42 protein-coding genes (2 of these 42 only partly in view) are annotated in these 57,671 nt (G+C 49.6%); 19 read left to right on the top strand and 23 right to left on the bottom strand.

Translation table 11 applies throughout. From position 1 onward, the window contains the following. Together iolB and K3T82_RS21015 are read right to left on the bottom strand one after the other, a co-directional pair. Positions 1-668: the 5' portion of a 5-deoxy-glucuronate isomerase gene (gene iolB / locus K3T82_RS21020; RefSeq protein WP_220195509.1), read on the bottom strand. It extends 238 nt beyond the left edge of the window; the window shows 668 of its 906 coding nt (coding positions 1-668); its start codon is at positions 666-668; its stop codon lies off the left edge, out of view. Between the two features lie 161 nt (positions 669-829). Then, positions 830-1,861 (bottom strand): LacI family DNA-binding transcriptional regulator, encoded by a 1,032-nt coding sequence (locus K3T82_RS21015; protein WP_220195508.1) that lies wholly within the window; start codon positions 1,859-1,861, stop codon positions 830-832. A 429-nt stretch (positions 1,862-2,290) separates the two neighbouring features. On the opposite strand from K3T82_RS21015, the gene K3T82_RS21010 reads away from it, so the two are divergent. After that, positions 2,291-3,703, top strand: a complete 1,413-nt coding sequence (locus tag K3T82_RS21010) for an 8-oxoguanine deaminase (RefSeq protein WP_220195507.1) — start codon at positions 2,291-2,293, stop codon at positions 3,701-3,703. 3 nt (positions 3,704-3,706) lie between these two features. On the opposite strand, the gene K3T82_RS21005 is transcribed toward K3T82_RS21010, so the two are convergent. Beyond that, complete coding sequence (locus tag K3T82_RS21005) at positions 3,707-4,675, bottom strand: antibiotic biosynthesis monooxygenase (protein ID WP_220195506.1); 969 nt, start codon at positions 4,673-4,675, stop codon at positions 3,707-3,709. A 321-nt stretch (positions 4,676-4,996) separates the two neighbouring features. Between K3T82_RS21005 and K3T82_RS21000 the strand changes: the two genes are divergently transcribed. From K3T82_RS21000 to K3T82_RS20985, 4 genes are all read left to right on the top strand, one after another. Further along, entirely contained in the window at positions 4,997-5,305 is a 309-nt protein-coding gene (locus K3T82_RS21000) for a putative quinol monooxygenase (protein WP_220195505.1), read from the top strand. A 426-nt stretch (positions 5,306-5,731) separates the two neighbouring features. Beyond that, positions 5,732-9,019, top strand: coding sequence for a hypothetical protein (locus tag K3T82_RS20995; RefSeq protein WP_220195504.1), 3,288 nt, complete (start codon positions 5,732-5,734; stop codon positions 9,017-9,019). 313 nt (positions 9,020-9,332) lie between these two features. Then, on the top strand, positions 9,333-9,818 hold the full coding sequence (locus K3T82_RS20990) for a DUF4395 domain-containing protein (protein WP_220195503.1): 486 nt from the start codon (positions 9,333-9,335) through the stop codon (positions 9,816-9,818). A 6-nt stretch (positions 9,819-9,824) separates the two neighbouring features. Next, positions 9,825-10,268 (top strand): thioredoxin family protein, encoded by a 444-nt coding sequence (locus K3T82_RS20985; protein WP_220195502.1) that lies wholly within the window; start codon positions 9,825-9,827, stop codon positions 10,266-10,268. A gap of 12 nt (positions 10,269-10,280) precedes the next feature. Here K3T82_RS20985 and K3T82_RS20980 read toward each other — a convergent pair whose 3' ends face one another. From K3T82_RS20980 to K3T82_RS20965, 4 genes are all read right to left on the bottom strand, one after another. After that, on the bottom strand, positions 10,281-12,026 hold the full coding sequence (locus K3T82_RS20980; protein WP_220195501.1) for a protein kinase domain-containing protein: 1,746 nt from the start codon (positions 12,024-12,026) through the stop codon (positions 10,281-10,283). 846 nt (positions 12,027-12,872) lie between these two features. Further along, positions 12,873-14,621 carry an alpha-keto acid decarboxylase family protein gene (locus K3T82_RS20975; protein ID WP_220195500.1) on the bottom strand — a complete coding sequence of 583 codons (1,749 nt, stop codon included), beginning with the start codon at positions 14,619-14,621 and terminating at the stop codon, positions 12,873-12,875. Between the two features lie 562 nt (positions 14,622-15,183). After that, positions 15,184-16,158 (bottom strand): NAD-dependent epimerase/dehydratase family protein, encoded by a 975-nt coding sequence (locus K3T82_RS20970; protein WP_220195499.1) that lies wholly within the window; start codon positions 16,156-16,158, stop codon positions 15,184-15,186. Positions 16,159-16,198: 40 nt separating this feature from the next. Then, positions 16,199-16,828, bottom strand: coding sequence for an LUD domain-containing protein (locus K3T82_RS20965; protein WP_236031433.1), 630 nt, complete (start codon positions 16,826-16,828; stop codon positions 16,199-16,201). A gap of 320 nt (positions 16,829-17,148) precedes the next feature. Between K3T82_RS20965 and K3T82_RS20960 the strand changes: the two genes are divergently transcribed. Beyond that, positions 17,149-18,033: a sigma factor gene (locus K3T82_RS20960; protein ID WP_220195497.1), complete on the top strand. Its 885-nt coding sequence runs from the start codon at positions 17,149-17,151 to the stop codon at positions 18,031-18,033. Between the two features lie 309 nt (positions 18,034-18,342). Here the strand turns inward: K3T82_RS20960 and K3T82_RS20955 are convergent, their stop codons facing one another. From K3T82_RS20955 to K3T82_RS20935, 5 genes are all read right to left on the bottom strand, one after another. Beyond that, on the bottom strand, positions 18,343-18,702 hold the full coding sequence (locus K3T82_RS20955; RefSeq protein WP_220195496.1) for a cupin domain-containing protein: 360 nt from the start codon (positions 18,700-18,702) through the stop codon (positions 18,343-18,345). A gap of 159 nt (positions 18,703-18,861) precedes the next feature. Next, positions 18,862-18,999, bottom strand: coding sequence for a hypothetical protein (locus K3T82_RS20950; RefSeq protein ID WP_220195495.1), 138 nt, complete (start codon positions 18,997-18,999; stop codon positions 18,862-18,864). A gap of 487 nt (positions 19,000-19,486) precedes the next feature. Then, positions 19,487-21,394, bottom strand: a complete 1,908-nt coding sequence (locus K3T82_RS20945; RefSeq protein WP_220195494.1) for a glycoside hydrolase family 55 protein — start codon at positions 21,392-21,394, stop codon at positions 19,487-19,489. Between the two features lie 267 nt (positions 21,395-21,661). Further along, a complete protein-coding gene (locus tag K3T82_RS20940; RefSeq protein WP_220195493.1) occupies positions 21,662-23,095 on the bottom strand; it encodes a WD40/YVTN/BNR-like repeat-containing protein in 1,434 nt (477 codons plus the stop codon). Continuing rightward, positions 23,089-23,637, bottom strand: a complete 549-nt coding sequence (locus K3T82_RS20935; RefSeq protein ID WP_220195492.1) for an RNA polymerase sigma factor — start codon at positions 23,635-23,637, stop codon at positions 23,089-23,091. The genes K3T82_RS20940 and K3T82_RS20935 overlap by 7 nt, the downstream gene beginning before the upstream one ends. Positions 23,638-23,900: 263 nt before the next feature. Here K3T82_RS20935 and K3T82_RS20930 point away from each other — a divergent pair, with 263 nt between their 5' ends. The 4 genes from K3T82_RS20930 to K3T82_RS20915 all read left to right on the top strand — a co-directional run bounded on the left by K3T82_RS20930 (position 23,901) and on the right by K3T82_RS20915 (position 27,095). Then, entirely contained in the window at positions 23,901-24,578 is a 678-nt protein-coding gene (locus K3T82_RS20930) for a hypothetical protein (protein WP_220195491.1), read from the top strand. A 95-nt stretch (positions 24,579-24,673) separates the two neighbouring features. Continuing rightward, positions 24,674-25,768 carry a cysteine desulfurase family protein gene (locus tag K3T82_RS49170; protein ID WP_220195490.1) on the top strand — a complete coding sequence of 365 codons (1,095 nt, stop codon included), beginning with the start codon at positions 24,674-24,676 and terminating at the stop codon, positions 25,766-25,768. After that, positions 25,741-26,169 carry a hypothetical protein gene (locus K3T82_RS49165; protein ID WP_268886669.1) on the top strand — a complete coding sequence of 143 codons (429 nt, stop codon included), beginning with the start codon at positions 25,741-25,743 and terminating at the stop codon, positions 26,167-26,169. The genes K3T82_RS49170 and K3T82_RS49165 overlap by 28 nt, the downstream gene beginning before the upstream one ends. 134 nt (positions 26,170-26,303) lie before the next feature. Then, positions 26,304-27,095, top strand: a complete 792-nt coding sequence (locus K3T82_RS20915) for a class I SAM-dependent methyltransferase (protein WP_220195488.1) — start codon at positions 26,304-26,306, stop codon at positions 27,093-27,095. A 291-nt stretch (positions 27,096-27,386) separates the two neighbouring features. Here the strand turns inward: K3T82_RS20915 and K3T82_RS20910 are convergent, their stop codons facing one another. The 4 genes from K3T82_RS20910 to K3T82_RS20895 all read right to left on the bottom strand — a co-directional run bounded on the left by K3T82_RS20910 (position 27,387) and on the right by K3T82_RS20895 (position 32,141). Beyond that, entirely contained in the window at positions 27,387-28,289 is a 903-nt protein-coding gene (locus K3T82_RS20910) for a carbohydrate ABC transporter permease (protein WP_220195487.1), read from the bottom strand. Positions 28,290-28,319: 30 nt separating this feature from the next. After that, positions 28,320-29,285: a carbohydrate ABC transporter permease gene (locus K3T82_RS20905; protein ID WP_220195486.1), complete on the bottom strand. Its 966-nt coding sequence runs from the start codon at positions 29,283-29,285 to the stop codon at positions 28,320-28,322. A 96-nt stretch (positions 29,286-29,381) separates the two neighbouring features. Next, the gene (locus tag K3T82_RS20900; RefSeq protein WP_220195485.1) at positions 29,382-30,668 is read right to left on the bottom strand and encodes an ABC transporter substrate-binding protein; all 1,287 of its coding nucleotides are present in this window, start codon (positions 30,666-30,668) and stop codon (positions 29,382-29,384) included. A gap of 246 nt (positions 30,669-30,914) precedes the next feature. Continuing rightward, positions 30,915-32,141 carry an ROK family protein gene (locus K3T82_RS20895; protein WP_220195484.1) on the bottom strand — a complete coding sequence of 409 codons (1,227 nt, stop codon included), beginning with the start codon at positions 32,139-32,141 and terminating at the stop codon, positions 30,915-30,917. 340 nt (positions 32,142-32,481) lie between these two features. Here K3T82_RS20895 and K3T82_RS20890 point away from each other — a divergent pair, with 340 nt between their 5' ends. From K3T82_RS20890 to K3T82_RS20880, 3 genes are all read left to right on the top strand, one after another. Continuing rightward, entirely contained in the window at positions 32,482-34,668 is a 2,187-nt protein-coding gene (locus tag K3T82_RS20890; protein ID WP_420799331.1) for an alpha-galactosidase D, read from the top strand. A 96-nt stretch (positions 34,669-34,764) separates the two neighbouring features. Beyond that, complete coding sequence (locus K3T82_RS20885) at positions 34,765-37,185, top strand: glycoside hydrolase family 95 protein (RefSeq protein WP_220195482.1); 2,421 nt, start codon at positions 34,765-34,767, stop codon at positions 37,183-37,185. 40 nt (positions 37,186-37,225) lie between these two features. Then, positions 37,226-38,443, top strand: a complete 1,218-nt coding sequence (locus K3T82_RS20880) for a sialate O-acetylesterase (RefSeq protein WP_220195481.1) — start codon at positions 37,226-37,228, stop codon at positions 38,441-38,443. A gap of 185 nt (positions 38,444-38,628) precedes the next feature. Here K3T82_RS20880 and K3T82_RS20875 read toward each other — a convergent pair whose 3' ends face one another. From K3T82_RS20875 to K3T82_RS20860, 4 genes are all read right to left on the bottom strand, one after another. Further along, positions 38,629-39,168 (bottom strand): outer membrane protein assembly factor BamB family protein, encoded by a 540-nt coding sequence (locus tag K3T82_RS20875; RefSeq protein WP_236031561.1) that lies wholly within the window; start codon positions 39,166-39,168, stop codon positions 38,629-38,631. Continuing rightward, positions 39,135-40,115, bottom strand: coding sequence for a PQQ-binding-like beta-propeller repeat protein (locus K3T82_RS20870; RefSeq protein WP_220195480.1), 981 nt, complete (start codon positions 40,113-40,115; stop codon positions 39,135-39,137). The genes K3T82_RS20875 and K3T82_RS20870 overlap by 34 nt, the downstream gene beginning before the upstream one ends. Positions 40,116-40,310: 195 nt before the next feature. Continuing rightward, positions 40,311-40,508 (bottom strand): YwbE family protein, encoded by a 198-nt coding sequence (locus K3T82_RS20865; protein WP_220195479.1) that lies wholly within the window; start codon positions 40,506-40,508, stop codon positions 40,311-40,313. Positions 40,509-40,913: 405 nt separating this feature from the next. Then, the gene (locus tag K3T82_RS20860; RefSeq protein ID WP_220195478.1) at positions 40,914-41,789 is read right to left on the bottom strand and encodes an ABC transporter ATP-binding protein; all 876 of its coding nucleotides are present in this window, start codon (positions 41,787-41,789) and stop codon (positions 40,914-40,916) included. Between the two features lie 137 nt (positions 41,790-41,926). Here K3T82_RS20860 and K3T82_RS20855 point away from each other — a divergent pair, with 137 nt between their 5' ends. Continuing rightward, positions 41,927-43,087, top strand: coding sequence for an RNA-guided endonuclease InsQ/TnpB family protein (locus K3T82_RS20855; protein WP_220195477.1), 1,161 nt, complete (start codon positions 41,927-41,929; stop codon positions 43,085-43,087). A gap of 338 nt (positions 43,088-43,425) precedes the next feature. On the opposite strand, the gene K3T82_RS20850 is transcribed toward K3T82_RS20855, so the two are convergent. After that, the gene (locus K3T82_RS20850) at positions 43,426-44,172 is read right to left on the bottom strand and encodes an ABC transporter permease subunit (protein WP_307811098.1); all 747 of its coding nucleotides are present in this window, start codon (positions 44,170-44,172) and stop codon (positions 43,426-43,428) included. Between the two features lie 194 nt (positions 44,173-44,366). Between K3T82_RS20850 and K3T82_RS20845 the strand changes: the two genes are divergently transcribed. After that, positions 44,367-45,047 carry a response regulator transcription factor gene (locus K3T82_RS20845; protein ID WP_220195476.1) on the top strand — a complete coding sequence of 227 codons (681 nt, stop codon included), beginning with the start codon at positions 44,367-44,369 and terminating at the stop codon, positions 45,045-45,047. 11 nt (positions 45,048-45,058) lie between these two features. Beyond that, a complete protein-coding gene (locus K3T82_RS20840; RefSeq protein ID WP_220195475.1) occupies positions 45,059-46,600 on the top strand; it encodes a sensor histidine kinase in 1,542 nt (513 codons plus the stop codon). Between the two features lie 290 nt (positions 46,601-46,890). Here K3T82_RS20840 and ppsA read toward each other — a convergent pair whose 3' ends face one another. Together ppsA and K3T82_RS20830 are read right to left on the bottom strand one after the other, a co-directional pair. Next, positions 46,891-49,512 (bottom strand): phosphoenolpyruvate synthase, encoded by a 2,622-nt coding sequence (ppsA, locus tag K3T82_RS20835; protein ID WP_220196496.1) that lies wholly within the window; start codon positions 49,510-49,512, stop codon positions 46,891-46,893. 537 nt (positions 49,513-50,049) lie between these two features. After that, positions 50,050-51,306 (bottom strand): MFS transporter, encoded by a 1,257-nt coding sequence (locus K3T82_RS20830; protein WP_220195474.1) that lies wholly within the window; start codon positions 51,304-51,306, stop codon positions 50,050-50,052. Between the two features lie 353 nt (positions 51,307-51,659). Here K3T82_RS20830 and K3T82_RS20825 point away from each other — a divergent pair, with 353 nt between their 5' ends. The 3 genes from K3T82_RS20825 to K3T82_RS20815 form a co-directional block, all read left to right on the top strand. Further along, positions 51,660-52,190, top strand: a complete 531-nt coding sequence (locus tag K3T82_RS20825) for a helix-turn-helix domain-containing protein (protein ID WP_220195473.1) — start codon at positions 51,660-51,662, stop codon at positions 52,188-52,190. 61 nt (positions 52,191-52,251) lie between these two features. Further along, the gene (locus tag K3T82_RS20820) at positions 52,252-53,088 is read left to right on the top strand and encodes a CPBP family glutamic-type intramembrane protease (protein WP_220195472.1); all 837 of its coding nucleotides are present in this window, start codon (positions 52,252-52,254) and stop codon (positions 53,086-53,088) included. Positions 53,089-53,781: 693 nt separating this feature from the next. Further along, on the top strand, positions 53,782-57,671 hold the 5' portion of the coding sequence (locus K3T82_RS20815) for a TIR domain-containing protein (RefSeq protein WP_220195471.1). The gene runs 3,016 nt beyond the window's last position; only the first 3,890 of its 6,906 coding nucleotides appear in the window; its start codon is at positions 53,782-53,784; its stop codon lies off the right edge, out of view.

Here is a 57,671-nt window from a genome sequence, read left to right as displayed (position 1 = left end):
CGGTGCAGAGGTGATTCTGGGTCGGTATATATACGTTGATATGCGTACCCTTCGGGACGGTCGAGCTTGTAAAAATAGACTTCCTCAAGATCGGCTTCCACAACGCTTCCATCCGTGCCCTCTTTATGGATATCGTGTTTGTGTGGTGGATAGCTAGACCAGTTACCACCTGGCGTGTAGACCTCTACTACAACAAGGCGTTGGCAGGGGAAGCCAGGAGGAATGATACCATTGATCTGTCGCGTGGCGTTATCGCCGCCGCGAATCTCAGTTGTAATATCGCGTGGGGTAATCAGACGTGGCGCGTGATCCTGCTCAGTAGGAGCCAGAATAATCGCGTACTCGCAATTTGTCTCAGCCCGAACCTGTAAACGCGTCTGGCGTGGCAGGTAGAGCGCGGACGGTAAGCCCTGAAAGACGCTCTCGCGCTCCCCAATATGGGCCCACTGACCACGGCTTGACTCAACCTGGAGACGACCGCTCAAGACAACCAGCGCCAACTCGCGTTCCTCTGTGGCAAAGGACCACATGTTGCCGGTCTCAAGACGCTGCACTTGAAAATGCAGATAATCCCAGCCCGCCACCTCTGGCGTAACTTCGACGATGAGATTGGAGTCATGCTCCTTCCCAGGATGAACGATTAGATTACTCGCATCATATTGACGCATAGGTATCCTTTCCTTTCTAACATACGCTTGTCTGCTTATCCTGATTACAGTCCTGAAGGGGCTTCAGGGTTCCCTACCGTCGAGGAATTGTACATGCGTGCTTTCCTCCTATCTAAGCAAATGCCTTTCTTTTGCTGACTCCCAAATGAGAGATAGATCATTTATCCTGAGGGTGGTGCAGTGCTATCTCGTAGTACCAGCGAAGGTGATAAGCAATGGTCGTCTCCCTCATGACCATTCAATAAATCCAGAGTGACCTGAGCCGCAAGGCGCCCTAGCTCGACTCTGGGTTGATGAATAGTGGTCAGGGGGGGCGTCATACAACTGGCGATCTGGATATCATCAAAGCCGATGATACTCAGCGCTTGTGGAACTTCGATGCCTCTTTCGCGGCATGCCCGAAGCAGGCCAATAGCGATCATATCGTTATAGCAGAATATCGCGGTAACTCCTGCTGTGAGTAAAGCAGGCAGCGCGCTTCGCCCTGCGTTCATGTCCTCGTCCTGCGAAGCCTCGTCACACGGCGATTGGACGACCCACCCTGCCTGTTCCTCAATGCCCACTTCAGCGAGTGCATCTCTGTAACCTTGCAGTCGCTGCTGATTTGAACCGGGTCGTCCTTTGCTGCCCAGATATCCGATAGTGCGATGACCGAGTTGAAGAAGATGCTGCACGGCTAGCTGGGCTCCTTGCCTATCATCGACTGACACCCGGCGTAACTGCCTGGCCTGTAGTTCGCCCTGGCTATTGATGAGAACAGTGGGAATATGAATCTGGGGTATGTGGTGACTATGATTGGTGGCGATACGAGATGATGCAACCAGGATGGCATCAACGCGTCGGCGTTGATAGTTTTCAATAATGGCAACTGTCTGATCCGGGTCGTTGTAAGAGGCACTGAGCAGGACGCTGAAATTTGCTGCCCTGGCAACCTCCTCGACGCCCTTGACGACGTCACCAAAGAAGGGGTCGGCAATCGAAGTTACAACAAGCCCAATTGTGCGTGACTGGCGTGTCTGTAAACTCTGCGCGATGGCGTTAGGTGTGTAGCCCATTTCAAGCGCTAGTTTCTGAATCCGTTCGCGAGTTTCCACACTAATGAGCGGATTCTTATTGAGCGCACGTGAAACTGTAGTATGCGAAACACCCGCCACCCGTGCGATATCAGCGATGGAGACCTCTTGTCTTCGCAATGCCAACCCCCCTTTGGGTAGGACTTAAACACAATATTGTCTATGCACACGTGTGCATAACACGAAAAAATAAAAAGCGTTTGCATGCAACACGCTAATGTACTCAAAAATGAGGTTCTGCTGATAAGTATAAGTAGTGATATTCCCTTTGTCAAGAATGATTTGCCTGGAGTTTGATTAAGCGACATACAGAGTTTAGCGCTGTTTGCGAATCCACGCTTATATGCCAGTTGCAATTGCATGATCCTTCTGTCTCACCTCAGAACAATATGTTCTCCCGGTGGGGTATTGGGCCAAATGAAGATTAAGCCCCCATGTATAATGTAGAAGATTGAGAATTTGACTCAGATAGAGAGATGAACTGCTTTTTTTCTACCTATTCTGAACTATTTCAGGCATAGGCAGCGAATATGAGAAAGGGATGGGCAGATGACAACATTGCTGGCAAAGAACGCGACGCTTGTTGTGACAATGGATGGTGAGCGTCGGGAACTACGGAATGCTGGAATATTCGCTCGGGACGGCTTCATCGAGCAGGTTGCACCAACGAGTGAATTGCCAACGTCTGCGGACACGGTTCTTGATCTGCGTGACCAGATTCTCTTGCCAGGATTGGTAAATTGCCATCATCACCTCGATCAAGTGTTGACCAGGAATCTGCCTGCGGCTCAAAACACCAATCTTTTTCCCTGGCTCCGCGCGCTCTATACCGTCTGGAGCCGTCGTACACCGGAAGCGTCTCGTACGACGACTATTATTGGCCTTGCCGAGCTTGCGCTCTCCGGTTGCACAACCGTCTTTGACCATACATACGTTTTCCAGAATGGCTGTAAGCTTGACGATCAAATTGACGCCGCCAGGGAATTAGGCGTTCGTTTTGTGGCGTCACGCGGAAGTATGTCGCTTGGTGAGTCCAAAGGTGGTCTTCCTCCCGATAATTGCGTTGAGGAAGAGGACGCCATTCTTGCTGATTCTCTCCGACTCATTCAGCAATACCATAACCCCGACCGTGGATCAATGCTGCAAATTGTTCTGGCTCCCTGTTCTCCGTTCAGTGTCACCCCTGATCTGATGCGTGAATCCGCGCGGCTGGCGCGTGATCGTGGTGTCCGGCTGCATACGCATCTCTGCGAGACGTTAGATGAAGAGCGCTACACGCTTGAACATTTTCAAATGCGACCCGTCGCCTATCTAGATTCACTAGGCTGGGTTGCGGACGACGTCTGGTATGCTCATGCCATCCACGTTGATGATGATGAAATCCGTCTCTTTAGTCAGAATGGCACAGGAATGTGCCATTGCCCATCATCGAATATGCGACTGGCTTCGGGTATTGCTCCCATCAAGAAATACCTGGAGTGTGGTGTAAAAGTAGGCCTTGGTGTTGATGGCTCGGCGAGCAATGACGCCTCCAATCTTCTTCTTGAGGTACGGGAGGCGATGTTGCTTGCCCGACTGAAGATGGGATTGTTGCCACCAGAGGGACCGAGGACGCAACTTCCCGCATCTCATCCTTTGAGGGCAAAGGAATGGATGACGGCTCGCGAAGCACTGGAGATTGCTACCCGTGGGGGCGCGCAAGTGCTTGGGCGATCAGACATTGGGGCGTTAGAGCCGGGCATGTGCGCGGACTTCTTTACACTCGACCTCAATACCGTGGGCTATGCGGGCGCGTTGAGCGATCCTGTTGCCGCTGTTGTATTCTGCGCACCGCAGCGTGCGCATTATACAGTGGTGAATGGACGCCTTATTGTCGACAAAGGTGAGATCACGACACTCAATCTTGCGCCTGTGATCAAAGAACATAACCGTCATGCCGCGTCGCTTGCCTCCGGCTTGTAATTATCAGTGTATGTGAGAGAAAGCCAATAGGAGCACCGCGTAGAGACAGAGTATAAGCACCACGCCAGCGCAGGTAATCCATTGCTGGGATATCTTTGCCGGGGTCGCGCTCTGGATTGGACTGAGCCACCAACCAAATGCCTTGCTCAGTGCAGGCACTACGACCCAGCCAAGTAGTATAGTGCTAAAGGTATTGCTCAGGAACATAGCCAGCCAGAAAGGCATTCCCCTATGGATCAATAACGGTGTCTGCACGAAAGTGGAAAACAGGAAGACGATTGGATAGAGAGCGAGCAAGACAATCATATTCACCTTCCAGATCGGGGGAGGGCTTTGCTGCTGTACGCCTGAGAATTTGAACCACGATTCGAAACCAACACGCACTTTTCGTATATGCGTATCAAGACTGAACGCGGCTGCCTCCTGAAGAATTTGTTGCCTTTGTTCAGAGTTGAGCCAGGCTTCAAGGTGTGCCTCAGAATCGAAACGGAGGATTGTTACCCAGGAGTCCTGGACACCTGGAATAGGGGCTTCGAGCTTGTAGCCTTGAAAACCCTCGAATCTTGCCTGGATCGCGGAAATTTTCCTATACCAGCGTAGAAAGACCTCTTGCTGACCCGGCTTGACCCGTGTAGAAATGACGGCTGACACGGGAGCGGTTGATCCACCTGGTGAGTCCTGTGTGAAGAGATGGACATCGCTTTGACCTACTAGGAGTGGTTGAATTACATCAAGGAGATGTTGTCGCTCCTGGGATTGAAGCCATGCGCGTGCTGCCTCGACAGTCAGGAAGCGTTGGATGATGACCCAGTCAGTTTGCAGAGGAGGAGACGGCGGAATAACTGTTTGGTCGAGATAGCCAGGGAATGTGGTGAGAACGTCGTTCATTTGTTGTTGCCAGTCAACAAATGTATCAGTACAATCAGGTGTGACGTTGGTATGCGTGACAAGAGTAACTGTAGACGTACTCATCTTTGATAATATCCCCTGAAATCTGCTCTAAAGGATAGGAAATGCCTGATCACGTAACTATGCTCATACTTTCATAGTACTTGCACTACATAACCTGCTCGCATTCTGACCAGCCTTCAGCCAAAATCTGTTTGAGAGGAAAAGTGGGAATGGGATGCATCGTGGGGTACGGTTGTGTTATGCAACTGCCCCGGCAAAAGGTCGTGCTAGGAAAATGAGGGTAGACTTAAAGATGAAGAGGACAGCGAACCTGAATGACCGATGAGAAAGAACATATCAAAGCCCTAAAACATTCGCCTGATTGAGAAAGAGGTGCAAAAATTGAGCGCTTTTGTAAATATTATTGCGACCCTTACTCCCAAACCCGATCAGATAGAGAATACCCGCCAGCAGTTACAGGAATTAGCAGCAGCTTCACGTCAAGATCCAGGTTGCTTGCGCTATGATGTCTTCCAGGGAAACCAAGCCGGAGTGACAACATTTTATATAGTTGAGCGCTACCAGGATCGTACTACATTCGAAGCTCATGGAGCCAGCCAGCACTTCCAGACGTTCAGGAAGCGAGCCGCAGACCTGTTGGCTAAACCTTTTGAAATAGTGTTTGTTGAGGATGTCGATGTCAAGCTGTAAATTGATTTTGTGAAGATACGATAGAATGCATACCTAATGTCTAGTTTGAGCAGAGGCGCGCCACCCAATCAGTGTAGTTGGATGAACTGGGTGGCTGCTGGGCGTCTTCGCTATTTAGAGAAAGATATGCAACATTAGATCCAATCCTGTTGAGTGGTTCGTATATGGACATCGCTCAACGATTTCATGCGCGCCTTGCTATAAGCCTCAGCTGAAGGCAAGCACCTCTCCAGAGAAGAGGTGCTTTATTATGTTTGGGCTAAAACACATCAATATGTTATGCTCTCCATGGCATCAAATACTAACTGCTATGCAAATAGCACTCAGAGCTGATGACGACTTATATTTACTGAACTGGGTGATCTCTCTTATATAATAACGCACCGGTCTCTACCAAATCATGCGATTACGTAAAGGATGCGTTCTATGACTATTGACCAACTGTTACAAGACTTAGAAATACTTCCACATGCTGGGCGCGTGCAAAAGATGATTGAGCTTGGCCGACGATCCAAAAGTGATCCTGAAATTGAGGCACTGCTCAATGAAATGGCTCAGGGTGAATGGTATCAGCGGTTTTTAGCACTCTACTCCTGTTTTGGCAGCGCGAATGCTGCTCAAGTTCTGGCGACTCTCACTCATTCCTCGCGCATTTTGCGGGGACTGGCATTGCGTCTCCTGCCGCTTGTTTGCAATCAAATACAGCTTCAGCAGGTGCTAGAAAACGCTCCGCCAGCGTTACGTTTGCCTTTGCTCTGGAATCTCTCGAAACATGGACATTACGCTTGCATAGACAGATTTGTGGAGCGACTCTCCCCCGATGACCCACAGTTTTGTCAGATTGTGTGCTTCACTTCAGAAGGAATAATGCGCCGTCTGGCATCTCTTTTCCAGCACAGAGCGCGATTGCAAGACTGGTCTCGTCTTGCTCGCTTTCATCCCCAGCTAGTCATTGAGATGTTGGTACAGTGGTCTAAAGATGGTAAACAAGAAGAGCAGATCATTGTACAGCACTTGAATACACTACTTCCACGGCTTATTCTGGTTCAGCCTGAGCAATGCTTGCAACTTCTGACTACACTTGTTCAGTTTATTTCGCTCGACAAGTTTAAGCTGCAACCTCTGGTCAACAGATTTCCCTTTGAGATAACTGAACTTATTCTGGCCCAAAAGCAGCAGATTGTGCTCGATTGGTGGAGATTTATTCCCAGGCTTTCAGACCAACAAATTCTGGCTCTCTGTACAAAGCAAAAATATATGCGTGACAATGCATCAGTATGGTTCCCACTCCTTTCTCTGGAAAAACGCCTTTTTATCTATAATAATGGCAGAGAGCTCCTGCGAAATACATATAGCAAAAAGCTTCCACATGCTGTTATCGCGGCATTACCCACTGCTCAACGTTCGGAGGAGGGACGCAAACATTTTCTTTCCACGCAGCAGGAGCGACGAATTGATCTGAAATACGCAGTATTTCTCCCCTGGGACGAGGTTCAGTCCGCCATTGAACCATACCTTCATAATTCGGACTCGGGACGTCGCTCAGAAGCGTTTTTCGCGCAAATTGGAGCCGTCCTCTACCATCGTTCGCAGTTCTCTGCTATCCTGGAGCTTTTACTCCAGCGGCGTACTGAGCATGATGGGGTGCGTAGGGGGATATTATTTGCGCTGATGGGCTTGCCAGTAGCTTTCTGGCAAGAGGAGCATCTTGCGTACTTGGAGCAGATCATACGGCATGGGCTAAATGATCTTGGACTCTCAGAAGAAACATTACGTGCCATTATCAAACTATTACTGCGCTTGCTCCCCTCTCATTTTGACTGGTCTGCGCAGCAACTCATTGTTGTACTTCGCGAGCGTGGTTTCCTGACCCCCACACCTTATACTGAAAACGACTTTATGTCCCACAAAGTACCTAAATTACAAATTGAGCCAGCTTTGAGTGCTAGGCTGCTTGATTTCATATTACCAACCTTACAAGCATGGATTGAGCAGGAAAAAGAGACTGAGTTGCTTGATGTGATTACCTATCTCTTTCCACGTGGACCATTGCCTGAGAAGGTAGCGCACCTGCTTATGACGCTTTTAAAGCAGGTACAATCCATAGAAATCTCCAAACGTGTTCTACGCATGCTGGCACATTATGAGCCACAACAGTTGGCTACACTCTTGCCAGCGCTTTTACAGGATGATGCCAGTTGGATTACCCAACCCATTGTCTCGGCCTATTTGCTGCGCTCTCGCCAGGAATTGTTAACTCCTTATCTAACCTCCCAGGCCTACAGTGGCCGCTTTAGCACTGGACGTAAACAAGTTCTCCCATTACTCGTGCAGAGTGCAACCTGCTTAACGACCAATCAGCAAGTGCGTTTTGCCAGTGCTTTGCTAGAACAGATTCAAGCCTCTGGACAGGATAGCCGTTCCATCGTTCAGGCCATTAAGTGCCTGGCGTTCTTGCCTGCCAATCCTTCTGCCGATCTGCTGCGATTAGCGCAGCAGCAAAATCCTATTATCCGCACCACCGCGCTTTTTACTCTGGGGCGACTCGATAGTAGTGATGGAATAATACCTGAATTACTTGCTGCCCTTCAGGATAGCCGGGCGCGGATCGCAATTGTCGTCTTGCGCCCTTTACTCCTGCGCCTGCCTCCATCTCAAGCATTGACCTACCTACGTATGGTGCCACAACAACGCGTGACTGTGGCAAAAGAAAAAGCTCGACTCATTGGTGATCTCGCTTCAGAGGATGCTTACCAGGAATTATTATCGCTGGAGCAGCAAGAGCTACACCATGACGTGCGAATTGCTCTGCTGAGCACATTGTGGAAATATCCGCAATATGCGCAAACCTGGGCGATAATGGAACGTGTCATTCAAGATCAGGATGTTGAGATGGCTTTGGAAGCTGTCCCACCAACTCGGCTCTGGAATAGTGCAAATCTTCACCAACGCATAGAAGCGACTGGACTTACCGCTTATCAGCATTCTTTGCGCCTGAGTACACTCCTCTTGCAACATCCAAATAAGCGCATTCGCTTCTCTATCTTTCATAGGCATATCTCAAATTACAGAAGGCTAGAGGGAACAGATAGCAACCGTGATCTACTCCTGGCGCTTGCGCAGATGGCTGAAATGGGTGAGAAGGAGGAACGCCAAAATGCTACAAAATTCCTTTTTAGACTTTGCTCATCTCAGGATAGCGATCTGATTTCGCAGGTATTTCGTAGCCGATTGTCCAGGTTCGATATTCTTCAAGAGATGGTAAGTTCGTTAGATGCATGTCTCAAGGGGCTGAATTTTCTCTCCATCATTCGAGGCGTTCTGGATGTGCTCGCAACTTCGCCATTCACGACGCTTTTACGCCTGCAATTGGCGATCTCCCACTTACCCGCTGACGAGTTGATTCTCTTCCTATGCGATCTTGCCGCGAGCAATGAATTGCATGCTGACGCTCTGATCAAAGCCTGTCATCATTTTGATCGCGATCTTGGTCGTTTTGACCTTCCCATCCTGGAACGTCTGGAAAATATCTTCGCGTCCAGTGAGGATGAGCGTTTGCGTCGCCTGGCTTTGGCACTGCTCCTCGAACAGGTGCAACGCACAAACCGATGGAGCGCAGCCAATCTCTACCGTTTGCGCCGGTACCGTACTGATACTTCTTTGATGGTGGCAACAGCGGCGCAATTTACTTTCACAGAAGTAGAAATGAAATGAAATAGTATCGTTGCATATTTCTTGACTGGCATCAGACGTTTTCAGACTCACTTTTTTGGGAACTTTGGTATTGATTATTATCCGATTAAGCCAGGGATAGGGTTGGGGTCTGCTCTTTGCGGATTTATGCCAGTATTGTAGCTTTCTGGTGAGAGGGCATGAACGCCTTGACATTCCTCACGCGTGAATTTTATAATTTCACCATAAAATAATATAAACTTGATCAAGTAAGTCCAGTTTAATAGTCTTGAATCACGCGAAGCAGCAGATTCATTTCTATTTGCTCTTGGCGTTTTGACCGGAGGAGAAGCTCATGGCAACAGGCTCTTCAACATCGATTCTACGTATTGATACCCATCTGGGGAAGTTTTCGCAAGGCTGCACTGTTGCGCTTACGGCGCTTGCCTTTATCTTCAATCTGCCAGCGCTCGTTGCTGTCACTACCGTTATCATGGCTTGGAGCGCGCTTTATCCCACCAGTAGCCCGTATCGACTGCTCTATCGTGGCATTATCGTGCCACTTGGATTGTTAAAACCCCGCCTTGTCGAGGACGATCCCGCGCCTCATCGCTTCGCGCAGGGTATTGGCACGCTCTTCCTCCTCGCTGCTACTCTCGTTTTGTATCTCACTGGAGCAACCGTTGTTGGTTGGGCACTCGACCTGATCGTCCTGGTGCTGGCTGGCATTAATCTGTTCGTTGGCTTCTGCATGGGCTGCTTTGTCTACTATCATCTGGGACGGCTAGGAGTCTTGCCTAGAGTACGCTACGAGGGGGCATTCCATTGGAGAGGAGTATAGACAAGCATGACAGATATTGTTTTACGCCTGGGTGTCCTTATCCTCATCTGCGCAGTTGGTTGGCTGCTGGTATGGGGGGGGAGACGTTTTATCGAGGGGCAGAGATATAAGGCGCTACAGGCAGCGCCGCCGCATACTGGGAATAATTCCATACTGGAGAGTATGGAGCATGCCCCAGTGCGGATTCTGGTCTTCAGCAGCCCGGATTGTCGTCAGTGTCATCAGCTTCAGGCTCCTGCGCTTGAACGTCTACAGCACATGCGAGGCGAGTCCGTTTCCGTCGTGGAGGTGGATGCGACAACAGAGACTAGCCTTGTACAGACCTACCACGTGCTTACTGTTCCCAGTACTGTGATACTTGATCAAAGCGGGAAGGCGCACGCCGTCAATTATGGCTTCGCGCCAACGCCGCGTTTGCTCCAGCAAGTTGAAGAGGTTCTGGCTGGTTAAGATCCTTACTCGCTATGAGCGATTGAGATTCTGAAGAATTGCCTGCTTATTTGCCTGTGCTTTTGTGTTGCGGGGATCAAGCTTCAACGCCTGTTCACAAGCCTGGAGAGCTTCTCGATATCTCCCCAATTTCATGAGAGCGATACCCGCATTATTATGTGCCCATGTGTCCTGAGCATCACGCTGTATCGCCTGGTTGCATGCAGCCAGAGCTTCGTTATATTTGCCCAGTTCAATGAAGGCCCAACTCCTGGTCACATAGGGTTGGGCGTAGGCAGGATCAAGTTGGGTAGCTCGTTCACTGGCTGCAAGCGCTTGCTGGTATCTTCCCAGTCCCATGAGTGCCACCCCCGCGTTATTGTGTATCAGGGCGTTCTGACTATTATACAAAAGCGCTTGATTACAAGCGTCAAGTGCCTCCTGATATCTTCCTAAATCAATGAGAACTCGGCTTTTATTGATATAGCTCTTGACGAAGGATGGGTCAAGTTGGATAGCTCGGTCGCTGGCCGCAAGCGCTTGCTGGTATCTCCCCAACTGTAAGAGGGCTTCGCTTGCATTATAGTGAGCCAGAGTATTCTTCGCATCACGTTGTAGCGCCTGATCGCAGTCCGCAAGTGCTTCCTGGTATCTTTTCAATCCGCAGAGCGCCCCTGCTCGATTGACATAGAGCAACGCGGAGGAGGGATGCAGTCGCAAGCCCTGTTCGCAGAGCGTCACAGCATCCTCATAGCGCCCTGATTCAATGAGGGATTTGCTGGAATTAAGATAATAGTCCAGGGTGGGCTGAAATGCCTGTGGCCCCATTGAAGTCCAGGGTTCACTATATTTTACAGAGGGAGGCTCATTGCCAGAAAAGGGATTACTATATTTTACAGAAGGAGGCTCATTGCCAGAAACAAGCGTTTCAGCATCCTGATTCACTGACCGCGTTTTTTGCTGAGGCGCTGCTTTGAGCGCCGTATCACACATGGTCGCAAATTCCTGGATCTGTCTGTAGCGTGCTTTGGGGTCCTTCGCCAGCGCTCTCAAAACAACCTGCTCCAGTTCTACTGGTAGGCTGGAGACTTTGTCACGTAAGGGGGGAGCGGGTTTAGTTAGATGTTGCGCGATCATTTCTGTGGATGACCCCTGAAATGGGAGCTCACCAGTTAACCACTGATACAGTGTCACAGCAAGCGCATACTGATCACTCTCTTTACGTGGTTTTCCCTGGAGCTGCTCCGGAGGCATATAGGCTAGGGTCCCCATCATCATCTCCGTATTCATCGAGGATGTAGAGTGGGCAGCCGTAGCAATACCAAAATCACTGAGCAGAATCTCGTCTCTATTCCCAATGAGCATATTCTCTGGCTTGATATCGCGGTGAATAAGCTGATGATCATGGGCATATTGTAGAGCACTGGCAATTTGCATGACATAATCAATAGCTAGAGATGGAGCCAGACGTTCTCCTCTGGGATGCTTGTGTCTTAGTGAACCGTTGGGAGCGTAATCCAGGATGAGAAATGGGATACCATCTTGTACTTCGAAATCCAGCACGCGAATGATATGTGGATGAGAGAGCGCGGCAATCATCTGCGCCTCCTGTTGAAATGCACGCGTCTCCTCTTCCGAGAGGCTTGTATGTAAGACCTTGATAGCCGCTTTCATCCCCAAGCGCACATGGTCTCCCAAATACACTTCGGCAAACCCCCCCTTGCCAAGCAACTGGGTTAGTCGATAATTGCCTAATTGCCGCCCAATGTAGTCTACCATCCGTGCAAACCCTACTTTCTATCACAAAGGCACCTTCAAAGGAGTCATATACTCTGATCAACACTTGCTAGAATAGCTGCTGAAACATAATACCTTGTACATTCCCCGATATACATTTCTGAGAGTGAATTGATTGTATAGAAAGGATCTCATAGAGAGCGTGTTTAGTCAACCTGAAAAGAGGCCCATATTTCCGCTCATTTGGAAAGTTTCATTCCTTCCTAAATATTCTCTCCTCATCAACCGTACATGGTGCTTCTACAAAATTTTGCCAGCTTTGCAACACTGTCTCTTCGAGAGTGGAAGGATACTCAAAGCCATATTGCTGAGCTAGCCCCCGGCCAAGCGCGGCAATTACTTTGCGATTTAGCTCAATGGCCTGGATAAGTTCCTGGCGATTACTCATGGGAGCACTAAGAATACGAAGTGCCTGTGGAACTTTCGCATATGCTCTCCTTTTCTTTCCAGCCTTGCCAATCTTTCAAGAAGGCTGAGCGAGAGCGGCACACGAAAATTGCCTGTTGGCACTAATTCGAAAGCCATGTATCAAGATGCCTATCAGATTTCAGACGGTTATCTTTCACAAAGATAACATCTTCTTTTTTCAAATGAGCTCAATGTAATAGAGTGTAGGAAGCATCAAGCGCGGAGACTGTTGTAGAGAGCGAAGGGGAGAAGAAAGCTACTTGCGTAAATAAATGTATGGCGTCTTAGCTCCTCATCGTGCAATCCGTATCCAGGCGTGTTTGATACCCTCTAAGAAGGTGATGATCGTATATTTTCCTCCTCAGGAAACATGAGCAGCCTTTCCAGCATTCATGTCTCCTGAGGGTAAAACGCTATCTCTTAAGCCTGCCGAGGTGGGCGCTCATTGGCAACAGCAACCTTTGTTCCCCACTTCAGGAGTTGAGGACTACAATCATCATGGGCGATCTGACATTCGATCAGAACGGGTCCCCCACGATGTTTGCGTGCTTTCTTGATCGCATCGGCAAGCTCTTTTCCTGTTGTTGCTTTGAGGCCCAGACCATGCCCATCTTCTGCGTTAAAGACCGAGATCAGACCAGCGTAATCCCAGTTTTTAATGTAGTTGTAGGGACCATCATGAATTTCGGATTCGATGACATACCCACGGTTGTTGACAATAAAGATGAGATTGTGCTGGCCATATCGAATCATGTTTGCCACTTCCTGGGCTGTCAATTGGAACGACCCATCTCCGATCAGAGAGACTAAGCGCCGATCTCGTTCAAGTCCCATCGCATAGCCGAACGTGGCTGGAACAGCCCAGCCAATCGAACCCCACTGCATCTCAATCTCAAAGCGTGCCCCACCGGGCAGATGCATTGACATCCCATTGAACCAGGCATCACCCGTTTCTACAAGCAGAGTTGTCTTCTCATCAATATCGTTCTGGATCTGGCGGCACAGCTCTACTCGTGTAAGTGGCGCGTTTTCAATCGCTACATGAGCCTCTGTCTCTTCATGTGCTTTCCGCACTTCGCGTCGAAACTGAATCAACGTTTTGTCATTTTTTCGCACTTGTTTTGCTAAAGCGGATAGGAACTCTGCTAGGGCAATCTCTGTATAATCTGCCTGGGGAAATTGCACTTGTCGAGGATCAGCTTTGATCATCTGCTCACGGTGTGGTAGTGCTGTCCAACCAACTGTCGTATAATCCGTAAACATCGGTCCAGCGACCAGGGTCATATCGGCCCAATCCACGATGGATTCACAGCCTGGGCTACTGACGCCGCCCCAATAGATACCGATGTATTGGGGATGGTTTTCAGGAAAGAACCCCTTTGCATTGGGCATAACAGCAACTGCACATCCAAGTGCTTCGGCAAGCTCACGGAAGGCATCGATTGCTTTAAACGCCCGAAGATGGACACCAGCCAAGAGCAACGGTTTTTTTGCGTTGTTGAGGAGGGCCGCAGCGGTTTCTACTGCAGCATCTAACGCCTGGCGATTGCTTGGTTGCGAAACTAGAAGGATCTCGAATGGTGCTGGTTTGGGACAAGGAGCATCTGAGAGATTGCAAGCAATTTCAATATATGCAGGTTTGCGTTCACGTAAGGCCGTCACAATGGCATGATCAATTAAAGATGGAGCGTTTTCTGCATGAAGTATCCTAACGGAGGCACAGGTCACCTGACGGAATGCATCATATTGATATGCGAAATCGTGCGAACCGATGGTATGATGGAGGAGATGGTTGGCGCTTGGATCGTTGGTGTTGTAGCTTGAAGAGACGAAGATAACAGGTAAACTTTCAGCATTCGCACCGGCTATACCGTTGAATGCTGAAAAGGCTCCAACATTGAATGTCGTGATGACTGCCCCAACCCCATTGACCCGGGCATAACCCTCAGCCGCATAGGCTGCATTGAGTTCATTGCAACAGCCAATTTGCTGCATATTCTTGTTCCATAGGAGCTGATCAAGCAGGACAAGATTGTAGTCACCAGGGACCATGAAGTAGTGTTTCAAGCCGATTTGTTCGAACCGGGTCGCGAGGTAATTCCCAACTGTGTAAGTTTTCGTGGCGGTTTCTTGAAGCGTTGTCGTGAAAGGTGACGAAATCGTTGCCATCGGGATACTCCACTTCTTTTCCCGTGCATACCGTAATGGAGGCACTACGGGCCACTGCCTATTGACCTACTTATACATCTGAACCTCTGAAAATTCACATATCTATCTAGAGGGAGTAATTCCTTCTAACGTGGTGCTTCCCTCATTCCACTATACATAGTTTTCTTAAAGTGAAGAATAGAGAAGGGAAAAAGCATACGTTGAGGGTTAAAACAAGTTTCTTGAAGAGTGGACAAGTCTCCCTTTCCGTTGACATCTGTTGCTCTTGCGTTCGCCCCTCGTTTCTGCGAGAATTGCTCCTTGTACGGTGAGTTACACCGGAATGTACGCCTGTGGAGATCCTGTAAGACCTGGTAGATCCAGGCAGGTTGTTCGTTGAAGCAGGAACCGAACGCCAGATATGGCTTGTCCCTCTTTGGGTCAGTTTCGGATAACGGCATATCCCATTTGTTACATTAGCTAAATCTTGCTTGCGTGCTTTGATCCGCGAATAGGGGAATCGAGAACGACCATTTTTCTGGTCGTTCTCGATTCCCCTACTTGATAGGACGATTTATCGCCTTTAGCTTGCTTTGCTCAACTGCTCTTGCTGGCTGAGCAAATGCAATGCCTGTTGAAGGCCCTGCCGATAGGTCGGGGCAATTACTGGTTTCCAGCCGAGATCACGCACCGCCTTCGCGCTAGAGACACGCATGGAGGTTGCGAAGAAATCGGTCGCGAGGGGGGCGAGTGGATGCATCATCCAGCTTGGGAGGGAAAAGGGCCGTGGAAGGCGAGCCTCCTCACAGAGGAATTTGAAGAAGTCCGTATTGTGTACTGGTTCGTTATCGACGATATTATACGCTTCCCCAGCCTTGCCTCGTTCGAGAGCTAAGACCGTGGCTGCTGCCGCATCTTCCAGATAAATCCAGGAGGTAATTGCGCGGCCTCCATCAGGCAGAGGAAGGCTTCGTCGGCGTAGATTCTGCAAGAGAGGCGCAAGAGATACTGCTCCATAAAAGTATCCATAACGTAGCGATACTCCCTCGATCCAGCCTGCTTTGGTTGCCTCCCAGATCTGTTGTTCCAATGAACGGAACCCAGCTACGTGACGTTCGAGCTGGGCATCGCTTCCAGCAGGGGCGAAAGGATCGCTTTCAGTGATGACCTTCTCGCCCCAGTCACCGTAGCCGTAACCTAAAGTCATCGATTCCGCTACGAACCTGCGCGCTCCGATCTTTCTGGCAGCGGCGAGCAGATTTGAGGTCCCTACATCGCGTAGCGCGTTGGTGGCATACATATCTTGATGGCGCAGAGGTGCCTTCTTAAGAGCGGTCAGCGCATGAATGACCGCGTCTGCTTGTACTCCCGAGATTGCCCTGAGCAGGTCGTCGCGATCCATCACATTGGCTTGGATCGGTTGAGCGCCAAGGTGTGAGAGGTGAGCTATACTCTCAGAGGAACGGGCTAACCCAACAACTTCATGTCCAGCAGTGATGAGAGCACGAGTCAAGGGGGTGCCCAGGGCACCACTCGCACCAGCAATCAGCACTTTCATAATAATCTCCTAGCAACAAGATGATTCTTTTCCAGCTCTCCTAGAAGCCAAGCCGCTGCTTGACCAGGACAATCGTGATACGACCGGGTTCGTGCTCTGCATTGATAGTCAGAAGTTTATTAATGGCGCTGGGCTGACCATAGACTTGCTGGGCGCGTATATTTTCTAAGGGAAAGCAATATTCACGGATACGGCGAAGTCCATCTTCCAGCGCGCCTACCAGCTTTTGTGTGCTAACCACCCAGATTACTGTGCCTGCACCAAAGACGGCGGAACCTAGTTGGCTGCCAGATGCTGATGCAACGAGCACCTCGCCCTGTTCCGTGATTGCTTGAATGCTGCCTACCAATACTTCGGGAGCCGCGACCAGCTTGCGCATCTCATGGCGCTGTGTGACATAATCAAGTGTAGATAATCGAGCGCGCACTGATTGAAAGCGGTTTGTGTGTTCAATCTGCTCTGTCAGCCCGATTAACTCAAGAGTACTTGAGGGAGAATCATAGACCTCAGCGCCATCGGGAATCTGGTCAAGCACATACTTTTTTGCTTCTTCTCCAGTATCAAAGACGGCTACTCGTATGCCGTGCGTTTGCAGGGCTTGTACTGTTTTCTCAATCTGCATCTCTGATGCCAACTGCGTGAATTCTGACTGTGATAGATTAGTGGTCATTGAAGTTGTTTTCACTTTCTTGTCTGTTGTCCATTTCAAGATGAACAGCTCTAACCCACTTTTGGCGCAAATCTTCTGTTGAAAGCATCCCATCTTCTCTTGCCATTGCAGTTTATCGTTGCTCATATGGCAGTGAAGGCGGAAGTGGGTTACCATGTCACATCCGTGGGGTTTATTTTGTCATTCCTATGACAAAATAAATCGAGGAAATGTGACCGATGAGACACACAACTGGCTGTTTGCATCTGAGCCGTTTCGCTTCCATCGATCAGATTTCCTTTGATGTAGGAATGACAAAACAAACCGAGGAAATGTGACCAATGATTGAGACACACAATTGGCTGGCAGAGCAATTTGAGGCAGAGCGTCCTCGGCTGCGAGGGATGGCTTACCGTATGCTTGGCTCTCTCTCAGAAGCAGAGGATGCTGTTCAAGAGACCTGGCTGCATCTCTTTCGTTCCGATATGAGCAATATCCTGAACCTGGGTGGATGGCTGACCACGGCACTGGGGCGAGTCTGTCTTAATATGCTCCAAGTGCGGAAGTCTCGGCGTGAGGAGTCTCTGGAAGAGTTTGTGTACGCGCCCATTGCAAATCGCGAGGTCGGGATTAACCCCGAGGAAGAAGCAGAGCTTGCCGATACAGTGGGTCTGGCGTTGCTGGTGGTTCTCGATACGCTTGCTCCCGCCGAGCGCCTCGCCTTCGTCCTGCACGACATCTTTTGCGTGCCCTTCAATGAGATTGTCCCTATTGTGGAACGTTCTCCAATGGCGACAAGACAGCTTGCCAGCCGTGCTCGCCGTCGCGTGCGAGGGTTTGAAATGATGAAAGACGTCGATCTTGCTACCCAACGAGACGTCGTTGATGCCTTCCTCGCCGCCTCGCGCGAAGGTTCCTTCGATGCACTACTGGCGGTACTCGACCCAGATATCGTGTTCCGATCTGACAACGTAGCTGTGTCCCGAGGTGCGGTAAGGGAGGTCTTTGGTGCTGGGGCCGTTGCCAGAAGTGCCAGGCATCTCCAAAAGCACGCCCCGTTTGCACAACCGATGCTTATAGATGGAGCAGTGGGGATCGTTATTGCCCCGCGAGGGTGGTTTATGCTCATGCTACCCACCATCAAGGGGGGCAAGGTCGTTGCTATTGATGCGATCGCCGATCCTAAACGCCTACAACAGTTGCGTCTGGCAGTGCTTTCTGACTGATGCGTCACCGCCAGGTGAACGCAGCATTCTTGTTTGGCAATCAAGCCCATGTTAGTCATCAGGAAATAAAAGGCCTAGAGGCCTTTTATTTCCTGATGACTTGCTCACAGTAGTGGATACAAATACCACTACTGCATAGGGTAGGGCGGGGTGATGGGCGAGTAGAGGCTGATACAAACATGTGATGTACATCTGGTCTGAATACACCTCTTACCTAATAGGTTTCTCCATCTGCTATATTGTTGGGTAAGAGTTTCCTAAGTCGTTCCATGATTAAACGGAGCTATCTATCATTCAAGATCCTGCTATTTATGCAGAGGGTGATGACTCTTCAAGCCATTCAGTGACGATGTGTGGGCTTTGGTGGATATCAATCTGCCTCAGTCGTTTCTCACCAGAATTGATGAACTTGTGCGGCATACCTGCTGGGACAATAATAATCTGTCCTGCTTGCGCCTCAAGCGTGTTTGGGCCTACCGTATAGATGGCCGAACCTTCTTGTATAATAAAGATCTCAGTATAAGCATGTTTATGTAACCGCACGCCATCTCCAGGTGGCATGTCTACCCAGATAAACGAAAGATTGGTATCTTCATACTTGCTTCCCTCGAAATCATAAGTGCTCCCGTCGCGCGGTAGGTCATCTCGGTTAAGAATGGTATAGCTCATACTTGCCAGCCTTTCTCAATCTTCTCAAGAGCGCTTATACACTCTCAAAAGATTCAATTACTTTATTGCCTATCTGAATGTCAATCTCGGAAAATGTTTTTGCCCGCGAGGAAGGCCTCAATATCATCATGGTCCCAAATTGAATAGACTGAATTTCTGTTAATAGGATCGAAGAAGCTGCCAATATATCTCTGGTTCAGGAGAGACCAGTCCACGAATCATGTCAGGAACATTGCTAGCCTCGCCATATGCATGCTCCAGATCGCTCCAGGGGATAGAGTCGAGTGTTTCTAGCATGTGCGAACTCTTTTCCTCCAACGTTATATACTATAAAATAGAACATTTGTATAATACTGTATTTCGCGCTTGAATACAAGGAACAGGCTCTCTAGCCGGTTTCCAGCCGCTGTGTACATTAGAAATGCCCTTTATATTGTTTCGCAGAGAATGTTGTGAGAAACCCCCAAAGTCGTTGAGGCCTGGAGACGATAGGCTGATTTTGCACATTGTAAGCTCATCCTTGTACTTGAGCCGATTTGAAAAGGGTCAACCATTCAGGTGAGATATACCCCAAAGTTGGGGTCTTCCTGCCGAAGCTGACTGGAATATGTCTGGCAGCAGATGGCAAAACGCTGCCAGCAGGCCTTGATAGCAATTGAGAACCCACCAATCGCTATGGTGCAATAAATCGACCTGCTGGCGGCGTTTTTGGCATAAATGGGGTTTTCAATTCCCCATCCTTGTTTCGAGTCATGTGCTAATAAATGAGCACGTACCCGTCTTGTTATGGATAGCTCACTATTGTAACTGGGACATCCGGATTGGCGGCGGTCGAGGAGCCACCAGCGTTGTTTATGACGTGTTCAATGCCACCGGAGCCTGCGGTAGAGAGGAAAATGGTGAACAGGTTATGCAGGCTGGATGGTGGTAATGTCGTTGGCACTTCAAAGGCGTGAGCAGCGTAGATGTCCACTCCCTGGTTAAAGAAGCTATAGCTACCCATAGCATAGCCATTGAAGCTCTTCACCTTGTTCCCAATCTTGAAGGCTGCCCACCCATTAATGCCGGGCGCTTCCTGCCATGCCTGTTGGCTCGGAGGATCATAGGGCATCTCATTCTGGAAGAAGATGTCTGTGCCATGGTTGCCGTTCCAGATGACTTCATACTTCTGGTAGTGTTCCACAAACAGACCGTACGCGGTCACATCATCGCCATTGACGATGACGCCAGTATCTGCGGTATTGGTAGTCCAGCCTACACCGTTACCATGATCGGCTCGCCATGCCCAGATATCATCAAGGATAACATTATCGCTATTGACGATCAGACTGGTTGTGGCTCGTCCGGCTTGCGCGCCACCGATGCGGAAGAAGACATCATAGAGCCCCGAAGGATCGGAAGCTACGTGATCACTACCGGGGAGACCACCTCCGAGCTCAAGCAAGGCTGGAGAGTTCTTCGTGCCTGCGTCAAAGATTAGCCCCGAAATCAGGATGCCCTTTGCTTTGGTGGTTCGCATGGCTACAACGCCGTGGTCTGGAATGAGCGTGGGGAGTCCAAGACCAAGCACCACTGTATCTGGTCGCAGAACCCGTATGCTATCTTTCAAGTGGTAAATGCCTGGGGTCAGGAGTAGATTCTTACCAGCGAGCAAGGCGGCATTGATCGCCAAGACAGAGTCGGTTGGTTTGGCGATGTAGAAACTCTTGAGTGAGAGGGACGTACCGGGCGTCGAGCCTGCCGCCCATGTAGTTCCTACTGAGTTGTGTTGCACCGAAGGCACAAAGACACTGTATTGTCCTTTGGAGTCTTTGTAGAGATAAGGAGCTTCGCGTGTCACTGGGCTGCTTGCTAGCGTTGTGTAAGGACCACCACATGTTGAATCAGCAGGGAAACACTGCGCTGGCGCGCCCTCAACACCTGAAAAGACTTGATTCCAGACGCCATTCGACCAGCCCGTAAGAGCGCTATTACGTACGATCCATTGTTGTTGTGAGCCATTAATTACCGTACCTCCTTCGAAGGCGGAATCAGCGATAAAGCCGCCACTTGCATAAGATGGTGCGGTGCAATAGTCCATCAGAGTAATTGGGCCGTTGATATGGACGCGGCGCATGGGTGCGGCCTGCGATACCGCCCAAAATTCGCCATTATAGCAGCCCGCGTTCGAGTTATTCACATTGATGGTCAGGTTCGACAGTGAGCGCCAGAAGTTGACGAGTGCGGTGCAGTCATTGGCGCCGAAGCACTGGTTATAGACGTTGATTGAGCCATTGATAACAACGTCGCCAGGAGTGAGGCCCAGACCTGCTACAGTAGTATAGTAGCCAATCTGGAAGTTCAGCGGTTCGCTGCTGGAACCGTAGGTGCCAGGCTCGAACAGGAGCGCGTACCGCTGCTCCCCAAATTGGTTCGAGACCTGCTGCTTGGCTATTGTGTCAACGGTAGCCTGGATGTCGCTCTGTGGCATACTGGGATTGAAGATATAGACATTGGAGCCGAAGGTCGATGTTCTGGCAGGTGCTAGCGTCGCTGCTTGCGCCATTGGCGCACCTGAAGATGTAACCATCCAGATAAAGGCTAGCAGAAGGGCAGCGAAGATCGTAGAATGGCTCACTCGCCAGCCGCCAGGGGCATGTTGTGACTTCCTTGTGTCTGGCATCCTCTGCCAGCGAGAAAAGAATGTGCGCAAGCTCAATTCCTCCTCAATGCATACTCTGTCATGCATATTTTGCCGCAACCGTGCGGCATGAGCGTCTGTGCATGATGCTCAACCACACAACCCTGTCCTCATCGAAACTTTGCGATACAAAACGGCTTCACAGGCTGTGTGATATATAACAATCACAGTATAACATGAGGTGATATATTATTCTACTCATGTGCTTAGCCATGCGGGGTATTCCAGAGTTGGAAAATGAGCGCAAACAATGTTGCGCTCATTTCATCTGTATAGCTATTAGGCGGTTTTAGGTAAAGCTGCTACCTTGTGCCACGTCTTCCCACCATCATCTGTCTTATAAAGATCAATGATACTATTTGATACTTGCTTGAGAGCGAAACCCGTACGAATTGAGAGGAAACTGTAATCTATAAGCAATCCATTTCCATTTGGAGACGTAGAGACCGTCTGGTTGTTTGTGATGTTTAGGAGGATAATGTCCTTCATGTTGGTGTCCTGGAGCGTATTTCCCAAGGCATGCTGATCATCAATAAGTTGACGAACATAATCTGGTGTCGCAGTACGACTTCTCTGCCATGTCTTGCCCCCATCATGGGTTATATAAGCATACCAGTGGACTGATGGGTGCTCATTTGTTCGAGCTATAAAGTATCCTGTGTTTTTGTCAAAGAAGACGGGTTGGTGTGCCAGACCAAGTGGAGCAGGAGTACTGGGAAGAGATTGTTTTTGCCATGTCTTGCCCCCATTATGGGTAATGTAGAGTGATATTGCAGCATCAATGCCAGGCTTATCAACACCAGTTGTCCAGCCAGTCTGCTCATCGATGAAGTAGAGCGAGCCTATGCCACCCAGTCCAGCAGGGAGGGATGTGACATTTTGCCATGTCTTGCCACCGTCATTTGTGCGTATAAGGGTGTTTTTACGCAAGGTAGATTTTTGCTTGGCGATATCTGTAATTTTAGTTTTTGATGTGTCCTGATTCGATTGTTGCGTCTTTATTGCCCACCCATGGTCCTTATCAGCAAATGTAAGTGAGATAATATCTGCTCCGGAGTAGCTAAAACGTTCCCATGTCTTCCCTCCATCAATCGTGCGATAGAGCCACACTGGAAGTGGGCTTTTTGTGAGATCCCAAACTGGCAACCAGGCTGTTTTGCTATCGAGAATGTAAAGGTCGAAGATACTGTGAATGCCAGATGGTGTGACTGGCTTCCAACTCTTTCCTCCATCAGTAGTGCGCAGAACAGATCCCCAGGATTCTTGAGCTCCTATGCCAATAGACCACCCCTCTTGTTCGCTGACCATATGTAAGCGATTCCCCTCCATAAGTTCTACAAATCTTGGCGCTGGCTCATGAGAAGCAGCTATCTGCGACGGATTATTCTTGGCGACTCCAGAATTACGAATCAGCGAGAAGGTGAATAGAAACGCGCCAATAATTATCGCAACAATGAGCACTGCCACTAGCGTACTGAGAGGGCGTAGCCAGGGGCGAGTAGCCACGTTGAGAGGTTTTTGAACGTGTTTGGGTGCGTTTCGTTGTATCTTCGCGGAAGATATAGCCAGTGATACAGGCATCTTTGCCAGGCGTTCTCTGGTTCGTTGCAGTAGTTGTGTCTCTTCAGAACTCATCCGATAGTGTTTCTGTAATTCGCTGTGGAATTCAGGGTGCGCCTGCTCTTCAGGCAAGAGATCATCATGGTTTAGCATTTCTTTTCTCCTTCCGCCTGGCTATACACTTGTCGTAGGAACTGGATCGTGCGTGAAAGCAATTTGCGAACTGCGTCTTCGCGTTTTTGTAGCAAAACGCCGATTTCAGCGCAACTCAGCCCATAATGATAGCGCAATTGCAGAGCTTGTTGCTGAAGTTCAGGAAGACATTGGATATGGGAGCGTAATTGTTGATGCGCCTCTCGTTGTAGAGCGATGTATTCTGGCCCTTCTTCTATAAAGAAGAGATTCGCGATAGCATCGAGTGATGTCTGCGGATGTCGTTGTGTCCGTCTATAGCTGTTAGATAGCTTATTTTGAGCAACCTTTCTTAGCCAGGCTAGCTGATGTCCTGGTGAGAGCATGGGAAGGTTATTCTTCTCCAATGCGGCAACAAATACTTCAAGAAGCAGGTCCTCCGCATCCTCTAATGAGTTTGTATGCAGGCGGAGATAACCGAGAATAGCTTTGCTATATTGGTCATAAAGTGCCGCATGGGGATGAGTATATTGGATGTTTTCATCCCGTTGTTTTATTTGCATGCGCATTCCTTTGCTGTACAAATTTTGCTAGTAATAACACCGCAGTAAAGAAAATGTGACATTGTTGGGGAACAAAAGCAAATAGTCCAGTAACTACTTGCGATTCATCACAGGAAGCTACTGGACAACTTACAGAGAATGATTATAAATACGAGCTTGCTGGCTCTATAGGTTTTGACCGGTTTGATGGTACCACGTTGAGAATAGAAGCAAAAAGGCCAAGGGGCAAAAACTTTGACCTCTTGGCCGTAAGGAGCGTAGAGATGGCGAATCAACTTCGGGTGATGCTCGAAATTGGACCAAAGGGCAAGAAGGTGGTGGCAGTGGCACCAGATTGGCCTGGTTTAGAGCGTGGTGCGAAGACCAGGGAGGTCGCGATAGAAAGGTTGCAAGCCTATTTCCCACGCTATGCGCAGGTGACAAAGTTAGCTGGGATGGATGAAGAGTTTGCAGCTATCACCACACTTGATCTGGTCGAGCAGTATCCGGGCACAGGCTCAACCGATTTCTGGGGCATCTCGTTCGCGTTCTCAAGCATCGATAGGCAAGACCTATCGAGCGGAGAATTGGAACGTGAGCTGACCCTGATGCAGGCGTGCTGGGCGTTTTTCGATGACGTACGTTTGCGCGTGTCGGCTCAGATGCAGAAAGGACCGCGAGGGGGAGGGCGTGATCGGGATCAAATCATCGGTCATACGATTCGCGTGGAGCAAGAGTGGGCAGAGAAGGTAGGGGTGCCTACTTCCCAAGGTATGATGCTGAGCGACGAGGGACTGCAAGCGCACCGTGACGCCTATTGTAACGCCATTCGGGCGTTCCATTCTGAGGGCAAAATGGCTCGAACTTGGCCGCTCCGGTATTTGATTCGGCACACGGCATTTCACACGCTGGATCACGCCTGGGAAATGGAAGACAAAGACCTGACCATTGCAGCCAGGTAGAGTGCACATGCCATCCCTCTGTTCAGGGATTTATCTTGACATTCTCTCATTATTCCTCTCTTTACTAGAAGAGTAAAATAGTGAGAGAGTGTTTGATGCCAGTATTACAAAAACATTCCTTTAACTACTTTGTTTATGACCAGTTTGCCCGCATCTACAAGACACTTACTCACGCCCACCGCTTCACACTCCTGGATCTTCTCAATGCAGGGCGAGTACAGCAACAAAACACTGGCTATGGAAATTGGTCTGCCAATCGCGACAGCCTCACCGCATCTCTAGATTTTTCTCGCAGTCCATCTGATCAAAATATGCTGTACTGGCATATTCATCTATTACCATCTGGTGAGAGAGGAAGTGAGTTTCTTGAAAGAAGAAAATCGAAGGGAATAAAGTGTATGAGAGAACGTCTCTCCCATCCTGGCCTGGAGCAAGGGCCTATCTATCTCGACTACAATGGGACAACACCCATTGATCCACAGGTTTTCGAAGCGATGGCGCCCTATCTTATGGTCCACTTTGGGAATCCATCCAGCACACACTTCTATGCTCATGCGCCTCATAAGGCGATTGAAACAGCAAGGGAACAGGTTGCCAGATTGCTCTCGGTCTCCTCTGCTGAAATCTTCTTTACCGCTGGGGGGTCGGAGAGTGATACCCTGGCTATTCGTGGTGCTGCTCTCTCACGGCAAGCGCATGGAAAGCACCTCATTACCCAGGTTACGGAGCATCCTGCTGTTCTCGCAACATGTCGTCAGATTGCGCACGAGCATGGTTTTCATGTGACTGAGTTACCCGTCGATGCGAACGGACAGGTACGCCCGGTAGATGTTGAGGCTGCCATCAATGAGCAAACGACGCTGGTCAGCATTATGGCTGCCAACAATGAAACCGGAACGCTTCAACCTATTGCCAAGATTGCAGAAATTGCCCATAAATATGGGGCGTTGATGCATACCGATGCCTCACAGGCAGTTGGCAAAATTCCCATTGAGGTGACGACGCTGGGAGTGGATCTGCTCACTGTTGCGGGACACAAGCTCTATGCGCCCAAAGGTGTTGGCGCGCTCTATGTACGCAGTGGGGTTCAACTTGAACCAATTATTGCAGGGGAGGTCAGGAACGAGGGTTGCGTGCGGGTACTGAGAACGTCGCTGGAATCGTGGCACTTGGAACCGCATGTGAGATAGCCGAACGCTCTCTTCCCACTGAACGATACCGTTTGACTGGGTTGCGTGATCAACTCTCTCAGCGACTCGCGGAAATGCTTCCCGGAAAGGTTGTGCTTAATGGTCACCCCATCGAGCGCTTGCCTAATACAGTAAATGTGAGCATTGAAGGAGTGGTTGGAGCAGAAGTGCTTGATGCCACGCCCGAAATCGCAGGAGCAACTGGCTCCGCCTGTCATGCGGAGAATGTGGAACCTTCTGCGGTCTTGCTAGCGATGGGAATGGAGCGCTCCCGCGCGTTAGGTGCACTCAGGCTCACTCTGGGACGCTGGTCCACCTCTAAAGAGGTTGAACAAGCATCATGCTTGCTGGCGCAGACCGTTCAGAAAATGCTTTCAGCTGCTTCTTTGGGAAAAAGATGAGTACGCACTTCTGATCAGTAATCTGATTAGATGCCATTTAATCAATTCTCACACTATCTTCCCGCTCGGCTTTTTGTACAATAGAAGCAAGGACTGTGAATCGATATGTGTCTCTTCTAGAAAAGAGTGAACAAATGTATTCGAAACCTGAATATTTTGGGACCTATTATGCCGAAGCATTCAAACACCATGCGGTTGTTGATGCTTACCGATATCGCCCTCCTTATCCCAGAGAAGTCTTTGATGTACTCTCTCACCTTATGACTGATGAGTCTCGAACGCTCTTAGATGTTGGAGCTGGTTCTGGTGATGTTGCTCGACACTGCCTTACGTTCGCTGAGCGAGTTGATGCCGTCGATTTCTCTCAAAGCATGATTGAGCAAGGCAAGCGGCTGCCTAATGGTGATCACCCTCATTTACATTGGGTGTATGGAAAAATCGAAGAGGTTCCACTGACTCCCCCTTATTCTCTCATTACAGCTGGATCGAGTATCCATTGGACTCAGTGGTCGCTTGCTTTCCCGCGCTTTCGTCGTATGCTTTCACCTCACGGATATCTGGCACTACTCCATAGAGGAGTACAGCCTATGCCATGGGATGAAGAGCTGAGAAAACTTCGTGTCCACTTTTCGACGCGTTATGATCGCGGCTCTGCTCATGTCCTCCCAGACCTTGAAGAAGGAGGTTTTTTCCTCAAAAAGGGACAGAAAGAGACTGCTCCAGTGCCGTTTGCTCAATCTCTTGATGACTTTATTGAGGGTCTCCATTCAAGAAGCGGCTTGGCGAAGGAACGTATGGGGCAGGAGAAGGCTGCTGCCTTTGATCAGCAAGTAAGAGAGCTCCTTTTCCCATATTGTGAAAAAGGTATGTTGTCGCTTCGGGTTGTGGGTACTGTCACATGGGGTATTCCTGGTGAAGGGAAGTGAATGACTACTGAACTGAAGACTCAGCGGCTTCTTCGGAAGTCGTTGGGTCTGCGGCTAAGAAGCTCAAGTTCACCAGATTCTCAAAGCTGTAGAGTTTGTATGAGTGAAACAGGTCTTGTTTCTGGTCGTGATTGCTAGCGAATGCTGGATGAAATGGCTTCTCACTATGAAAGATGTCATCGAAACAATCTTCTCTAAGAGGAAAGAGAATGGGGCTTACCAGTTCACTAATCTCACCACTATTATTCTTGAGTATCGGAAGATGATAAGCCCTTCAGGTATAAGGAATCGTTACCCCTTGATACCTGAACGCGCGATGCCTTCAGCAATATAGCGCTGCAAGAACAGGAAGAGGATGAGCAGCGGAACAATAGCCACAGCAACACCCATAAAGAGTTCCGGGATGTTAATGGTCTGCGCGGTGATAAAGGTCGACAATACAACCTGGACCGTCCACGACGACTGATCCTGCCCAATCACCAGTGGCCAGATAAACGAGTTCCAGCTACCGATAAAGGAGATGACCCCCAGCGCGATCATGATCGGCACCGAGTTTGGTAGCAGTAGACGCCAATAGACGCCAAAATAGCCAAGCCCGTCAACGCGACCCGCATCTTCCAACTCGTGAGGAAAGTTCAAATAAAACTGACGAAAGAGAAAACAGGCAAAGCCGCTAAAGAGTTCTGGTACAATGATCCCTTGTAATGTGCTGACCCATCCCAATTGGTTCACAATAATATATTTTGGAATAAAGGTGACCGCGCTCGGCACCATCAGGGTGAGCAGGACGAGAAAGAAGATGGGGTTGCTCCAACGCGAGGGGATACGCGCCAGTGCATAGCCCGCCATCGAGGCAAAAAGTAATTGCCCCCCAGTCGTCAGGGTGGCGATAATGGTTGAGTTGATCAAGCCAGTGCCCATTGGAGCGACCAGGTCATTAAACAAGGTGTTGAGATTGTTCCACTGTGGTGTCTGTGCCCACCAGTGCCAGTCAAATGAGGTAATCTCGGGCTGCACCATCAGGGCGTTACGTACCACGATATAAAAGGGGATGAGAAAGAGCACGGCACACACGATCAATGCGGCATACACAAATGTTGTGCGTACCAGGTTTCCACGCACAAGTTTGCGCGGATTTTGTCCAGCTGTGATTTTGCCTGATGTCTCTCCGGCCTGTTGATGAAGCACACTCATTCTTTTACTCCTTCCTGTCGGGCGCTAAATCTAGTCATCTGAGCGACCAAAGCCAAAGAGGCGGCCCTGTATCAATGTAAAGAGCACGATAATTGCCGTCAGAATAAATGAGCCAGCGTCTCCGCGTCCAAAGTCCTGATTGCCGAAACCTACGATGTAGAGATACCACAATGGCGTGCGTGCATCGATGATTCCAGAACTATTCAGGAGATTGAAGAATTCGTCAAACGCTTGAAATGCGGCAATCAAGAGCAGGAGCAAGACAGAGACAGAGGTATTGCGCAACAGGGGGAATGTGATATAGCGAAAACGCTTCCAGCCTGATGGCGCGCCATCGACACTCGCGGCCTCATAGATGCTCTGGGGAATCTCCTGTAAACCCGCCAGGAAGATAATCATATAAAAGCCCAGTTGTAGCCAGAGGCGTACACTTACCAGTACCAGCCAGTACCAGGGGGGATTGACCGTGCTGAGCCAGGAGATCGGCGCGATGCCAAAATGTCCCAGCACCATATTCACCAGGCCGAAGGGTAGGCCGTTAAAGAGGCTCAGGCGCCAGATAATTGCGGCAGCTACATAGGAGACCGCCGTTGGTAAAAAGAAGATGGAGCGGAAAAAGCCGCGCAGAAACGTCGCCGCATTGACCAGAACTGCCAGCCCCAATGCCAGCGCAAAGGTCACCGGGACAATAAACAGGGCAAAAAGCACAAAGGTCTTGAGTGACTGTTGAAACTCAGGGTCAAGCAGCATGGACCGATAGTTCTCGAACCAGACGAAGGAGGTAGGAAAGACAGTCCCCTGTGCCTGACTAAAGCTCAACAGTAGTCCCCAGAGAATGGGGATATACACAAAAATCAGCAACCCCAGCACCAGAGGCCCTACCAAACACCAAAAGGCCACATTACGGCGCAGATGGGGCGAGCGAGGGCCCCCTTTTCCGCGATTTGGCAGCTTGCCAGTAGCTTCTTCTTCGGCAGCTTTTATCTGTAAACTCATTGTGAACCCTCCCACATACAAAGCGTAGAGAAGGTGTCTCCAGGCCGCATGGGCAGCCCAGAGACAGACTTCGTCGCGCGTCTTGTCAGGTCACGCTTAGCCAAGCAGTTGTTGTAGTTCTTTACTACAGGACTCCGCTGCTCTGGCTACTTCTGAAGACGCATCGGCGTGCTTCTTCACAATATTGCTGACCGCGTCGCTCAACGCTGTATTCATTGTGTTCGTAAATAGTGGGGGATTCGTTCGACCGTATGTATTGAGGAGCTTGACGGCTTCGGCGGCAACGCCACTTTGTAGTTTGGTTGCTTTTGCGGCGACGCTTTTGCGCGAAGGGACATGGAAACCATAACTCAGGCAAAAGTCTTCCTGGACAGACGTATTGTCAATCCAGAGTGACTTGACCAGGGCTTTGGACTCAGCGACACGCTTGCTTTTCGCGCAAACCATCTCAGCAAAGCCGCCCCAGGGGACAGTTGGTTTGCCGCCGGACCCGAAGGCGGGCCAGGGGAAGATGCCAAAATCATCGCCTAGCGCCTTCATAACGGCGGGCAAAGCCCAGATGCCACACCATTGGATTGCGGCCAGGCCATCGACAAAGGCTGAAGGATCTAGCCAGTCAGTAGGTGCACCCGTCAGGGTTGAGTTCGAAGTAGACACCTCGCGCATCTTCTCAAATGCAGCCGCCACTTCCGGCTTATTGAATGCGACCTGATTATTTGCGATCAGATCGCCACCAGTAGAGTAGATCGCCAACTGATAGAGGCCAATACCACCATCATTTCCCAGGAAAAGGCCCTTCGTCTTAGAGGTCGTCAACTTCTTACTGGCCTCTAGCAGAGCATCCCAACTGGTCAAGGTCGTGGGATCAATGCCAGCCTTGGAAAGCATACTCTTGCGATAATAAAAGAACTGGGTATCGTCGAACATCTTCACGCCATAGATTTTTCCGTCAACCGTGAAGGACGCAAGATTGATTGGGTTGAAATCTGATTGGATCTCTGAAGTATAGAGATCATTAAGAGGCTCTAGCAAGCCCTGTTTGGCCCAGTTTTCATTGAACGTATAGTGCTCAAAGACATCCGGGGGATTGTTGCTGAGGAGGGCGGTACTCAATTTGGTCGCATAGTCGCCGGGTACCCAGGTAATCTTGATCGTAGTTGAAGCGGTCTTGCCGTAGTCTGAGGCATATTTCAAGACTGCCTGCTGCGTCCCGTCCTCACCGTATTGATGATACCACTGCTGTAACGCTGTGCTGCTGGAACCGTTGGTTATGTTCCCGCTACAGGCTGCGAGAAAAGCCGCACCCGCTGTAGCTGCGCCAGTTGCCTGTAAAAAACGTCGGCGGTTGATTTTGTTGAGCATGTATTTCGTTTGGGCGTCCATGAAGAAGCATTCAACCTTTCTGCATCGTCGCAAATACACATAGCAATGTAAATGGCTCTTGCCAATAAAAAGCCCTGATATGTTTGATGTGCCAGTCCTGACAACCTATGTATGGGCCGTCAGGAAGTCATACCATCGAACGGTTAAATTAGCATCATGTTGAGAGCTACTGCGCTCCCTAATTCCTGGACATACGAGAACATTGACAAAAAATAATGAAAAAAGCACCTCCTTTCTGTTACGAGTTCAGGGATGAACGGGTAAAATGAAAAAGCGATGGAGAACGAGAGCCGCAGCCCCACGCGCCCAACTCTTGTAGCCAACCAGTGGCTCAACCAGCAAGCGCAGGTTTTTCCCTAACTGAGAGAAGAGATTCTGTCGCAGAACGGCTTCCATTGACTGGAACATTGCCGGTGCGACAAACGCGCCCTCACCTGTGAGAATGATACTCTCTGGATTCAGGACATTTACCAGGCTAGACAGGGCAATGCCCATCAGTTCACCGCTGTGTTCAAAAGCCTGCGCGGCCAGTTCATCCCCTCCCAAAGCCTGTTCAAGTAATTTATGGATCACGCGCTCTTCGGAGCGTACAGCCCGATCCGAGGAGCTATCGAGAGGCATATCGAAAGGAAGTGTTTCTTTATAGTTGCGCTCGAGATAATTGGCGATAATGCCGCGAAAGGAAATATACTCCTCCAAACAGCCTCGTTTGCCACATTCGCAGCGTCTGCCACCAGGAACAGCGACCATGTGCCCGAACTCTCCGGCACCACCGGTTGAGCCACGATAGACCTCGCCGTTGAGCACCAGACCCAGACCCACGCCGCGCCCCAGCACGACCGTGAAAAAGTTTTTACTGCTACTTCCCCAACCAAAGAGTCTTTCGTAGGTCGTAATACAACTCACATCGTTATCGATTACTACAGGGAACCCTAGACGCCGACTGAGTGGCTCGGCCAGTTCAATAGTATGCCAATCCAGGTTCCAAGAATCGACACAGATGCCGTTTTGCGCGTCAATATAGCCTGAGAGCGCGCAGCCAAGCCCAATAACCAGATCTTTCTCAACTCCCGATTGAGTCAGCAAGTCATTCGTCATCCTGACGATGTGTTCCACAGCCTGATGACCTTGGTGTTTGAGCATAGTATCCCAATGGAGCGAAAAAACTATATCGCCGCGTAAGTTGACAACCACACCAATGCACTCAAAGCCTCGTATCATCAGACCAAGGGCAAAGCCGCCTTCGGGATGCAGGTCCAGCAACGTCGCCTTGCGTCCACCCGTTGATTCGGCTGGGCCACTCTCCACTACAAAATGTCGTTCCATAAGATCGCTCGTCAAACCGATCACCGTAGCCAGGCTCAGGCCTGAAAGCTCGGCAAGCTGGGGACGCGAGATCGGCGCGTTCAACCGAATCAAATTGAGCAAACTATTCTGATTAATGGCGCGAATCAACTTACGATCTGCTGGCACTGCTTTCCCCCTGCATCGTTTCTCTACCCCGAAACTTCCTTTAGTGATTGAAGTTAAAAAGAGTATACCCGCGAAAAAAATCGCCGTCAAGTCCTCAATTTCCTGGGTTTTCACAACTCTCTACTCTCGTCATTCCGAAACATCTGCAACAAAAGCGACTATAGGAGTAGAAAGAGTTTCTTCTTGACAACTTAACTCCTTCTCAGTAATCTTATCGATATACTTAGTTTAGTCATTGATGAAACTATTTGATTACAGCACACCTCTATGGGAAGAGCATGGGGCTCTCCCCATAGACCAACACAAGGAGGTATTGTCTGTGTCTCAACGTCTGAGAACGATGCCCCGATTTCTCTTTGCCCTTACTATTTTGCTCGTATCTGGTAGTCTACTGGTCATTTCAGCATGGCAACAGGGAAGGCCTTCTGTCGCCCATGCTGCGAGCAATGTCACCAATGGGTTGGCACAGAAGCCGTATATGGGCTGGAGTAGTTGGAGTCTGGAGTCCACCAATGCCAGCGGATATGGAACGAACTGGCTGACCGAAGCGAATGTGAAAGCTCAGGCCGATGCTCTCCATCAAAAGTTACAGGGGAGTGGATATCAGTATATCAACATTGATGCTGGTTGGTGGATGGATTATAGCTGGACTCCTACCTTTGATTCCTATGGGCGCCCGGCCCCCTTCCCAGGTCGTTTCCCCAGTGGCATCGCGGCTGTCGCTGATTATGTCCATCATTATGGGTTAAAATTTGGGATCTATTACGGTGCGGGCCTGGATTTTCTTGCCTATGACAACAACTATCCTATCTATGGCACGAACTGTCACACACAAGATATTGCTGTCCAGCCGCTGACAAAGACCAATGGCTGGCAGGGAGCTTATGCCATCGATTATAGCAAACCATGCGCTCAGGCCTATATCGATTCGATTGCCGACCAGTTCGCGAGCTGGGGCGTCGATTTCATGAAATTGGATGGGGTCACACCCGGTTCATTCAGAAATGGTGCCAGTTCGTCAGACAATCGTTTAGATGTTCAAGCCTGGTCACAAGCCCTGTATCAAACGGGGAGACCAATCCAGTTTGTTATCTCCTGGTCGCTGGATCACGATTTTGTGCATACCTGGCAGCAGAATTCCAATGGTTGGCGCATTGATACCGATGTCGAATGTTACTGTAATACATTGGTAACCTGGGATAACTCGGTGAAACAGCGCTTCACTGACGTCGTACCCTGGATCTCCGATGCCAAACCAGGTGGTTGGAACAACCTGGACTCGCTCGATGTAGGTGTCGGAAATATGGATGGGCTGACGAACGATGAGCGCCAGACCTATATGACGCTCTGGGCTATTGAGGCTGCTCCACTCTATACTGGAGATGATCTGACGAAGCTGGATGACTATGGCCTTTCCCTGCTTACCAACAAGGAGGTCATCGCTATCGATCAGGCGGGGCGCCCCGCCAAGCCAGTTGCGCAATCGAGCAATCAGCAGGTCTGGTATGCGAAAAACGCGGATGGCAGCTACACAGTTGCGCTCTTCAATCTTGATAGCACCACTGAGACGGTCACGACAAATTGGGGTGATCTGGGTTTTGTTGGTATGGCTCACGTGCGCGACGCCTGGGCACACAAACAGTTAGGCCAGTTTAAAAACAGTTTCAGCGCTACGTTACCTGCTCATGGTTCTAGGCTCCTCACAATCCAGCCAGATGCTACCACTCCCGCACCGCCACCTCCCGCAGGCAAGGTAGTTTCCTATGAAGCGGAGGCAACCACGAATACCATCGGTGGAGGCGCTGTTATCAGTGATTGTTCGACCTGCTCTGGTGGTCAGAAGGTTGGCTATCTGGGCGGTGGTGGCTTCGTCCAGTTTAATAATGTGACCGCGACGAGTGCCGGAAGCTACGATTTGACGGTATATTACGTTGATGGAGATGGTGGTGGTCGCCCTGCCTATCTCAGCTTCAACGGAGGCTCAGGAGTCTTGATCGACTTTCATGGCAATGGCAACTGGGGAAGCGTCCAATCGATGCAGATCCGGGTGAAACTCCAGGCAGGCAATAATACCATCAAGTTTGACAATTCCAAGGACTATGCTCCCGACATTGACCGCATTGTGGTCTCTCCTATCGTAAAGACGACCTCTTATGAAGCGGAGGCCCCTGGGAATACCTTGAGCGGAGGAGCGTCGGTTGCCAACTGCTCGGATTGTTCTGGCGGTCAGAAAGTTGGCAATCTATTGCTGGGTAGTTCCATGCAATTCAATGCAATTAACGTAACCCGCGCGGGCACCTATAACGTCACACTTTATTATGTTGATGGCTCCTCCGGGCGTTCGCTGAACGTGAGCGCGAATGGCGGTCCAGCGCTTACCATATACACCAACGGCACCAACGATAACAACTGGAATGTTGTACAATCAGTGGTCATTCAGCTCGACTTGAAGGCAGGAACAAATACGGTCCTCTTCTCAACCACATCCTCGATGTATGGGGCTGATATCGACCATATTACGGTATAATGTTCTTCTGAAGAGTAAAGATTGCCCGGCGAACGATCTGCTCGCCGGGCAATCTTTACTCCTGAGCGAGTTGCCAATTGAAAGGAGCAGATCAACATGCATCAGGCCCAGACAGTACGTGTCCAACAGGACAAACCTTCGCTCAAATTATGGTATCGCCAACCGGCCGCACAATGGCTAGAGGCGCTCCCGGTGGGGAATGGACACCTGGGAGCGATGATTCATGGTGGGATCAGTGAAGAGGTGTTACAGCTCAACGAGGATACGCTCTGGTCAGGTGAGCCATATGATACGGACAATCTTGACGCAATTACTCATCTGCCCGAACTTAGGCGCCTAATTCTGGAAGAGCGTAACTACGTGGCGGCTCAGAAGCTTACGCGCCGTATGCAGGGTCCCTATAATGAGTCCTATCAGCCACTTGGCAATTTGCGTCTGAGGTTTATGCACCAGGGTGAGGCCCAGGCATATCAGCGCGCGTTGGATCTGGATACTGCGTTGGCAACAGTACACTATAAAGCAGGTGATATCCTCTTCTCGCGAGAAATATTCTCTTCGGCTGCGGATGATTTACTAGTGGTACGTCTGACCAGCGATACTTCTCACGCTCTTTCCTTGACCGCCCACTTAGAGAGTGTACACCCTTTTACCTGCATACCTAATGGCTCTCATACGATCAGGATGACAGGCCATTGCCCCAGGCACGTTGATCCAGACTATTTTCCTACAGCTGACTCTATTATTTATGACCACGGCGAAGATAGTCATGGTATGCGCTTTGAAACACAGCTTCAGGCTATTGTTGAGGGCGGGCGGATCACTGCGGATGAAGATGGCACATTGCGAGTGGAAAACGCGCATACAGTGACCTTCTTCCTTTCTGCTGCTACCAGTTACCGTGGTTTCGCCTCTCGTCCAGACCTCCCTGCCCATGCCCTGGAGCAAAGCTGTACCACTAGGCTTGCCGAGGGCATAAGCAAAGGGTACAACATTCTGCGTGAGGCACATATCAGCGATTATCAACGTTTATTCCAACGCGTTGCCCTTGATCTTGGTACCAGCGAAGGCGAAGAACTGCCCACTGATGAGCGTTTGGCAGCTGTGCAAAAGGGAGCCAGAGATGATGCTCTGCTGGCCCTATTTTTCCAGTATGGTCGCTATTTGCTTATCGCCAGTTCTCGTCCAGGAACGCAGCCCGCGAATTTGCAGGGGATTTGGAATGATCAAATACGACCTGCCTGGAGTAGTAACTGGACTATCAATATTAACACTCAGATGAATTACTGGCTCGCCGAAGTCTGCAACCTGGCGGAATGCCATTCCCCTCTATTCGATCTCATAGAAGATGCTAGTGTAAGCGGGGAGCGAATCGCGCAGGTCTATTATGGTTGCCGTGGTTGGGTCGCTCACCACAACATGGACCTGTGGCGAAACGCCGCCCCGGTTGGCAATGGTGTTGGCGATCCACAGTGGGCAAACTGGAATATGGGAGGAGCGTGGCTTTGCCAGCATCTCTGGGAACATTATGCTTTTTCGGGTGATCGCTTGTTTCTCTCCCAACGCGCCTATCCGATTATGAAGAAAGCCGCCCAATTTCTGCTCGATTTCCTGGTGGAAGATAAGCAAGGACACCTGACAATCTGTCCTTCAACTTCCCCAGAAAACCTCTTTATCACAGCCAGTGGAGAGCGGGCAGGTGTCGGTGCTGGTTCAACCATGGATATTGCCATCATTCACGAGCTGTTCACACACTGCATTGCGGCAAGTCAGGCACTGGATATTGATCAGGAATTTGCACATGAACTAACGGAAACGCTTGCTCTTCTGCCGCAGCCAGCGATTGGCAGACATGGGCAGTTACAAGAGTGGAACGAGGACTTTGAGGAGCACGAGCCCGGTCATCGTCACATGTCACATCTGTATGGTCTCTATCCTGGTGAGCAAATTACTTCTGAACAAACACCAGAGCTATTCCAGGCTGCGCGCAAGTCGCTTGAGCACAGACTTGTGCATGGAGGTGGAGGCACAGGTTGGAGTCGATCCTGGGTCGTCGCGCTCTGGGCGCGGTTGGGTGAAGGCGATTTAGCCTATGAGCATTTGATCGAGTTGCTCAAAGGTTCGATTGTGACAAATCTCTTTGATCTGCATCCACCCCTTATCTTCCAGATAGACGGCAACTTTGGAGCTACCGCTGCAATCGCCGAGATGCTGGTGCAGAGCCACGCTGACGAGCTTGCCATTTTGCCTGCCCTACCACATACATGGAACGAAGGATATGTGCGTGGCTTGCGTGCTCGCGGTGGCCTTGAAGTTGATGTGGAATGGAGCAATGGACTGGCAACATCCGTCATCTTGCGCGCGTCACAAAGTAGGCACTTCCTGCTACGCTTCCCTCAACAGCAACGGCCAATCGCCATCAAAAATCAGAGCGGTCAGCAGATTCCATGGAGCAGCGAGCATGATCGTGTCGCCCTTGCGATGCAAAATGGCATGACCTATACATTGAGCTTTCGCTAAGATGCGCGCTCGAACAAGTTGATAAGGCAATGACAACTATATGACACATACAAAAATTCAGGATTATCAGGTCTTACAGCGTAATGCTGATAACAAAGTGTGTATCACTCAAGAAGATGGGCAGGTAGTTGAATTACCTGTTGGAGGTCCTTACACTATGGATGGGGCGCAGAATATCCTGGTAGGGGATATATGGGTGCTCGCGGGACAGAGTAATATGGAAGGGGTTGGGAATTTGACCGATGTTGAAAAGCCTTCGCCTTTTGTGCATTCATTACAATCCCGCGAAGAGTGGGCCGTAGCCGAAGAACCGCTCCACTGGCCGAACGAATCGCCACGCATTATACATCATAAACTGCTGGGTGCCGATGCTGTACCTGATCCTTTGCCTTCACATAATCCTGCGCGCAAAACGGGAGCGGGACTAGGTTTAGCCTTCGCGAAAGAGCGGTATATCCGGACTGGGGTACCGATTGGGTTGATTCCTGCCGCACATGGTGGAACTTCTCTGGAACAATGGGACCCCGAGCTACGTGAGCTAGGAGACGCATCGCTCTATGGCGCATTACTCAAACGGATTGAAAGTGTTGGAGGGAAAGTCGCTGGGGTGCTCTGGTATCAGGGCGAGAGCGACACCTCCTCCTTAGAAAATGTCAAATACTATCAAGACCGTATGTATAGGTTGTTGATAGCTCTACGTCGTGATCTGCGACAGCCTGATCTGCCTTTTTACTGCGTACAGCTTGGCTGTACAGTGTCATTTGATGCGGATGCCAGAAATTGGAATGGCATCCGAGAAGCGCAACGTACGTGGCCTCTTCAATTACCTCATACTGCAATGGTCTCGGCAATTGATCTTGAGCTGGATGATTCAATTCATATAGGAACCCAGGGTTTGAAAAGGCTTGGACGTCGGCTGGCTGATGTGGCTGATAGCCTTCCTTCACCTCAATTGATAGGAGCTAGCTTGGAAGCTGGGCAGTCTCGTATCCGTGTTTCATATCGATATGTTCGTGGAGGATTGTATGCAAGTGGTCGCCCATCAGGTTTTACATTACGTGATCGCGATGGAAGAGAATTACCCCTCATACATAAAATATCCCTGGAGGAGAATACTGCTGTTTTGCATCTTACTGACCATCCTATCCCAACTGATATGTTTCTGTGGTATGGTTGGGGCTTGAATCCCTACTGTAATCTCACTGATGCGGCTGATGCGGCTCTCCCAGCTTTTGGCCCAATCCAATTGTCATGGTAGTCCTACAGGGATGGGGCAAATGACGGCGCTCCCTGAGCCAAGCACTGCGTCATCCTAAAAACCTGAAAAATGTGGGCGCCTCAAAGGAGAGAGGCATCCTGGCGCGGTTAGAGGTGAAGGGGGGAGCGCGGGTCAACCCTGTAAAACAGGTCCAGGGCTGACCCTCCACCGTCTGTAGGAGCATTTTAGGCAGTGGTAGAAAGCATCGATGAAATCGGGTCCTGGTATTCACGCAGCTTCCCTATCTGATATTGCCATGCCGTGGTGCCGTCAGCAATGTGAACGGCGTGGATAGTATAGTTCCAGAAAGTGTTGCTACTGCCTGAAATATAAGGTCCGCCTTCATGTATACCAGTCTGTAGATAAAGTGTGCCATTGTTAAGTAAACTTGATGCCACTCCTTTGGAAGCAGGGAGTGCGATAGGGAATGCCGTCACATGTTTCCCACTGGCAACATCAAAAACCTGTAATCTGGATGGCTGGCTATCATCGAGTACGATAAGCCTGTTATCAGCAACATAGGTGAGAGGTGAGGTACACAATTGCTGGTAGCCACAGGGCTGCTCAAGCAATGGTATATGCCAGCGTACAACTCCACTGTAGGCATCAAGGGCCTGTATCGTCTGTTTCCCATTCTCATTGAGCATTGAGCGAGTGAAGACCATATTTTGCGAGATTGATATATCCGGAGCTAACTCATACCCTGGCTCAGAGTGCCAGAGAATTGCCCCAGTCTTCGTGTCGAAGGCAAAGACACGGTAGATTTCGGGGGGATTTTCAGCCCTCCAACAGCCGGAATGATAGCGTTTGTGTTGCTATAGAGTATATTGTCTTTGAGGCGCAGGCCGGCGAAAGAACGTTCCCGTTGTGGCATGCGCTGTTCCCAGACCTTCTTACCTGTCTGAGCATTGAGCGCGTAGAGAGGGTTTCCTCCGTAATAAAGGATTCCGTTGTCGACCAGGACGGGGCTGAAAGATGAATTTCCCCACAGCTCGCGCTCGAAATGCCAGCGTTCCTGTCCGGTAGCACCATCGAAGGCGTAAAGGGCAGGATAACCTTTGGAATTTGGAATCTCAGCATAGAGGTTGCCATTGGCGACAGCTATATTATCGCCACCAGTTATGGGTTTCTTCCACTTTTGTTCCCCCGTTTGTAGATCCAATGCAGCCACGCCGCCTCTGGAAAAAGAGATATAGAGCAGCTTCTGATCAAAAACCACACCCATAATGCTTGCTCTGTTCTCTGCCTGCTGTGCGGGAGTGAGCGCGACAGCGTAGTGCCAGAGTTCTTTGCCATCACTGGTGCGTAATATGAAGACCGCATGCTCAAGGATTGCGCAGATAAGAGAGTTACTAATGGTTTTAATACTCATTGAGCTGCCAATAAGACGATATGGTTTATAGGGTTGTGTGAGATGCTGTTGCCAGATAATGTTGCCATCATGTGCGCTCAACCTATAGACGACATCTTTGTAGCCAATATAGAGGCCCTGAGGTATCTGCTTGTTCATTTCATTGGTTTTCCCAGGAACTGTCGATGGCCTATGTACCATGTGTGAGACGAAGATCCAACTTCCTACTACGAGGCAAATAGTGAGAACGAGAGCAAGGATGCTCCAGCGGCGGAGGCGTTGTTCCATTACTGGTTGATGTGGTGTATCATGCCCATTCATAATGCTATCCTCTGCAAGACATTTTGTACTCATCCATGACAACTGCTGTCTACAGAGAATGAGACGATAAAAATAATCAATCAGTTCCCTGGTCGACACCAAGGTAATATTTTCTTTGCTCCTCCTTTTCAAACAAGCTCACCCTTATATCCCATTGTGAAAAATAGAGTATAAGGGTGAGCTTTGGGCAGCATACTATTCCTCGATTTCCTGGACGCGCCCAACCTGTCCATCAACTAGCCGCACCTTGATTCCATGTGGGTGGGAAGCAGAGTTGGTCAAAATGTCCTTGACGATTCCTCGGGTCAATTTTCCTGTTCGTTGGTCTTGCTTGAGGACAATTGATACGGTGATTCCCGAACGTATATTTTGACGGATGCGTCCATCTGGCATTTCATTGCGCTTTCTACTTTCATCCCTGGTGAAGAAATGTCTCTTTTCCCAGAACGGATTTCATGAGTTTTCTGATGTTTACCATCTCACAGTGGATGGAACATCACCATCCAGATCAACACACTTTCCCTGCATGAGTCCTTTTTGCCTGCTGCTTTTAGGCAATGCAACATAGTGAAGCACTCGCTAGGACAGGTGCGGCAAGGGAAAGCTTCTGTGGGCTCGCTTTTGAGCGAATGGACAGAAACGGTACACGTATTGTACTCCTCAAGAGGCGCGACTGTCCATCTTGAGAAGTAGAACATAGAGTGTGTGCTCGGCATACCTTCATTCTGTACCCCATCATACACCGGAGGAGATTGGCAGATCGAACCGCCGATCTCCCAGGATGGCATTTCCTCCCCGTCAGACTCGAATGGCTTGCTTTCCTGTGGCTAGCAGGTAGGCATCTTCCAAGCTGGGGTCAATGACGACGGCTGCCTCATGCGGGCGCGTGGGGCTGACGATGCGTAACGTGACGCCGTTCATATGAGTAAGCATCGTGCTAACTTGATAGCTCGTCTGTAATTGCTGGGCGGTGGCCAGATCAGTAGTTACACTCCAGGTCGCGCCTTTCGTGTGCGCCAGCAATGTCTCTGGTGTCGTATCGGCCAGCACACGCCCTTCCCGCACGATCAGCAAGCGGTTCGCTACGGCCTCTATATCACTGATGATATGCGTACTCAAAATGATGATTCGGTTGCTGGTCAGGCTGGCAAGCAGGGTACGAAACCGCACGCGTTCGCCAGGGTCGAGTCCGACGGTTGGCTCATCAACAATCAAGAGTTCGGGGTCGTTAAGCAGAGCCTGAGCAATGCCGATACGCTGCTTCATACCACCAGAATACGTGGGTAGTTTACGGTCGGCTGTCTGCTCCAAATTCACCATTTCTATTACCTCATCGACACGCCGGTGGACAAGCGATCCAGGTAGCCCTTTCATTGCAGCCAGGTAGCGCAGAAACTGTCGTCCCGTGAACTCTGGATAGATACCAAAATCCTGGGGCAGATAGCCCAGCACCTGCCGAAGCATCTGGCCATGCTTGCGAATGTCCTGCCCGTTCCAGCTAATGATTCCCTCGGTGGGTTCCAGCAGGGTCGCGATCATCCGCATCAAGGTTGTCTTGCCTGCTCCATTGGGTCCAACTAGCCCTAGCATACCCGGCTCGCAGCGGAACGAGAGCTGATGCAGCGCAACGTGCTGTCCGTAGCGCTTGCTCAGGTGTTCTAACGTCAATTCCATTATAAAAATCGCGCCATGCGGGTACCCCTGGCTTCAGACATGGGGAGGAGCATGACGCACTCCTTTCTTCTTCTCTGAGAGTTCACTGTTTGACACAAACGATGCATATATGGTAGACTTCGTGCATGGAGAGAACAGTGCGGATTCAACTTCACCCCAATATAGAACAGGCACACGCCTTGCAAGAAACGTTGGCACAGTTTACGCTTGCCTACAATGTTGTCTGTGCCTCTGGCTGGCAATGCTCGGAAAAGAACGGCGTCCGGCTGCATCACATGACGTACTATGACACCAAAGCCTTGTGCCCTGGTCTGGTGAGTGACTTGCTTATCCAAGCCCGGGTCAAAGCCACGGAAACGCTTCGCAGTGCCTTCACCTGGAAAGCCAAGAAAGAAGCTGCCTATCCCAAGAAGGTGGCCAAAGCCCAGAAACAGGGCAAGCCCATTCCCGCCTTCAAGCCTGTTCGTTGCCCTCACTCCCAGCAGTGTGCCGTTCGCTACAACGTTCACACCTATGCTCTCCATTGGGCCACACAAACAGTTCGCCTCTCGACCACCCAGGGCAAGATGACGCTTCCCTTTACCGTTCCTCACTTTAGCGAGCGGTATCGTGGGTGCACAATCGCCACCGCAGACCTGATATGTCGCAAGGGGACATGGTGGCTGCATGTGGTGGTTGAGGTGCCTGAACCCGTGGTGCAACGCAGCGATGAGGTGGTTGGGGTTGACCTGGGGCTCAACCGTCCTGCGGTCACCTCCCAGCGTCACTTTCTGGGCACACGGCACTGGAAAGAAGTGGATCGTCGCTGGTTTCGCCTTCGTCGCAAGCTTCAGTCCAAAGGATCCAAGTCTGCCAAACGACACCTCAAAAAGCTGTCGCACAAGCAGATGCTGTTCCACCGGGACTGTGATCATGTCCTCTCCAAATGCATTGTCCAAAGCGTGTCCCCAGGAGCGACCCTCGTGCTTGAGAACTTGACCCATCTCCGAGAAGGAGTCCAGCATCGCAAAGGGGAAGGACAACGCAAGCTGCATTCCTGGTCCTTTGCGCAGTTGTATGGTTTTCTGGCCTACAAAGCCCAAGAACGGGGGATCGTGGTGGCACGGATTGACCCGCGTCATACCTCGCAAACCTGTTCTCGCTGTGGGCATCAAGCCCGAAAGAATCGACGCTCTCAGTCGGTGTTTCATTGTCGCTCCTGTGGGTATCAACTCCATGCCGACCTCAATGCGGCTTACAATATTCGAGACAAATTTTGTCTTGCTCAGGATGGTATATCTGTCCTGAGTGGGTCGTAGTCAGGCGGCCTCTCGTCTCAAGCTTCGGTTTAGGGACAAGCCCCTAACGCAGAGTTATGGGGTATCTGACTATGGTTCTCTCTTACTTTTCATGGATATGCGCAGATTTGTACCTATCTCTTAGATGAGCACATCACGGGAGCGTTTAAAAACGAGGGCCGCTACCAGCACTAACACCAGGCTGCACCCGGCCAGCAACAGATGTGGCGCGAACCAGCCAGAGATTGTGGGTACTTTGTTTTCAATGGTGAGAATGAGCTGCTGGAACTGGTCCTCGCTCGTGATCGTAGGGCCAAGACTAAGACCAAGGGAATACGAAGGAAGGAGCCCAAGTGCGGTTATCCCGCTCGTCGGGTCCCAATTGACATACCAGGTAGGGGTATGGCACCACCTAGCCCGAGCGGGATCACGACTCCCCCTAAGATCCAGGCCACCATGATGACAACCTTGACCAAAGTAGAGAGGCGCGGGAGCAAGGTACTCAAGGCGAAACCGAAGTTGCAAACCAGGATCACTGCCGATAAAACCATGCCAGTCCACAGGATCAACACGGTACCAAACTCTGGCGCCGGATAGTTGGTAACCGTCAGATGCAAAAGCCAGCCCATCCCCAGAATAGAGAGCAGCAGCAATATTGCTAATCCCAGGCTTATTATCAGGCCCGCCAGGTAGCGCCCCCAGGCATACGCCCAGGTTGGTAACGCAGTCGTCATCAGCAGTTCATGGGTGCGCCGGTTCAGGTCTCGTGTCACACCATCAATCGCGACGAAGGGCAGAAAGAGCACCAACACAACCAGAATGATTGGCAACGTATGAAGAAGTCCTCCCGCACTGGTTCCGGCAACAAAACCGCTTAGCGACTCGCTGCCTCCTTCGTTACTCATGTGTATATCTGTTTGCTCTGGCGCACGCAGAGCCCATGTCATGAGAAGCAAGAAACCAAAGAAGCCGAGTGCCTGAAACCAGAAGAGGCGGCTGGCACAGAAACGTCGTAATTCCCAAACCAACACGCGAGCCAGAGGACGCGGACCCTTGTCGATAAAACTGGTAGGCTTGCTGATAGTGGTCAGCGCTGTCATATTCATGATACTCTCCTTTTATTGATGTGCATTTGGAGGTGGAACAAAGGCATGGGATACTCCTCCTGAAGTATTTGTTGTCCATTTCTTGGGACACAGGAGACTGTAAACAAAAAAAATGACACTGAGATGAAACTGCATTTCATCTTTTTGTCATCTTTTTGGGGCACAATACAACTACTAGAAAGGATGCAACACACATGCGCATACTCATCATCGAGGACGATTACCGTTTGAATCAGGCATTGAAAAAGAGTCTGGCCGAGGAAGGCTATGCGACGGATTCGGTGTATGATGGGGTACAGGGTGAAGAGTATGCTGAGCACACTCCCTATGACGCTATTATCCTCGACATCATGCTGCCACGCAAAGATGGAGTCGCAGTCTGCCGGGCGCTGCGCCAGCACCACATCACGACACCCATTTTGATGCTCACCGCCCGCGATGCGATTGAAGACCGCGTGCAGGGCCTCGATAGCGGGGCCGATGATTATCTGGTCAAGCCCTTTGCCTTACATGAACTGCTTGCGCGCCTGCGTGCGCTTTTCAGGCGTGTTTCTCCGTACAAAAATGGGGTACTCATGATTGGGGATGTGGTCCTCAATCCGGCCACCCACGAGGTCACGCGTTCGGGGGAGCACATCAAACTAAATGCGAAAGAATTTGCCCTTCTGGAATACTTTATGCGCCATCCCAACCAGGTGCTCACCCGCGACATGATCGAGAACCATATTTGGAGTTATGATTTCATCAGTGCATCGAATGTGGTCGATGTCTATGTGAGACGCTTGCGCCGCAAACTTGACGAACCGTTCGAAAGCAAGCTGCTAGAAACTGTCTATGGAGCAGGGTATCGACTACGCGGACTGGAAACGCGATGAGAGGAGATCCGATGCAAGCAACAGCTTTTTCATTTGGACAAACAATACGCCCGCTTCGCTTCTTTCATAGCTTGCGTTTCCGGCTCATGCTCTGGTATCTGCTGATTTGGGGTCTGGTACTCTGCACCTTCAGTGCGGCCATCTATTTCTCAGAAGAGAGTACACTTTATCAAAGCCTGGAGACTGTGCTCAAGACGAATATTGAGCACGTGACGCCCTTCTATGACCCAATGCTTGGTCGGCTGAGTGAAACGAATGTTAATGCCCTGGTGATTCTGCAAAATCCACAGGGACAGATTACCCAGGTCAATCCCACAGTACCACCCGAGGCCCTCCCAGAACTGCGTCTTAGACTCTCTCAGGCGAAGGGTTGGGGACAGGGTCCGCTATGGAGAAACAGTCAGTCTTTCACTACTTCCACCGTTCCCAATGGCCAGGAGCTCCGTTTTGCGAGCGCGGGTTCGCCCGTGTTCACTGAGATGGGGGCAGGCCAAGGCCCCTACTCTATGCAGCAGATCGCCATGCGGCGGATCACCATCACCAATCAACAAAATCAGCTTCTAGCGTACCTGTACATCGGTGTTCCCAGCGATATCCCAGAACAATTACAGCAACTGCTAATCACCCTAGTCGTGACAACTTCCTTGATTTTGTTGTGCTCGAGTGTAGGAGGGTACTGGTTGGCTGAGAGAGCCATGCGCCCGGTCCAAACCATCACTCGCACCGCGCAAGAAATTAGCACCACTGATCTCCATCGTCGCCTTAATCTGAGGCAACGCGATGAACTGGGGGAACTGGCAACAACCTTTGATCGCATGCTGGACCGTCTGGAGAGAGCATTTGAACGCCAGCGGCAGTTTACTGCCGATGCCAGCCATGAATTGCGAACGCCGCTAAGTATTGTGACAACTGAGGTGGAACGGATCTTGCAGCGTCCGCGCGCCACTCAAGACTATATCCAGGTGCTCTCGATCATCCACCAGGAGCATCAGCGCATGACCCGCCTGGTCAGTGACCTGCTGACCCTGGCTCGCGCCGATCAAGGGCAGACAGTACTCAAACGCGAACGAGTCGATCTCAGTGAGATAGTCGTCGAAGCAGCGGAAGACCTCTCTCCTCTGGCAGAGCAAAGCGCTATCGAGATCCACCTATCGGGCCTGGACGAGCTTGGGGTCTGGGGAGATCGGCTCTATCTGACGCAACTGTGCATCAATTTGCTGGAAAACGCCATCAAGTACAGCGCTGGCATTGGCAAACAGGTCAAGGTGAAATTGGACCGAGAACCTCGTCATGCTCGCCTCCAGATTGTTGACGAGGGACCCGGCATCGATGCCGAACATTTGCCTCACCTTTTCGAGCGCTTCTACCGGGTCGATCAGTCTCGGACCCATGTCCGGATTATGGAGAACATGAGCTCTCCCTCTGGGAGTGGCTTGGGTCTCTCCATTGCCCGCTGGATCGTCGAAGAACATGGTGGCACCATCCAGGTTCGATCCACTCCAGGCGTAGGCTCGGTCTTTGAGATATGTTTCCCCCTTCTAACGGACATATAGAGAACCCTTTCAAAGGGCGTTTCTTCTTTTTCACAGCCGTAGTTTAGCGGAGCAGTTGTCATCTACAACTGTAGAGCTTGCTTGGTGCGGCTTTCGGAATCGTGGAGGTACATATGCTGACAGCGCAAGTCAGAGATGCCTCACCAAGGCAATTGCTCTTCAGTTCGTAAAAGCAGACTCATTGCCTGAGCGGCAACATGGCGAACACCATGATTTTCTTACCTATGAAAATTGCATCGCTTCGTGTTCAAGCGATGAGTCGCTCTATTCACACATTCACACTGACATCTTCATGATAAGATTTCTACATAGCCTTCGGTTCCATTCACACGAATTCGTTCCCCATCTTTTATCTGTTTGGTAGCATTTTCCACTCCAATAACTGCTGGTAAGCCATATTCGCGTGCGATAACTGCTCCATGTGTCATCAGTCCACCAACTTCAGTAACTAAGCCTTTTATGGAGACAAACAATGGTGTCCAGCTAGGGTCTGTAAAGGAGGTGACTAATATATCTCCATCTTCTAGATCAGCATCTTCCATTTTGAAGATGACACGTGCACGCCCCTCTATAATTCCGGAGGAAACAGGTAGACCTACAATTGCTTCGGCTGGGAGATTTTCTCGTTTGTACTTACCTGCAATGATTTCACCATCAGATGTGATAACACGTGGTGGAGTGAGTTTTTCATAGAATTTGTGCTCTTCTTTTCGTTTGCTGATGATCTGGTGATCCAGTGTATGTGTGCGTACAACTTCGTGAAGCTCTTGAAAAGTGAGATAGTAGATATCTTCTTTCTCGTGAATAATGTTGGCTTGTACAAGTTGTTCGGCTTCTTTTAGTAAAGCCTGCTTATAAACGAAGTAGCGATTCACTATGCCATATTTTGGATATTCACGATATCCGATGAAATTCCGGACAAGATTGATCATTCGTTTTGTCTCTTTGGCTTTTTGTTCACCATCTGGTAGTTGCTTCAATCGCTCTAATAACTCTTGCTCATTTTGCAATGCTTCCAGTCGCCCTTGCTCAAATTTTCGATGACTGGCATGAGGCTCAAAGTTTTTGATATTACTGAGGATTATGGGAACAAGAGTCGTTGGTTTTTCGCTCCAACGAGTTTTCGTAATATCAATTTCTCCGACACATCGCATTCCGTATTTGTGAAGAAAAGTATAGATAGCATCTCGGATTTCCTGTCCACCATCGAACTTCACCAGTTCATCCAGAAAGGCATCATCTTTTACATGTTGTAAATACTCAATTACTTCTGGATAAGGGCGAATTACATCCGCGACATCCAAGAGCGCCAGACCCATTTCCGAAGTGATATTGTTTGGTACAGATTGTGAAAGCGTATCTGCTACATTTTTTTCACCTAACCACTTGTCCATGTTTTCATTGAGCCATGCTGAAGCATTGATAGCAGCCATAAACACACTCGAACTTTGCGGGTCACGTAAGATCTTTTTTAATTGCTGCTGGATATCTTCCAGGATAAAATCACATACGTCTGATCCGGATTTTGTTTGGATGTTTTGCTTTAACTCTTCTATCGAGGTCTGACTTTTCTTCATCAAATCAGAAACGATTTCCGGATTATTCTCGAATGGTGCCTGGAAACCCGCAGACGACATACCTTTATTGCTTTTAACAGGACTCTGTTCTTTTTTCTCATCTGGTAACAATTTTATGAAATTTTTTCGTTCAAGTATGCTCACAATCGCGTCTTTTATAAGCGGATCATGTTGCCCCATGTTATTTACTATTATTGCTCTGCTGGCAGGGGAAGCCAGATTATCCGTGACATCAACAAACAACCTCCCACCAGCTTTAAACATAGGTCGCACAGCTGTTAACTGGAATATAGACAATCCCAATGGTTTCATAGGGTCGATCATCATTTGTTGATGACCAACAGATATATAGACACGATTCTCTTGATCATTTGCTTCAGGGATGGGGTATATAGTAGTGATTGGCCGACTCTGGACAACATAAAATGTATCATCAACCAGGCACCATTCGATGTCCTGGGGGCAACCGAAATGTTCTTCGATCTTTCTGCCCATGCGCTCAAGCTGCAAAACATGCTCATCCGTCAGCGCTTGTCTATTCTGTCTCTCTGGCTCAATCTCCTGCTCTTTCGTACCACCACCTTTTGAGGCATAAATAGCCAGCTTCTTGGTGGATATCTTCTTATCGAGAATCTTGCCATTACGTACTTTATAGTTATCAGCATTCACTAGGCCGGAGACTAAGGCCTCACCAAGCCCGAAGCTGGCATCAATGGATGATACCTTCCTATTAGAAGTGATGGGATCAGCAGTGAACAAAATTCCTGCCACCTGCGGGAAGACCATCTTCTGAATAACCACAGAGAGTTGGACTTTACGGTGGTCGAAGCCGTTTTGAAGGCGATAAATTACTGCCCTCTCAGTAAATAGTGATGCCCAGCACTTGCTGATATGCTTTAGGATCGCTTCTTTTCCGATAATGTTTAAATACGTATCCTGCTGACCTGCAAAGGATGCTGCTGGTAAATCCTCGGCAGTTGCGCTGGATCGTATGGCATAGGCATTTTTCCCATTAAGCCTGGAGAGAAGGTGAGCGATCTCTTCATAAATGTCTTGAGGGATGGCTGTCTCTTCGATGACTCTGCGAATCTCACCGCTAAGTTCACCGATTTTGTCCCGGTCTTCCACCTTTAGGAGTGATAATTGATCAAGTAGTTCGTTAATCGACGGCGCTTCCCCAATGATTCTTTTAAAGGCTTTTGTAGAAATACAAAAGCCTTCTGGTACATGTATTCCCTCAATCTTGGATAGTTCTCCCAGGTTCGCGCCTTTTCCTCCAACAGCCATGCGTTTTGTTTTGTCAATGTCCTGAAAACCAAGCACATATGAACTCATATTTTTCCCTCCTTTGGCAATTCCTACTTTGATGATTTTGATGGCACCCTTCGGGCTAAAATGATTTACCAGAGTATTGTACTTGCCTGGTAGCGCCCCATTACGCGGGTAAGGCCCTTTCGCAGACAACGAGAGCCTGCACATGCCTAATGAAGCATATGCTGAATTCAGCACACATAAGAGGTATCTTTGCTCAAAGGAGAGCTTTCACCGCAGGTACGCCAGAGCGGCGTCGCTTCTGCCTGAGTATAGAGGAAGGAATACCAAAAAAAATCGTCCAAAAAGGCAGTGTGCGAGTAGACAGGAGGTGATATAATTAAAGTGGAGATTTAGAGATTGCTCTGAACGCCACTCTTTGCCCTCACAGATATGAGACAGGTAGTATGTCTCCCTCCCTCCGCTTTGCAGTTCAGCATCATTCTAACGTGCCGGTTCTTTTCTTTCCACTATTCCAGAACACAAAGTGAGAAGTGACTTTTCAAAAGCGGTTTCCCTCCATCTCTTTTGCAGATATGTGAAGAAACATACCGGCTTGATTTATGCTTCACTCGTTTGTGGAAATTCGCGTGCATGGCGAATGCTGGAGAAGAAGACCCAGAAGAGTGCGAGGATCATGCCAATACCACTGATCAGGAGGGTTGCTCGCAGGCCCAACCTGTCGCCAAGCAGGCCGCTAATCAACGCACCAAGTGGGATAATGCCGAAGACCAAAAAGCGACGACTGGCATTGACGCGCCCTAGCAAATGGGTGGGTGTCATGGCTTGGCGCAAGCTGAGTTGTGGGATGCCATAGAATGGTGCTCCCAGGCTGAAAAGTGCCTGTCCACCAATCAATAGAACGAGGATCAGTGACAAGGAGCCACCTGCTAGTGCAATGAGCATCGTCCCCAATGCGGTTAGGCTCTGGCCCAGCAGAATCGTCGATCCAGGGCCTTTTCGCTGTACAATGCGACCAACCATCAGGGTACCCAGCAAGCCAGCGATGCCACTGGTGCTGAAAATTAGACCCAATTGAAAGGCGGTCAACTTCAACTCGCGCACCACAAAGAGCACAAAAATCGTCTGCTGCATACTGAGAAAGAGCGATCCTAGTCCCGAAAGGATCGTCAGGTCGCGCAGGATGGGCGTGCCCCAGAGTGCCTGTATCCCCTCGCCGATCTCTAGCCAGACCGAACGCTGTGCAGGCCGCTCTTTTAATTCCACTTCTGACGTGCGGATCAGCAGTAGTGAGATGACTGAGGCCAGATATGAGATCGCATCAACTACAATTGCAATCGGTGCCGTAAGGAGTCCGATAAGTGCGCCTGCCGCGCCCGGCCCAACGATAGAGATAAGAGCATCGCTTTGTTGCGTTTTGCTATTGCCATCCACCAACTGCTCACGCAGGATTAGAGAAGGAAGGAATGAGGTAATAGAGAGATCAAAAAGCAAGGTTAGGACTCCCACCAGCAGGCCAATGACATACAGGTATTCGATGCGCAACAGGCCCAACCAGGCGATCAGCGGGATCGAACCCAGTAGCAGCATGCGCCCTGTATCAGCCAGAATCAGCAATGTGCGGCGGCGCACATGATCTACCCAGACGCCAAAGAAGAGGCTCAAAAGTGCAGGCAGGCTGAGTGCGGCACGCAGGAGGCCCATTTGGTCGGGAGTCGCACGTAATATGACGACGGCTGTCAGCGGCAGAGCCAGCGCTGTAATCGTAGACCCGAAACTGGAAACCGCCTGTCCAATCCACAATTTCAGGAAATTACTCTGCCGCCAGAGACTTTTAGGGACGGCTGATGCTTCCATCTATCTATCTTCTCTTTCCGAATAGCCATCGCCCGATGAACGTGCCGAAATAAGCTCATTGAACGAAAGAAGCTGATCTAATGTGCTTTATTCTAGCACATAGACTGCTTATTCTCAGAAGACTATCAGCAGATTGTCGTTAAGCAAGCAAGTACTAAGCTTCAAACAGGTCAAGGACCAATGTATTACGTTGATACCCTCTCAACATGGATATGCCTGCCCCTCGCTAATTTTAGAGCTTCTCCATCTGTAGGGAAGACAGCGAAAGGTTCTCGTTGCCTTGCATTTTCTAAATCCCCATGATATTCTCATATTAAAGAACGTTCTAAATTTTTGTAACGAATGGCGATTTTATGACGAGAGCTGACTTGATTCTCCATCCGGTTAGGATGCGCGTAATTCTCGCTTTAAACAACCGAACACTAACACCCAAACAACTTGCCTCTGATTTGAAAGATGTGGCTCCGGCAACCCTTTACCATCATCTCAACCTGCTCACTAATGCAGGAATTACTCAGGTCGTTGAAGAGCGTCTTGTCCGTGGCACCTTACGCGAAAAGGTCTACACGCTCTCTGAAACCTCAACGTTTCTAAGCCCTGATGAGCTCGCTTGTGCCTCCAAAGACGAGTTGATGCAATACTTTCTCACCTTTGTCATGAAGATCATTGGTGATCATGCTCGTTACCTCGATCTCAAAGAAGGCAACTATTATACAGATGCCGGATATCACCAGCTCGCCATCTACTTAAGCGATAAAGAGTTTGTCCAATTTAGCCAGGAGCTCAACACTACCTTGTTGCCCTGGCTCAAACAAGGACCTGCCCCTGATCGCCGTCGACGTCTGCTTACCACCATTCTCCTTCCCGAATTGGAAGGAGAATGACCCGAAAACGATGAGAACGAATCCATCAGCATCTCTTGAACGACAGAAATGAGGCGACAGTATGTTTGGTTTCTCCTGGTTTGAATTTGCTCTGTTGTGTGGCGCAGCGTTGTTGGGCATCGCTTGTGTCATGCCCTATACGCTAGAGCTGACTCGCGATACATTCAAAAAGGCGCAAGAACGGATGCGCCAGCCAATGTGGGTGCTCGTGCTGCTTCAGAGTGCGCAGAGCTTCGTCCTGCTGGCAGCGGCAACTGGCCTGGGGTTGCTTATCGCGCATCATCTTGGTTTGGGTGCGCCTTTGCTAGAGGGGTTGCTGGCGGGCAATGCGGTAACAACTCAGGCAGAGGCGATTATCTTGCCAGCGCTGATCTTGGGGGCAATTCCTGCAGTGGTCCTGTTGCTTCTGGAAATCATGGTGTTCTGGCCTCGCCTGCCGGAAGTCATGCATACCTCGGTTCCAATCCCCGCCCTCTGGAAACGTTTCCTGGCATGCTTCTATGGTGGCATTGTTGAGGAGTTGCTGTGTCGCTTGTTTCTGCTCTCGCTCTTGTCCTGGCTCATTGGCTTTGTCTGGCATCTGCCCAATGGTAAGCCCGCATTGGAGGCCCTGTGGCTTGCTAACATCCTCGCTGCGGTCATCTTTGGTTTGGGTCATTTGCCAACTACCGCCGCGTTGGTCAAGCTAACTCCTTTGTTGATTGTTCGGGCCATTCTTCTCAACGGCATTGTGGGAGTCGCTTTCGGCTATCTCTTCTGGCAATATGGTCTGGAAGCAGCAATGCTGGCTCACTTCACTGCCGATGTTGTGCTGCATATCATTGGAGACTCCATTGCTAAAGTAATACGTGCGGCGGAGGCAAGAGCGCGTGGGGAAGTCGGAGTTCCCCAAAAATGAGCAACTTATGTTGATATATCTCAAGCCTGCCATGCATTTCACAGGCGTTGACTTCCCGTGTCACTCACGGTAATTCTTGTATTCTGCCAGCCGTACGAGGACTGCTGTCATGTCAGTGATAGAGCCGCAGTCCTCACATTTCCTCTCCCAGGTCAATCTTACCTACCTGCCGCTGCCTACGAGGCTTTCAATGTGATAGCGCCAATACGCTGTCCCTGCGAAGATGTCAATACCTTCACGACAATAGACAAACGCCCTCTTGCGAGAGCTAACTGGCTTCTTCAATTCCTTATCATTCCACTCACCATATATGATTTGTCTCCCTAACGAACGAGAAGAAATCGAATGTCAGAGCATTTCTAGATTCTGAGAGAAAAATTGGTCATTTGACTCTTCCATTCACTCCGGATTCCTGATAGAATGAATATTAACTTAGGATTATTCAAGCGGCGGCATAATAATGGGGCAATGGAGGTATAGCATGGGGAAAAGGAGATAAACAAGTATCTGGATGCAACGCATCTCTCTCTTCTGCTCATCAGTAGATGTTTCATTGTATTTGACTACAGCTATAGTGTTGAGATGAAACACGCAATGGTGCGATATGAACGGGAGATGCGCGTGTGATAAGAGCATTCTTCGCCCTGCCTAGTGCTAGGAGCGGAATCTGTTATTGATGAAGGGGGAGCCCCAATGCCCAAACCATTTAATGTGTTTATCTCTTATTCACATGATGATATTGAATTGCGGAAGGAACTGGAAAAGCATCTAAAAATCCTTCAGAGACGAAATATTATCAATGTGTGGACGGACAGTGATATTAGTCCAGGGGCTAAATGGGAAGCAAAAATTGAAGAAAAATTGAATACTGCCCAAATTATTCTCCTCCTTATCAGTTCCTCATTCATGGCTTCTCCATTTTGCTGGAGCAAAGAGATGATCAGAGCAATGGAGCGGCATGAAGCAAACACCGCGCGCGTGATTCCAATTATTGTACGTTCGACTATGTGGGATGGAGCTCCATTTAGTACGTTGCAGGCGCTACCACTAGATGCGGAGAATCGCCCTAAGCCTGTGATGTCCTGGTTAGTAGAACAGCGTGATGAAGCCTGGACAAATATTGTTGAAGGCATTTATGGCGTAGCCAACGATCTAGAGCAGAAAGAGCAGATTGCTCGTACTTCTAGAAAACAAAAACAACACCAAGCGCCTCCACGTCCTTCAACCAGACAATTGAAACTCTTTCTCGCCTCAACCCCAGATGCTGTTGAGGAACAGCAGATTGTTCGCCATGTTGTTCAGCAACTCAATCAGGATGAGAGTTTTGGATCGCTTGTTCAGATCTCTTCTGTCATCTCCAATTCAGATACAAAGGACATTCAGCGAGCACAACAACTGCTGAAACCATCGGCCTGCGATATTGTTGTCGTTATTTGTGGATCACAGATGGGTGCACCGCTCCCTCGTGATATTGTGCGAGACGATGGGACTTACTTTGATTCATTAATTGAGTGGGAATACGAAGATGCTGCTCGTGCTGCGAAACAGCGATCTGGACACCCAGCAATTTTTGTCTATCGCAGTAACCAGCAAGTTCAGATGCGGCTTGATGATCTTTATAGGCACATGGAGCAATTGCATAAGAATATCCGCTTTTTTACCCGTTTTGAGATAGGCGATGAGATAGATACTATCCCACAGGAGGATAGATATTACCCTTATCACCATTTGCAAGAATTTGCTTTTTTACTTGAAGATCATATTGGTTCAGCAATGTTGACATTGCTGGAAGAAAATCTAGCTTCTCAGACTGAACAATCATCTGCTCCCGAATTGGCGATTCTAGACAATGGTGAAGATGTTCTTCAATCTTACTTAAACTGGCTGATTAATCGACATAGCGAATTGGAACTCCGTGGCCTTGGTGGTGATATGCGCTTGCCAACAATTCCACTGGAGAAAGTCTATGTGGCATTGAAAGGCCATCGTGCAACAAGCTACGAGCGTGAACAATCACAGGAACTGTTGCGTGCGGAGACAGCTGATCTGCTAGCTCACCTCAAGAAGGAACTTTCACCTTCTGAGATTGCGCTGGTGATGCATCATGCAGAACGCCAGGCTATTATTATCAACCCTTTTATGCCCTCGATGGTTGAGCGTGATCGCCCAAATGAGGCGACCAATGTTTCTGAAAAAAAATCTCCTCTCATCACCCTTGGCGATGCATTTCAGCAGGAGCGTTGGATGGTTATTCTTGGCGATCCTGGTAGTGGGAAGACAACGCTTGCCCGCTGGATTGCGTTGAATTTGGCTCTGGCGTGTGAGAGGGGTGATGCTTCAGTTGTGGTTCCAGCCTATCAGGTTGATCCAAAGATTGAGGCATCTGATACAACGAAGATCAATATCGGTCCGGCTCGGCTCCCGGTCTTAGTACGAGTCTCAGAGTTTGCTGAAGCTTATCAGAAGGCACGTAAGAATCTGGAGACACTCTCGCTGGCAGATTTTCTGGGCTATCATACATGGCTTGGGCAGGCACCCGATCTCCCCAAATCAAAACTCAATGCCTTGATCAAATATCATCTACGGGAAGGGAAAGCTGTCATTATCCTTGATGGCATGGATGAAATTACCGTTGCTAACCAGCGCGATGATATTGTGCGTGCTATCGAAATTTTTATTGACGATTGGATCAATGCTTGCGGAAAAAATATTTCGGCAAACAAAAAATCTGCCCTCTGGGAGCGATTAGCCAAAGAAGTGCCAGCTAAAACGGGAGGCAATCAGATTCTTATTACCAGCCGTATCGTTGGCTATCATGTCAGACCTATTACCGGGCAGGTCGCACATGTTACTGTTCAGCCTATGGAGCAGGTCGCGGTTGAACATTTCTGTGATGCCTGGACGTTGGCAACCAGCCAGATCCTGTTCCATTATGAAGAGGCTGAAGCTAGAAAGATGAGGGCCCAACAAGAAGCTGAAGGGCTGAAAAGAGCGATCTATGACCCACAGCGTCCACGTGTACGAGAGCTAGCCAGCAACCCGCTGTTGATTACTATTTTGGCTCTAGTCTATCGTAAAAATCAGCAACGGCTTCCAGAGCAACGTGTAGAGTTATATAGCAAGGCATTAGATATTCTGATCGAAGAAGGTTGGCGTATTACTGATCATGGGAGTGGCCTGACCAAGCCGGAAATAACCCATGTCTTATCGCCTGTTGCTGCTCGTATCCATCAATCGTCATCGAATGGGTCAATTGAAGAGAGTGATCTCAAGGAGATTATTACTATAGCGTTGGCTCAGTATCGACGAGAAGATATCAATCATCTTCCACCTTCATTTGAGTTAGAGGTTGATGCTTTTCTTCGTCGTATCCGTGAGGATGTGGGCCTGCTCTCGGAAAGAAGCAATGGGCTTTATGGCTTTTTGCATCTAACATTTCAGGAATATCTGGCGGCTCTCAACCTGATCCGCGAAAAGAATCATGCTTCCTCTGCGGCACAGGCTATTCGTGAAAAGCTGGATGATCCACGCTGGCGCGAACCAATTCTGATGGCATTGGGACAGGTCAGTATGGATTGGGGCTCTAACGCACGCCAGCGGCTTCTGACCGCGCTGCTCAAGGCCGATGATTCGTTGGGCAATCTTATTCCACGGAGTGCGTTATTGATTGTATCTGCTATTCCTGAAATGGCTCAGGTCTCTGAAGATATTGTCCGTGATATTATCCAGCGCTTGTTGACAAGTTATGCCGATCGGGAGGGGGCTGGACAGTTTTCAACATTACGCGAGAGCATCTCACGTAGCCTCAAAACTCTCTATAGCGAGCCTCATCAACAACTATTCGAGGAGTACCTTGAAACAGCTATTCTCAATATTCAGACCGGTCAAAAAGAATTAGGTCTGGCAGCAGCCTCCCTGGTTGCTGAGAATCAATGGTATAGTGAGGCGCTTCTTCGGGCGTTAATTCGAGCCTATCCTTATGATGATGTTGAGTGGGGGTATCCCAGCACTCGAATTTTGATTCACCAGCAGCATGATCTTCCCGTTTCTTCCGAGACCCTGCCAATGCGTAAAGCATTGACTGCCGAACCTACACTTGTTTCTTTTATCCAAAGTAATCTTCTCTGGCTACGTTTGATGGTCCTCCTGTATGGGGGGATCTCTGATGAAGGTCTGGCGACACATCTCCTTCAGAAAGATGATCTGGTTTTCCTTTTTCCGTTGGAAGAAACTGAAAAACAACAACATTTTGAGTGGCTGAAAACCCGTGAGTACTGGAGAGAAGAGTGGAGTCGAGATGATATAAATGAATTTACTCGCCAAATTGCTGTCTATCTTGATACAGAATGTGTGTGGCAGGCAGAGCAAGCGCGGAAGCATATACCCAGGTTTACTCCTCAGGCGATAATCAATGACTCACCCTTAACAGGGATGTTTCTTGGTGCATTGCGCCAGAGGCAGACTCCCCAGGCGCTCAAAAGGAGGCTCTGGCGTGAATGGCATTATGCTCATCAGCATGTACAGCGCGCTCATGCCCTGCTCGCTTTGTTGATCATTGATACACAGCCAGCCATCAAAACGCT

The organism is Ktedonospora formicarum (assembly GCF_016587355.1).
Taxonomy (GTDB): domain Bacteria; phylum Chloroflexota; class Ktedonobacteria; order Ktedonobacterales; family Ktedonobacteraceae; genus Ktedonobacter; species Ktedonobacter formicarum.
Note: the sequence above shows the minus strand (reverse complement) of the source record. Positions and strands in the feature narration are given on the sequence as shown.

Coding starts and splice junctions, on each gene's coding strand:
- K3T82_RS21010 (WP_220195507.1), top strand. CDS start 2,291: ATGACAACATTGCTGGCAAAGAACGCGACGCTTGTTGTGACAATGGAT.
- K3T82_RS21005 (WP_220195506.1), bottom strand. CDS start 4,675: ATGAGTACGTCTACAGTTACTCTTGTCACGCATACCAACGTCACACCT.
- K3T82_RS20995 (WP_220195504.1), top strand. CDS start 5,732: ATGACTATTGACCAACTGTTACAAGACTTAGAAATACTTCCACATGCT.
- K3T82_RS20990 (WP_220195503.1), top strand. CDS start 9,333: ATGGCAACAGGCTCTTCAACATCGATTCTACGTATTGATACCCATCTG.
- K3T82_RS20985 (WP_220195502.1), top strand. CDS start 9,825: ATGACAGATATTGTTTTACGCCTGGGTGTCCTTATCCTCATCTGCGCA.
- K3T82_RS20980 (WP_220195501.1), bottom strand. CDS start 12,026: ATGGTAGACTACATTGGGCGGCAATTAGGCAATTATCGACTAACCCAG.
- K3T82_RS20975 (WP_220195500.1), bottom strand. CDS start 14,621: ATGGCAACGATTTCGTCACCTTTCACGACAACGCTTCAAGAAACCGCC.
- K3T82_RS20970 (WP_220195499.1), bottom strand. CDS start 16,158: ATGAAAGTGCTGATTGCTGGTGCGAGTGGTGCCCTGGGCACCCCCTTG.
- K3T82_RS20965 (WP_236031433.1), bottom strand. CDS start 16,828: ATGACCACTAATCTATCACAGTCAGAATTCACGCAGTTGGCATCAGAG.
- K3T82_RS20960 (WP_220195497.1), top strand. CDS start 17,149: ATGATTGAGACACACAATTGGCTGGCAGAGCAATTTGAGGCAGAGCGT.
- K3T82_RS20955 (WP_220195496.1), bottom strand. CDS start 18,702: ATGAGCTATACCATTCTTAACCGAGATGACCTACCGCGCGACGGGAGC.
- K3T82_RS20950 (WP_220195495.1), bottom strand. CDS start 18,999: ATGCTAGAAACACTCGACTCTATCCCCTGGAGCGATCTGGAGCATGCA.
- K3T82_RS20940 (WP_220195493.1), bottom strand. CDS start 23,095: ATGCTAAACCATGATGATCTCTTGCCTGAAGAGCAGGCGCACCCTGAA.
- K3T82_RS20935 (WP_220195492.1), bottom strand. CDS start 23,637: ATGCAAATAAAACAACGGGATGAAAACATCCAATATACTCATCCCCAT.
- K3T82_RS20930 (WP_220195491.1), top strand. CDS start 23,901: ATGGCGAATCAACTTCGGGTGATGCTCGAAATTGGACCAAAGGGCAAG.
- K3T82_RS49170 (WP_220195490.1), top strand. CDS start 24,674: ATGCCAGTATTACAAAAACATTCCTTTAACTACTTTGTTTATGACCAG.
- K3T82_RS20915 (WP_220195488.1), top strand. CDS start 26,304: ATGTATTCGAAACCTGAATATTTTGGGACCTATTATGCCGAAGCATTC.
- K3T82_RS20910 (WP_220195487.1), bottom strand. CDS start 28,289: ATGAGTGTGCTTCATCAACAGGCCGGAGAGACATCAGGCAAAATCACA.
- K3T82_RS20905 (WP_220195486.1), bottom strand. CDS start 29,285: ATGAGTTTACAGATAAAAGCTGCCGAAGAAGAAGCTACTGGCAAGCTG.
- K3T82_RS20900 (WP_220195485.1), bottom strand. CDS start 30,668: ATGGACGCCCAAACGAAATACATGCTCAACAAAATCAACCGCCGACGT.
- K3T82_RS20890 (WP_420799331.1), top strand. CDS start 32,482: ATGCCCCGATTTCTCTTTGCCCTTACTATTTTGCTCGTATCTGGTAGT.
- K3T82_RS20885 (WP_220195482.1), top strand. CDS start 34,765: ATGCATCAGGCCCAGACAGTACGTGTCCAACAGGACAAACCTTCGCTC.
- K3T82_RS20880 (WP_220195481.1), top strand. CDS start 37,226: ATGACACATACAAAAATTCAGGATTATCAGGTCTTACAGCGTAATGCT.
- K3T82_RS20870 (WP_220195480.1), bottom strand. CDS start 40,115: ATGAATGGGCATGATACACCACATCAACCAGTAATGGAACAACGCCTC.
- K3T82_RS20865 (WP_220195479.1), bottom strand. CDS start 40,508: ATGCCAGATGGACGCATCCGTCAAAATATACGTTCGGGAATCACCGTA.
- K3T82_RS20860 (WP_220195478.1), bottom strand. CDS start 41,789: ATGGAATTGACGTTAGAACACCTGAGCAAGCGCTACGGACAGCACGTT.
- K3T82_RS20850 (WP_307811098.1), bottom strand. CDS start 44,172: ATGAATATGACAGCGCTGACCACTATCAGCAAGCCTACCAGTTTTATC.
- K3T82_RS20845 (WP_220195476.1), top strand. CDS start 44,367: ATGCGCATACTCATCATCGAGGACGATTACCGTTTGAATCAGGCATTG.
- K3T82_RS20840 (WP_220195475.1), top strand. CDS start 45,059: ATGCAAGCAACAGCTTTTTCATTTGGACAAACAATACGCCCGCTTCGC.
- ppsA (WP_220196496.1), bottom strand. CDS start 49,512: ATGAGTTCATATGTGCTTGGTTTTCAGGACATTGACAAAACAAAACGC.
- K3T82_RS20830 (WP_220195474.1), bottom strand. CDS start 51,306: ATGGAAGCATCAGCCGTCCCTAAAAGTCTCTGGCGGCAGAGTAATTTC.
- K3T82_RS20825 (WP_220195473.1), top strand. CDS start 51,660: ATGACGAGAGCTGACTTGATTCTCCATCCGGTTAGGATGCGCGTAATT.
- K3T82_RS20820 (WP_220195472.1), top strand. CDS start 52,252: ATGTTTGGTTTCTCCTGGTTTGAATTTGCTCTGTTGTGTGGCGCAGCG.